50 protein-coding genes and 1 riboswitch are annotated in these 54,251 nt (G+C 71.1%); of the genes, 16 read left to right on the top strand and 34 right to left on the bottom strand.

All coding sequences use genetic code 11. The features are described 5' to 3' along the window. Positions 1–2,138: heavy metal translocating P-type ATPase (locus tag ABD298_RS13260; protein ID WP_344300181.1), on the top strand; the 2,138-nt coding region annotated here is incomplete at its 5' end. Between the two features lie 200 nt (positions 2,139–2,338). Here ABD298_RS13260 and ABD298_RS13255 read toward each other — a convergent pair. Together ABD298_RS13255 and ABD298_RS13250 are read right to left on the bottom strand one after the other, a co-directional pair. Then, entirely contained in the window at positions 2,339–2,611 is a 273-nt protein-coding gene (locus tag ABD298_RS13255; RefSeq protein ID WP_208710960.1) for a DUF2277 domain-containing protein, read from the bottom strand. 10 nt (positions 2,612–2,621) lie between these two features. Beyond that, positions 2,622–3,662, bottom strand: a complete 1,041-nt coding sequence (locus tag ABD298_RS13250) for an EamA family transporter (RefSeq protein ID WP_344300180.1) — start codon at positions 3,660–3,662, stop codon at positions 2,622–2,624. A gap of 104 nt (positions 3,663–3,766) precedes the next feature. On the opposite strand from ABD298_RS13250, the gene ABD298_RS13245 reads away from it, so the two are divergent. Then, complete coding sequence (locus ABD298_RS13245) at positions 3,767–4,312, top strand: CGNR zinc finger domain-containing protein (protein ID WP_344300179.1); 546 nt, start codon at positions 3,767–3,769, stop codon at positions 4,310–4,312. On the opposite strand, the gene ABD298_RS13240 is transcribed toward ABD298_RS13245, so the two are convergent. The 3 genes from ABD298_RS13240 to ABD298_RS13230 all read right to left on the bottom strand — a co-directional run bounded on the left by ABD298_RS13240 (position 4,309) and on the right by ABD298_RS13230 (position 6,729). Continuing rightward, positions 4,309–4,653: a hypothetical protein gene (locus tag ABD298_RS13240; protein ID WP_344300178.1), complete on the bottom strand. Its 345-nt coding sequence runs from the start codon at positions 4,651–4,653 to the stop codon at positions 4,309–4,311. The genes ABD298_RS13245 and ABD298_RS13240 overlap by 4 nt on opposite strands. Positions 4,654–4,718: 65 nt before the next feature. Beyond that, positions 4,719–5,348, bottom strand: coding sequence for a hypothetical protein (locus ABD298_RS13235; protein WP_344300177.1), 630 nt, complete (start codon positions 5,346–5,348; stop codon positions 4,719–4,721). 31 nt (positions 5,349–5,379) lie between these two features. Next, complete coding sequence (locus ABD298_RS13230; RefSeq protein WP_344300176.1) at positions 5,380–6,729, bottom strand: MATE family efflux transporter; 1,350 nt, start codon at positions 6,727–6,729, stop codon at positions 5,380–5,382. Positions 6,730–6,822: 93 nt separating this feature from the next. On the opposite strand from ABD298_RS13230, the gene ABD298_RS13225 reads away from it, so the two are divergent. Both ABD298_RS13225 and ABD298_RS13220 read left to right on the top strand, forming a co-directional pair. Further along, entirely contained in the window at positions 6,823–7,425 is a 603-nt protein-coding gene (locus ABD298_RS13225; RefSeq protein WP_344300175.1) for a TetR/AcrR family transcriptional regulator, read from the top strand. Next, complete coding sequence (locus ABD298_RS13220) at positions 7,425–8,696, top strand: glycosyltransferase (RefSeq protein WP_344300173.1); 1,272 nt, start codon at positions 7,425–7,427, stop codon at positions 8,694–8,696. The genes ABD298_RS13225 and ABD298_RS13220 overlap by 1 nt, the downstream gene beginning before the upstream one ends. Positions 8,697–8,758: 62 nt before the next feature. Here the strand turns inward: ABD298_RS13220 and ABD298_RS13215 are convergent, their stop codons facing one another. Further along, on the bottom strand, positions 8,759–10,192 hold the full coding sequence (locus tag ABD298_RS13215; protein WP_344300172.1) for an amino acid permease: 1,434 nt from the start codon (positions 10,190–10,192) through the stop codon (positions 8,759–8,761). A 243-nt stretch (positions 10,193–10,435) separates the two neighbouring features. Between ABD298_RS13215 and ABD298_RS13210 the strand changes: the two genes are divergently transcribed. Genes ABD298_RS13210 through ABD298_RS13200 form a run of 3 tightly spaced genes read left to right on the top strand, consistent with a single transcriptional unit; the run spans position 10,436 to position 11,977 of the window. Then, complete coding sequence (locus tag ABD298_RS13210; RefSeq protein WP_344300171.1) at positions 10,436–10,966, top strand: dihydrofolate reductase family protein; 531 nt, start codon at positions 10,436–10,438, stop codon at positions 10,964–10,966. Beyond that, positions 10,966–11,559 (top strand): GNAT family N-acetyltransferase, encoded by a 594-nt coding sequence (locus ABD298_RS13205; RefSeq protein WP_344300169.1) that lies wholly within the window; start codon positions 10,966–10,968, stop codon positions 11,557–11,559. The genes ABD298_RS13210 and ABD298_RS13205 overlap by 1 nt, the downstream gene beginning before the upstream one ends. Before the next feature lie 58 nt (positions 11,560–11,617). Beyond that, positions 11,618–11,977 carry a VOC family protein gene (locus tag ABD298_RS13200; RefSeq protein ID WP_344300168.1) on the top strand — a complete coding sequence of 120 codons (360 nt, stop codon included), beginning with the start codon at positions 11,618–11,620 and terminating at the stop codon, positions 11,975–11,977. A gap of 278 nt (positions 11,978–12,255) precedes the next feature. Here the strand turns inward: ABD298_RS13200 and ABD298_RS13195 are convergent, their stop codons facing one another. The 3 genes from ABD298_RS13195 to dnaB all read right to left on the bottom strand — a co-directional run bounded on the left by ABD298_RS13195 (position 12,256) and on the right by dnaB (position 16,843). Further along, positions 12,256–14,055: a flavin-containing monooxygenase gene (locus ABD298_RS13195; RefSeq protein ID WP_344300166.1), complete on the bottom strand. Its 1,800-nt coding sequence runs from the start codon at positions 14,053–14,055 to the stop codon at positions 12,256–12,258. Between the two features lie 148 nt (positions 14,056–14,203). Then, positions 14,204–15,370: a helix-turn-helix domain-containing protein gene (locus tag ABD298_RS13190; RefSeq protein ID WP_344300210.1), complete on the bottom strand. Its 1,167-nt coding sequence runs from the start codon at positions 15,368–15,370 to the stop codon at positions 14,204–14,206. A gap of 84 nt (positions 15,371–15,454) precedes the next feature. Further along, positions 15,455–16,843, bottom strand: coding sequence for a replicative DNA helicase (gene dnaB / locus ABD298_RS13185; protein WP_344300165.1), 1,389 nt, complete (start codon positions 16,841–16,843; stop codon positions 15,455–15,457). A 472-nt stretch (positions 16,844–17,315) separates the two neighbouring features. Between dnaB and ABD298_RS13180 the strand changes: the two genes are divergently transcribed. Further along, positions 17,316–18,077, top strand: coding sequence for a hypothetical protein (locus ABD298_RS13180; protein WP_344300164.1), 762 nt, complete (start codon positions 17,316–17,318; stop codon positions 18,075–18,077). A 56-nt stretch (positions 18,078–18,133) separates the two neighbouring features. Here the strand turns inward: ABD298_RS13180 and ABD298_RS13175 are convergent, their stop codons facing one another. From ABD298_RS13175 to rpsF, 6 genes are all read right to left on the bottom strand, one after another. Further along, positions 18,134–19,309 carry a dipeptidase gene (locus tag ABD298_RS13175; RefSeq protein ID WP_344300163.1) on the bottom strand — a complete coding sequence of 392 codons (1,176 nt, stop codon included), beginning with the start codon at positions 19,307–19,309 and terminating at the stop codon, positions 18,134–18,136. Positions 19,310–19,416: 107 nt separating this feature from the next. After that, the gene (locus ABD298_RS13170) at positions 19,417–20,082 is read right to left on the bottom strand and encodes an FMN reductase (protein ID WP_344300162.1); all 666 of its coding nucleotides are present in this window, start codon (positions 20,080–20,082) and stop codon (positions 19,417–19,419) included. Between the two features lie 204 nt (positions 20,083–20,286). Next, entirely contained in the window at positions 20,287–20,739 is a 453-nt protein-coding gene (gene rplI, locus ABD298_RS13165; RefSeq protein WP_208710975.1) for a 50S ribosomal protein L9, read from the bottom strand. A gap of 18 nt (positions 20,740–20,757) precedes the next feature. Next, positions 20,758–20,997: a 30S ribosomal protein S18 gene (gene rpsR / locus ABD298_RS13160; protein WP_026820365.1), complete on the bottom strand. Its 240-nt coding sequence runs from the start codon at positions 20,995–20,997 to the stop codon at positions 20,758–20,760. A gap of 75 nt (positions 20,998–21,072) precedes the next feature. Then, on the bottom strand, positions 21,073–21,693 hold the full coding sequence (locus ABD298_RS13155; protein WP_208710976.1) for a single-stranded DNA-binding protein: 621 nt from the start codon (positions 21,691–21,693) through the stop codon (positions 21,073–21,075). Between the two features lie 70 nt (positions 21,694–21,763). Further along, the gene (rpsF, locus tag ABD298_RS13150) at positions 21,764–22,069 is read right to left on the bottom strand and encodes a 30S ribosomal protein S6 (protein WP_208710977.1); all 306 of its coding nucleotides are present in this window, start codon (positions 22,067–22,069) and stop codon (positions 21,764–21,766) included. A 654-nt stretch (positions 22,070–22,723) separates the two neighbouring features. Between rpsF and ABD298_RS13145 the strand changes: the two genes are divergently transcribed. After that, a complete protein-coding gene (locus ABD298_RS13145) occupies positions 22,724–22,915 on the top strand; it encodes a hypothetical protein (RefSeq protein ID WP_344300161.1) in 192 nt (63 codons plus the stop codon). Between the two features lie 62 nt (positions 22,916–22,977). Continuing rightward, positions 22,978–23,652: a DUF1345 domain-containing protein gene (locus ABD298_RS13140; protein ID WP_344300160.1), complete on the top strand. Its 675-nt coding sequence runs from the start codon at positions 22,978–22,980 to the stop codon at positions 23,650–23,652. 17 nt (positions 23,653–23,669) lie between these two features. On the opposite strand, the gene ABD298_RS13135 is transcribed toward ABD298_RS13140, so the two are convergent. The 8 genes from ABD298_RS13135 to ABD298_RS13100 all read right to left on the bottom strand — a co-directional run bounded on the left by ABD298_RS13135 (position 23,670) and on the right by ABD298_RS13100 (position 32,521). Beyond that, the gene (locus ABD298_RS13135) at positions 23,670–24,968 is read right to left on the bottom strand and encodes a M18 family aminopeptidase (protein ID WP_344300159.1); all 1,299 of its coding nucleotides are present in this window, start codon (positions 24,966–24,968) and stop codon (positions 23,670–23,672) included. 38 nt (positions 24,969–25,006) lie between these two features. Continuing rightward, entirely contained in the window at positions 25,007–25,741 is a 735-nt protein-coding gene (locus ABD298_RS13130) for a glutamine amidotransferase (protein ID WP_344300158.1), read from the bottom strand. A gap of 50 nt (positions 25,742–25,791) precedes the next feature. Beyond that, complete coding sequence (locus ABD298_RS13125; protein ID WP_344300156.1) at positions 25,792–26,505, bottom strand: response regulator; 714 nt, start codon at positions 26,503–26,505, stop codon at positions 25,792–25,794. Next, positions 26,502–27,722 (bottom strand): sensor histidine kinase, encoded by a 1,221-nt coding sequence (locus ABD298_RS13120; RefSeq protein WP_344300155.1) that lies wholly within the window; start codon positions 27,720–27,722, stop codon positions 26,502–26,504. The genes ABD298_RS13125 and ABD298_RS13120 overlap by 4 nt, the downstream gene beginning before the upstream one ends. Positions 27,723–27,751: 29 nt before the next feature. After that, positions 27,752–28,612 (bottom strand): ABC transporter permease, encoded by an 861-nt coding sequence (locus ABD298_RS13115; RefSeq protein ID WP_344300154.1) that lies wholly within the window; start codon positions 28,610–28,612, stop codon positions 27,752–27,754. Beyond that, the gene (locus ABD298_RS13110) at positions 28,609–29,601 is read right to left on the bottom strand and encodes an ABC transporter ATP-binding protein (protein WP_344300153.1); all 993 of its coding nucleotides are present in this window, start codon (positions 29,599–29,601) and stop codon (positions 28,609–28,611) included. Before ABD298_RS13110 ends, ABD298_RS13115 begins: the two co-directional genes overlap by 4 nt. Before the next feature lie 120 nt (positions 29,602–29,721). Continuing rightward, positions 29,722–31,275, bottom strand: a complete 1,554-nt coding sequence (locus ABD298_RS13105; protein WP_344300152.1) for a bifunctional phosphatase PAP2/diacylglycerol kinase family protein — start codon at positions 31,273–31,275, stop codon at positions 29,722–29,724. A 10-nt stretch (positions 31,276–31,285) separates the two neighbouring features. Then, positions 31,286–32,521, bottom strand: a complete 1,236-nt coding sequence (locus ABD298_RS13100; protein ID WP_344300151.1) for an MFS transporter — start codon at positions 32,519–32,521, stop codon at positions 31,286–31,288. A 156-nt stretch (positions 32,522–32,677) separates the two neighbouring features. Here ABD298_RS13100 and ABD298_RS13095 point away from each other — a divergent pair, with 156 nt between their 5' ends. Further along, positions 32,678–32,911, top strand: coding sequence for a DUF3072 domain-containing protein (locus ABD298_RS13095; RefSeq protein ID WP_344300150.1), 234 nt, complete (start codon positions 32,678–32,680; stop codon positions 32,909–32,911). Between the two features lie 417 nt (positions 32,912–33,328). On the opposite strand, the gene ABD298_RS13090 is transcribed toward ABD298_RS13095, so the two are convergent. From ABD298_RS13090 to ABD298_RS13040, 11 genes are all read right to left on the bottom strand, one after another. Further along, positions 33,329–35,311 (bottom strand): penicillin-binding transpeptidase domain-containing protein, encoded by a 1,983-nt coding sequence (locus ABD298_RS13090; RefSeq protein WP_344300149.1) that lies wholly within the window; start codon positions 35,309–35,311, stop codon positions 33,329–33,331. A gap of 115 nt (positions 35,312–35,426) precedes the next feature. Then, entirely contained in the window at positions 35,427–35,954 is a 528-nt protein-coding gene (locus ABD298_RS13085) for a GNAT family N-acetyltransferase (RefSeq protein WP_344300148.1), read from the bottom strand. Positions 35,955–35,989: 35 nt separating this feature from the next. Beyond that, complete coding sequence (gene hrpB, locus ABD298_RS13080; protein WP_344300147.1) at positions 35,990–38,674, bottom strand: ATP-dependent helicase HrpB; 2,685 nt, start codon at positions 38,672–38,674, stop codon at positions 35,990–35,992. Positions 38,675–38,721: 47 nt separating this feature from the next. Next, entirely contained in the window at positions 38,722–40,092 is a 1,371-nt protein-coding gene (locus ABD298_RS13075; protein ID WP_344300146.1) for an LLM class flavin-dependent oxidoreductase, read from the bottom strand. After that, on the bottom strand, positions 40,089–41,429 hold the full coding sequence (locus ABD298_RS13070; protein WP_344300145.1) for an MFS transporter: 1,341 nt from the start codon (positions 41,427–41,429) through the stop codon (positions 40,089–40,091). Before ABD298_RS13070 ends, ABD298_RS13075 begins: the two co-directional genes overlap by 4 nt. 36 nt (positions 41,430–41,465) lie before the next feature. Then, a riboswitch (SAM riboswitch) is annotated at positions 41,466–41,581 on the bottom strand. A gap of 83 nt (positions 41,582–41,664) precedes the next feature. Then, positions 41,665–42,684 carry a sensor histidine kinase gene (locus ABD298_RS13065; protein ID WP_344300144.1) on the bottom strand — a complete coding sequence of 340 codons (1,020 nt, stop codon included), beginning with the start codon at positions 42,682–42,684 and terminating at the stop codon, positions 41,665–41,667. Positions 42,685–42,740: 56 nt separating this feature from the next. Next, a complete protein-coding gene (locus ABD298_RS13060) occupies positions 42,741–44,204 on the bottom strand; it encodes a glycosyltransferase family 87 protein (RefSeq protein WP_344300142.1) in 1,464 nt (487 codons plus the stop codon). A gap of 38 nt (positions 44,205–44,242) precedes the next feature. Beyond that, positions 44,243–45,097 carry a S1 family peptidase gene (locus tag ABD298_RS13055; protein ID WP_344300141.1) on the bottom strand — a complete coding sequence of 285 codons (855 nt, stop codon included), beginning with the start codon at positions 45,095–45,097 and terminating at the stop codon, positions 44,243–44,245. Between the two features lie 115 nt (positions 45,098–45,212). After that, on the bottom strand, positions 45,213–45,449 hold the full coding sequence (locus ABD298_RS13050) for a hypothetical protein (protein ID WP_344300140.1): 237 nt from the start codon (positions 45,447–45,449) through the stop codon (positions 45,213–45,215). A 666-nt stretch (positions 45,450–46,115) separates the two neighbouring features. Then, a complete protein-coding gene (locus ABD298_RS13045; protein ID WP_344300139.1) occupies positions 46,116–46,715 on the bottom strand; it encodes a histidine phosphatase family protein in 600 nt (199 codons plus the stop codon). Next, positions 46,716–48,284, bottom strand: a complete 1,569-nt coding sequence (locus ABD298_RS13040) for a CCA tRNA nucleotidyltransferase (RefSeq protein WP_344300138.1) — start codon at positions 48,282–48,284, stop codon at positions 46,716–46,718. It abuts the gene before it with no gap. 138 nt (positions 48,285–48,422) lie between these two features. Here ABD298_RS13040 and ABD298_RS13035 point away from each other — a divergent pair, with 138 nt between their 5' ends. The 5 genes from ABD298_RS13035 (at position 48,423) to trxA (ending at position 54,227) form a co-directional block, all read left to right on the top strand. Next, entirely contained in the window at positions 48,423–48,929 is a 507-nt protein-coding gene (locus ABD298_RS13035; RefSeq protein ID WP_344300209.1) for an NUDIX hydrolase, read from the top strand. Between the two features lie 7 nt (positions 48,930–48,936). After that, complete coding sequence (murJ, locus tag ABD298_RS13030; protein ID WP_344300137.1) at positions 48,937–50,868, top strand: murein biosynthesis integral membrane protein MurJ; 1,932 nt, start codon at positions 48,937–48,939, stop codon at positions 50,866–50,868. A 102-nt stretch (positions 50,869–50,970) separates the two neighbouring features. Next, on the top strand, positions 50,971–52,704 hold the full coding sequence (locus ABD298_RS13025; protein WP_344300136.1) for an ABC transporter substrate-binding protein: 1,734 nt from the start codon (positions 50,971–50,973) through the stop codon (positions 52,702–52,704). 191 nt (positions 52,705–52,895) lie between these two features. Next, entirely contained in the window at positions 52,896–53,870 is a 975-nt protein-coding gene (gene trxB / locus ABD298_RS13020; RefSeq protein WP_344300135.1) for a thioredoxin-disulfide reductase, read from the top strand. A gap of 18 nt (positions 53,871–53,888) precedes the next feature. Then, complete coding sequence (gene trxA, locus ABD298_RS13015) at positions 53,889–54,227, top strand: thioredoxin (RefSeq protein ID WP_486387590.1); 339 nt, start codon at positions 53,889–53,891, stop codon at positions 54,225–54,227. Positions 54,228–54,251 lie beyond the last annotated feature (24 nt).

The raw sequence follows: 54,251 nt of genomic DNA, 5'->3' as shown, positions 1-54,251 counted from the left end.
ACGCCGGCCACACGCCGTCGTCCGTCCCGGTGCCCGCGCCCGAGGCGACGGCTCAGGCACTCCCAGCCGACCCTGCAGGCGCGCCGAACGCGGACCCAGAACCGGCCTCTTCGGCCCGGAGCCGCGCCGATGTCCTGCTCCCCCGACTCGCGGTCGCAGCCGCCCTGACGATCCCGGTGTTCGTCATCTCGATGGTGCCGGGCGCGCAGTTCGCGCACTGGGGCTGGTGGGCGGCGGCACTCGCGCTGCCCGTCGTCACGTGGTCGGCGTGGCCATTCCACCGCGCCGCGGCCATCAACGCCCGCCATCTCGGCTCGACCATGGACACGCTCGTGTCCCTCGGCGTCGCCGCGGCCTACCTCTACTCGCTCGCCCAGCTCGTCGCCGAGCCCCGGATGACCGAACACCCCGGGATGGAGATGTCAGGGAGCGGCGGAGGGCTCTACTTCGAGACCGCAGCAGTGGTCACGACCTTCCTGCTCCTGGGCCGGTGGCTCGAGGCCCGCGCCAAGTCGCTCGCGGGGGACGCGCTGCGCGCCCTCCTGGACCGCGGGGCGAAGCGCGCCACGGTGCTGCGCGGCGGCGTCGAGACGGTGGTGGCGGCCGAGAGCCTCGTGCCCGGCGACCTCTTCGTGGTGCGGCCGGGCGAGACGATCGCGACCGACGGCACCGTCCGCGAGGGCTCCTCTGCCGTGGACACGTCCCTGATCACCGGCGAGTCCGTCCCGGTGGAGGTGAGGGCCGGCGATCCGGTCACGGGCGCGACCGTCAACACCTCCGGCCGCCTCGTGGTCGAGGCAACACGGGTCGGCTCCGAAACGACGCTTGCGGCGATGGCACGCCTCGTGTCCGAGGCGCAGACGGGCAAGGCGCCGATCGCGCGGCTCGCCGACCGGATCAGCGGCGTCTTCGTGCCGGTGGTCCTCGTCATCGCGGCACTGACGTTCGTGGCATGGCTCGCGTTCGGCGGATCGCTGCCCGACGCGTTCACTGCCTCGGTCGCGGTGCTCGTCATCGCGTGCCCCTGCGCTCTGGGACTCGCCACGCCTGTCGGCCTGCTCGCGGGAAGCGGGCGCGGCTCCCAGCTGGGGATCCTGATCCGCGGCGCGCACGTCCTCGAGGACACCCGCGCCGTCGACACCATCGTGCTGGACAAGACCGGCACAGTCACGACCGGCCGCCTCGCGCTCGATGCCGTGGACGCCTTCGGCTCCTGGGACGAGGCCGGGGCGCTGCGGCTGGCGGCCGCCGTCGAGGCGGGAAGCGAGCATCCGCTCGCACGCGCCGTCGTGGACGCGGCCCGGGCCCACGTGCCTGCCGCGCAGGGAGCCTCCCACACGGGCGGTGCGCGCGACGGCGTCGCGCCCGACGCCGAGGGCCTGCCCGACGTCGTCGGCTTCCGGTCGTCGGCGGGCGGCGGGGTCGAGGGGACGGTGGACGGGCACGAGGTGCTCGTGGGCCGCACCGACTGGATCGCGGAGCGCGCCAAAGCGCCGGGGGCCAGCCAGCTGGCCCGGTTCGCCGAGCGCGAGGCGGCGGGCGCGACGGCGGTATGGGTCGTCGTCGACCGCGTACCGGCGGCCATCCTGAGCCTCCGTGACACGGTGAAGCCCGGCTCCGCGGAGGGCATCGCACGGCTCAAGGCGCTCGGGCTGAGGCCCGTCCTGCTCACGGGCGACAACGCCGCGGTCGCCGCGAGCGTGGCCACCGAGGTCGGGATTGCCACCGAGGACGTCCACGCCGGGGTCCGGCCGGAGGGGAAGGTCGAGGCGGTCAAGCGGCTCCAGGCCGGGGGCGCCCGGGTCGCGATGGCCGGCGACGGCGTGAACGACGCCCCCGCACTGGCTCAGGCGGACCTCGGGATCGCGATGGGTTCCGGCACCGACGTGGCTAGGGAGGCCGCCGACCTGACGGTCATGGGCGACGACCTGGGACAGGTGGCCACGGCGATCGAGCTGTCGCGGGCCACGCTCGCGATCATCAAGGCGAACCTGTTCTGGGCGTTCTTCTACAACGCCGTGGGCATCCCCGTCGCAGCCCTTGGGCTGCTCAACCCGATGATCGCGGGTGCGGCGATGGCTGCGAGCTCGGTGCTCGTCGTCGCGAACTCGCTGCGGCTCACGCGTTTCGGCCGGTAGCCCTCCCCTCTCGGGTACGGACAAGACGCCCACACGCCCTCTCGGGTACGGATAAGACGCCCACACGCCCTCTCGGGTACGGGCCACTCAGCAGGCTCGTACCCGAGACCGTCCACAGGATGATTTCGCGTACCCGAAAGGGGTGGGGAGGTTATTTCGCGTACCCGAGACGGGGGGCGGGGAGACGGGGGTGGGCGGGGTCAGGCCGTGCCGAAGCGGACGGCCGCCCGGGCCTTCGCCTTCGCCGCCTCGTCCTCCCGGTTCCGGGGAGGGGCACTCGTCACGAGGTCATCCAGGAGGTGCGCCGTGATGTGGGCGATCTCCTCGACGGCCCTGTTGAAGGCCTCCTCGTTCGCCTTGGACGGATGGGTGCTCCCGCTCACCTTGCGCACGTACTGCAGCGCTGCGGCGTGAACTTCCTCGTTCGTCGCGTGGGGCTCGAAGTTGTGCAGGACTCTGATGTTGCGGCACATGCCGTCAATGCTAGGCGGGTCGCTCCACGATGGGCAGGGCCCCGGTCGTGAGCTCGGAGCCGAGTCCTCGCACCTCCAGGTCAGCTGCCGGCAGGGCCTCCGGCGCCGTGTCGGGAACGGCCTGCTCCGCGGGGGCGCGGAGCTCGTCCATGCGGACCATGATGACGCCGCCCACGATGAGCCCTCCCCCGAGGAACTGCACCGGCCCGGGGACGTCGCCGATCATGAGCCACGACGCGACGACCGAGAACAGGACCTCGGTGAGGGAGACGAAGCTCGCCACCTTCGAGCCGAGCCTCTGCCCGGCGACGATGCCGAAGACGTACGCGGCGACGGCAGCGATGAGGGTGATGCCGAGGACCGGGACCAGCCAGCTGACCTCTCCCCCCATGAGCTCGACGCTGCCGAACGTCGCCGCGACCGGCAGCAGCCCCACCACGGCGAGGACTCCGATCGTTGCCGCGCCGAACACCATGCCGCCGGCCACGGTCACAAAGGGCGGCAGGACGCCGTCGGACTTGGCGGTCAGCACGAAGTACACGGCGAGGCAGACGGCGGCGGCGGCCCCCCAGAGGACGCCGATCGGGTCCACGGTCGCGCCCGTCAGGAGGTCGAGGACGAGCACGAGGCCGAGCATCGCCACGGCCGTTCCCGCGACCGTGAGCGCGCCGGGGCGGCGACGCGTGCGCAGCCAGAGCCATCCGACGATCATGATGGGCGCGAGGTACTCGAGCATCAGCGCCACCGGCGGGCTCATGCGGGCCACCGCGTTGAAGTAGAAGAACTGGCACAGGGCGATCGCCACCGCGCCGTAGGCCGCCATGAGCCCGACGGCGCCGCGGAGCCGGCCCCACTGCCCGCGCATCATCCACAGCGCCGGGACTGCCATGACGAGGGCCGCGAGGGTGATGCGCGCGCCCACCACGGCGCCGGGAGTCCAGCCGGACTCGAGGAGGGACTTCCCGAGCGGGCCGGAGATCCCAAATGTCGCTGCGGACAGCAGGGCGAAGACGAGTCCGGACGCGGAGCGGTTCGCGGCGGATCCATTCACGGCACGCACAGGGCACCTCCCAGGGCAGAAGTCACACGTGATGTCAGGGGTCAAACATGGGTATGGTAATGACAGTAGACACCCCGGCACCGTCAGGAGTCAACGTGATCTTCGCCCATGACACGGAGGTGGCGCTCAAGAGCGCCGTCAACCTCGTCAACACCCTCGACGCGGACCGCGGCGAGCTGCTCGCCACCGGTTCCGACCTGGACCGCTTCCTGGAGGAGGAGGGGTTCAGCGGCTCCCGCACGCACGACGACGGGGAGCTCGCCGCTGTCCGCCTCCTACGGTCGCGCCTGCGGCGGCTGTGGGATGTCCCGGAGGACGAGGCGGTCGAGATCGTAAACGCCCTGCTGCGCGAGGCCCGGGCGCTCCCGCAGCTCGTCAGGCATGACCACTGGGACTGGCACCTGCACGCCACCACCCCGGAAGCACCGCTCGCCGACCGCATGGGGACCGAGGCCGCGATGGCGTTCGTGGACGTGATCCGCTCGAAGGAGCTCGACCGGCTGCGCGTCTGCGCCGCCGAGGACTGCGAGGCGGTGCTGATCGACCTCTCGAAGAACCGGTCGAAGCGCTACTGCGACACCGGGAACTGCGCCAACCGCGCGCATGTGCGCGCCTATCGGGAGCGCAGGGCGGCCAGTTAGCGCGAGGAGGGGTCGCCGTCGTGCGTGTCCGTGCCCTCGGCACCGCCGTCCCCGCCCTCAGACCGAGGCTGGGCGCGGTCGGAGGAGCGGAGGTTGATGCCGGAGCCCTTGCCGAGGTGGTCGGCGTTCTCCTTGTAGCTCATCGAGAGCATGGCGGCGGCCACGAGGCAGACGATGAAGGCGATGCCGGCGCCGCTGAACGCGAGGTCGAAGCGGAGGCCCTTGTTCGTCCCGCCGGAAGCGAAGAACAGCACCGCGAAGAACGTGATGACGGCGAAGAACGCGGAGAACAGGAGGGGCCCCTTGATCCCGACGCGCGGTCCGCGTGGCGATTCGGACATGGGCCCTCCTGAACTGGCCGGGGTGGGATTCGTGGTGTTCTACGAGAAGTAGAACCTTAGTGATTCTAGGCCACGACGCCGCGTGGCGAGGAATCATGCCGCAGGCTCAGGCCCGCGATGGCCAAGAGCACGCCGGTGATGATGGCTCCGCCGCCTGAGACGCCGAGGAGCGCGTGGGCTCCGAGACCGGCGAAGAACGGCAGGATCGCTCCTGCACCGAGATGCACGACGCCGGTGATCACCTCGTCGCGGGCGAGCGGGCTCCGGCCTCGGCCGGCGATGCCGCGGAAGAGGTCCGACGCGCCGGTGAGCACGAGCGCCGCGGCGCCGCCGGCTGCAAGGACGACCGGCTCCGGGGCAGCACCGAGCGCGATCGCGGCCGCTGCCGCGAGCCCGTAGGCCGCCGAAGCGACGGTCCTCTGGGTGCCGCTCGGCCTCGCCTCGGGTTCAGCGGACCGGCCCTCTCCCCTGAGCTGCCATGCCTGCGCGACGGCGAGCCCCACGAAGTATGCGCCCAGCGCCAAGGCAGCTCCCGCCGTGGTCGGCTGGCCCCAGAACACCGTCACCGCGCCGAAGACGAGGGCGACCGCGGCGCGCAGCGCGATGGGCCGCCACAGGGCCGGGCCGGGCGCTCCGGCCGAAGGGAGCGGGTCGGCAGGCACGCCGGGAGCGGGGGTCGAGGGGGTTTCGGGCACGGACCAAGTCTAGCGAGCCCTGTTCCGCAGGTCAGTGCGCCCCCAGGACCATCCAGGCGTTCGAGCGCGCGCGGAGGCCGAGGGTCACGGCCCGGGCCAGCATGTACCCGCCGGCGAAGGCCACCCAGAGCCACATGAGCCCGCCCGGGCCTGCGAGGCCGGCGGCTCCGACCCAGACCACGAGCGGCGCGTACACGACGAGGTTGAGCACGCCGGCGAGGGCGAGGTAGCGGGCGTCGCCGGCGCCGATGAGCACGCCGTCCAGCACGAAGACGTACCCCGAGACGGGCTGGCTCGCGGCCAGCACGAGCAGCGCCGGCCACAGGGCCTCGTGGACCTCGGGATCGGGCGTGAAGATCCAGCCGATCCACGGAGCCGCCGCGGCGAGGATCGCGCCGGTGAGGAGGCCGAAGCCCAGTGACCAGCGCACCATGACGCGGGTCAGCTCGCGCGCCCGCGCGGCATTCGAGGCGCCGAGCTCCTTGCCGATGAGCGCCTGGGCGGCGATCGCGAGGGCGTCCAGTGCGAAGGCGAGGAAGCTGAAGAGGGTCATGGCGAGCTGGTGGGCGGCGAGGTTGGCCGGGCCCTGCTGCGCCGCGACGACCACGGCCGCGAAGATCGCGGCCCGGAGCGTGAGGGTCCGGAGCATGAGCCACGACCCGACATGCGCCGCTGCTTGGAGCCCACGGCGGCTCGGAAGCATGCCGACCCCCTCGTACCGCATCCTGTGCAGGACGATGCCCATGTAGACCGCGGCCATCCCGAGCTGCGCCAGGCTCGTGCCGATCGCCGAGCCCGCGATCCCCCAGCCGAGCCCGTACACGAAGGCCAGGTTGAGCAGGATGTTCCCCGTGAAACCGACGGTCGCGACGACGAGGGGCGTCCGGGTGTCCTGCAGCCCGCGCAGGGCGCCCGTCCCGGCGAAGACGAGGAGCATGCCCACGAGCCCAGGCATCGACCACACCAGGTACTGGATCGCGTAGGCCTGGACCTGGGCGGACCCGCCGAGGACGCCGATCACCGCAGGCGCCGCAACCCAGCCGAGCACCGCGAGGGCCACCCCGAGGAGCAGAGCCAGCCACGCGCCGTCGCGCGCCGCCGCCATCGCGTGTCCCATCTTCCCGGCGCCGAGGAACCGTGCGACCGCCGGCCCGGTCCCGTAGGCGAGGAAGACCATGAGCCCGACGGCGGTCTGCAGCACCGTGGTCGCGAGGCCGAGGCCCGCGAGCTGCTCCACGCCGAGATGGCCCACGATCGCGGAGTCCGCGAGGAGGAACAGGGGCTCGGCGATGAGCGCGAAGAACGCCGGGACGGCGAGGCGCAGGATCTCGCGGGGGGTGGAGCCCGGCTGAAGGCGGGACGAGGCGGTGGACGGGGTCACGGGACCAACCCTATGAGAGGGCGCCGACAGAAAGCCGCGAGAAGCGGGCGGGGTCTCTGTTCAGCCTACGATATTCGAGTTAGTCTTATTGACATGAAATCCGCGGCCTCGTCCCGGACGTACGTCATGACGAAGCGGGCCGAGTCCGCAGCGGCCACGGCCGAGCGCATCCTCGATGCAGCAGCAGGCGAGTTCGAGGACGGCGCCGCGATCGCCGCCATCACGCTCGACGCCGTCGCCGCTCGTGCCGGGGTAAGCGTCCAGACCGTGCTGCGGAGGTTCGGCGACAAGGATGCGCTCTTCGCCGCCGCCGCCGAGCGGCAGGCCGTCCGCGTCGCCGCCGAACGGGACGTCGCCGTGGCGGGTGACCTGGAGGACGCCGTCGCCAACCTCGCAGAGCACTACGAGCGCGACGGGCGCCTCTCACTGCGCCTCCTCGCCGAGGAGGCCTCGTCGCCGTTCATGGCGGCCGTCACCGGCGCCGGACGCGCCTACCACCGTTCCTGGTGCGAGCGCGTCTTCGCACCCTGCCTCGAGGGGCTGGACGACGCCGCCCGCGGGCGCCGTCTCGCCCAGTTCGTCGCCGTGTGCGACGTCTATGTCTGGAAGCTCCTCCGGCTCGATGCCGGGCTGAGCCCCGAGGCGTACATCCAAGCAGTCCTCGAGCTCCTCGAACCCCTGATCCGGAGGACATGATGTCCCGCATCCTCGCCTACACCTCACCCGCCATCGGCCATCTCTTCCCCATGACCCCCTTGCTCCTCGAGCTCACACGGCGCGGGCACGAGGTCCACGTGCGCACTCTCGCCGACCAAGTCGACCTCATGCGCGGCCTAGGGCTGGCGGCGGAGCCCATCGACGCGCGGATCGCCGCTGTCGAGCACCACGACTTCGGCGCCAAGAGCACCCTCGCCGCGCTGTCGGCTTCGGTGGACGTCTTCGTCCGCCGAGCAGCGTTCGACGACGGCGACCTCCTCGCCGCGATCGCCTCAACGTCCCCGGATGCGGTGATTGTCGACTTCAACTCGTGGGGCGCCCGCGCAGCTGCCCAGGCCTGGGGCGGCCCATGGGCCGCGTTCTGCCCCTACACCCCGCCGGTCACCTCGCAGGGCACCCCCCCGTTCGGCCCGGGCCTCCCTCCCCTCGCGGGACCCATGGGACGGCTCCGCGACCGCTTGCTGCGGCCTCTCATCATGGGCCAGCTCGAGAAGCGGTTCCTCCCGGGGATCAATGGGGTCCTCGCGGCCAACGGCATCCCGGCCGTCACCAGCGCCGACACGTTCTTCCGGTCCGCGCCCCTAACTCTGGTGACGACCTCGGAACCCTTCGAGTACCCGCACCCCGACTGGGCGCCCGACCTGCGCCTCATCGGCGCCCTCCCGTGGGAGCCCGCGGCCGACATGCCGGCCTGGGCCGAGGAGCCGGGCTACCCGTTCGTCCTCGTCACGACGTCCTCCGAATACCAGGCCGACGAGAAGCTGGCCCGGGCAGCGGCTGGCCTCGCGGGAGAGCCGTTCCGCGTGGTCGTCACGATGCCGGCGGGTGTGGCAGACCTCGGGCCGCTGCCGGCGAACGTGCGGGTAGAGAGGTTCGTGCCGCATGGGCCGATACTGGCGCAGGCCTCGGTCGCCGTCACCCACGGCGGCATGGGCGCAACCCAGAAGGCACTCTCGGCGGGTGTTCCGGTCGTCGTCGTGCCGTTCGGGCGGGACCAGCTCGAGGTCGCCGCGCGGGTGGTCCACGCCGGTGCGGGTGTCCGCCTGAGCCCGAGACGGATCACACCGGAGCGGCTCCGCCGCGCGATCCTCCGGGCGGCCACTATGGCCGAGGGCGCGCGCCGCGTCGCCGCCGGGTACCGCGCCGCCGGCGGGGCCGAGGCCGGAGCGGACGCGATAGAGGCCCTGCTGGGCCAGAAGCTGCCGGACGGTCGGAAACTGCACAACTCAGGACCGGGAGCGGCCTCGTAAGGCTCGCACCGACCCTGAGCTGTGCGGTTTCAAGCGCTCAGGGAATCGCTGAGCGCCGGTGGCTAGGCGCCGTGGCCGTGGGCTTCGGCGTCGACCTCGACCATCTCGGCGGCATCCTCAGCCGGCGTGTGCGGGTGCGGGCCGACGGTGCGCTGGCTGCGGTAGCGCATCACGCCGATGGCAACCACGACGGCGGCGAGGCCGACCGAGAGCCACAGGGAGTCGCGTGTGCTGTCGAAGAAGGCCATGCCGACGATCAGCGCGGCGATGGCGATGATCGAGAACCAGGTCAGGAACGGGAAGAGCCACATGCGGATCTCGAGCTTGGTGCCGGCCGCGTCCGCTCGGCGGCGCAGGATGAGCTGGGAGATCGAGATGACGAGCCAGACGAACAGCGCGATCGCACCGGAGGTGTTCACGAGGAACAGGAACACAGTGTCAGGCCACAGGTAGTTCAGGCCCACCGTGACGAACCCGACCACGGTGGAGACGAGGACGGAGCGGACGGGGACGCCGCGGCCGGAGATGCGGCCCCACGACCTGGGGGCGTCGCCGCGGGTCGAGAGCGAGAAGATCATGCGGCTGGCCGTGTAGAGGCCGGAGTTGAGGCAGGAGAGCACCGAGGTCAGGACGACGATGTCCATGATGGTGCCGGCGCCGGGAATGCCGAAGCGCTCGATCACGGCGACATAGGGGCTCTTCGCGACGGAGGCATCGTCCCAGGGCAGGAGCGTGACGACGATGGCCATCGAGCCGATGTAGAAGACGAGGATGCGCCACACAGTCGAGTTCACGGCCTTGCGGACGGCGGTGACCGGGTCCTTCGACTCGCCGGCGGCGATGGTGGCGATCTCGGCGCCGAAGAAGGAGAACACGACGACGAGGATGCCGGCGAGCACGGCGTCGGCGCCGTTCGGCATGAAGCCGCCGTGGCCGAGGAGGGTCGAGGTTCCCGGGGCGGGGACGCCCGGGATCAGGCCGAGGATCGCGGCGACGCCGGCGATGAGGAACAGGATGATCGCGGTGACCTTGACGGAGGCGAACCAGAACTCGAACTCGCCATAGGACTTGACGCTCCACACGTTCGTGAGGGTAAGGGCGATCATGAGGACGAGCGCCCAGATCCACTGGTCTACGCCAGGGATCCAGCGGTGCATGATCGCAGCGCCGGCGGTCGCCTCGATGCCGAGGACAATGATCCAGAACCAGGCGTAGAGCCAGCCGATGCTGAACCCGGCCCAGCGCCCGAGCGCCTTGTCCGCGTAGGACGAGAACGAGCCGGTCTCAGGGTTCGCAGCCGCCATCTCGCCGAGCATGCGCATGACGAGGATGACGACGACGCCGGCAGCCGCGTAGGCGAGCAGGATGCCCGGCCCTGCCTGCTGGATGGCTGCGCCAGAGCCGACGAACAGGCCGGCGCCGATGACGCCCGCGATGGCGATCATCGACAGGTGCCGCGGCTTGAGGGTCTTGTGGAGTTCGGGTTGGGAAGCCATGGGGGCCAACTTCCGTGAGGGGGTGCAATGCCGGAATTAATGGTGAACCCATGCCGGGCGAGCATGCCGTGGACATTGCACGAACTTTTCCCGCTGGCGTGATGCAGAAGACCAAAATGGTTTACACACGGACAACGTTCGTTACCCAGAAAGTATCTCGCAACGTGGATGAAACGTAGCCTCGGCCACCTCCCCGCGTTGCGCGGCTCACATCACGAGGGCCGGACGCGCCATACTGACGGCGTGGCCACCCAGTTCTTCACCGCTTCCAGCATCGACGGCTTCATTGCCGATCCCGAGCAGTCTCTCTCCTGGCTTCTGAGCCGGGACGTCGACTCCGCAGGGCCGATGGGCTACGACGCGTTCATCGCCGGCGTGGGCGCCCTCGCGATGGGAGCCACCACGTACCGGTGGCTCCTGGACCACCCTGAGGCAGTCGGCGAGGGTTGGCCCTACCAGCAGCCGGCGTGGGTTTTCACGCACGGCAGCCTGGAGGCCATGGGCGGGGACATCCGCTTCACCGCGGCGCCCGTGGCCGAGGTCCACGCGGAGATGGCGGCCGCCGCCGGCGGGCTGAATGTGTGGGTCGTGGGCGGGGGCGACCTCGCAGGCCAGTTCGCCGACGCCGGCCTCCTGGATGAGGTGTGGGTCCAGTACGCTCCGGTCGCGCTCGGGGCAGGCTTCCCGCTCCTGCCGCGGCGCCTCGAGCTCCGGCTCGAGGACGTGGCACGCAACCGGGACTTCGCCTGCGCCCGGTACTCGGTGGTGCGCTGATGGCACCCGCCGGGACCATCGACGTGCGGCCTGCGACGGCGGAGCGGTTCGACGACGTCGCGACGATCCTCGGCCCGAAGAACCCCGAGGCGACAGTCTGCTGGTGCCTGAGCCACCGCCTCGACTCGAAAACGAACCGGTCGCTCGTGGGACGCGAGCGACGCGAATACGTCCGGGAGCTCTGCTCCCGCCAGATCCCGCCGGGCGTCCTGGCATACCTCGACGGCGAGGTGTGCGGGTGGGCCGCTGTCGCGCCGCGGGCGGAAGCCCACCCCTTCGCCCGCTCGACCAAGATCCCCCACGTCGACCACGCACCCGTGTGGAGCGTGTGGTGCTTCCGGGTCCGGTCCGGGTACCGCAGGCGGGGAGTCGCGCAGGCGCTCCTGGACGGTGCGGTCCGGTTCGCACGGGACCACGGCGCGCCCGCCATCGAGGGCTACCCCGTGGACAACCATGGGAAGAAGGTCGACCTCACGATGGCGTATGTCGGCACGCGCTCCATGTTCGAGCGGGCGGGGTTCACTCCGGCGGCGGAGACGGCGTCCGTGTCCGGCGGCTTCCCGCGGGTGCTCATGCGCCTCGATCTCGCCTGAGACTTCCCATCGGCGCTGCGGACAGCATCTGTCCGCAGCCGTCGCTAGCGTGGGCGCCATGGCTATCGCACGGACACCATCCCTCGTCATCGACTGCCCTGACCCCGCAGCACTCGCCCGGTTCTACGGAACGCTCCTGGACTGGCGCGTCGAGGAGGAGGCCCCCGACTGGGTGGAGCTCCACGGCGAGGACGGCCGGCGCATCGACTTCCAGGGCGTGCCGGACTACCGCGCGCCGGAGTGGCCGGGCCAGGAGCACCCCCAGCAGATGCACCTCGACGTGGTCGTCGACGACCTGGACGCCGCCGAGCAGGCCGTCATCGGACTGGGCGCGACCAAGCACGAGCACCAGCCGGGCACCACCTTCCGGGTCTTCCTCGACCCGGCCGGCCACCCCTTCTGCCTCTGCCAGGCGTGACGCCCTAGGGGTGGACGAGGATCTTGACTCGGCGGGGATCCTGCCGGAGCGGAGGAGCTCGATCACCTCGGCGTGGTCGCCGCAGTAGGCGCTCGTGCCGATGAGGTTGAGCTCGCGCATCACGAGGCCGAACATGTCGATCCCGGCTTTGTGGTCGACGACGATCACCTGCTGGACCCCGACCGCGGCCACCTTTTCGCCGACCTCGAATCCCGTCACGCCCTCGCCCGTAGTAGCGCGTCGCCTTCATGGCGCTCCTCCCGACGTGGTGTGCGGGTTCAGTGGGTGTGATGGGTCTCGGCCAGCGCGTACACCGGGGTTTCCAGCCCCTCGAACCGGGCCTTGAGCTGGAGGGCCAGGTACTTCGAGTAGTGCCGCGACTGGTGCAGGTTGCCCCCGTGGAACCAGAGGTTCTCCTGCTGGGTGGGCTTCCACATGTTGCGCAGCTCGCCCTGCCAAGGCCCCGGGTCCTTGGTGGTGTCGGAGCCCAGGCCCCAGCACTTGCCAACCTTGTCCGCGACCTCCTGCGAGATGAGCTTGGCCGCCCAGCCGTTCATCGAGCCGTACCCCGTGGCGTAGACGACCGCGTCCGCCTCGAGGCGAGTGCCGTCGTCGAGCACCACCGCGTCCTCCTCGAGGTGTGAGACCTGGCCGTTCGCGAGCCGGATCGCGCCCTTGGCGATGAGCTCGGACGCGCCGATGTCGATGTAGTAGCCCGAGCCGCGACGGAGGTACTTGAGGAAGAGGCCCGATCCGTCGTCGCCGAAATCGAGCTGGAAGCCGGCCTGCTCGAGCCCGGCGTAGAACTCCCTGTCCCGCTCACGGATCTCGTCGAATGCGGGCCGCTGGAAATCCGGGAGGACCTTGTACGGAATGGAGGCGAAGATGAGGTCTGCCGTCTCGTGGTCGACCCCGTTTGCGAGGGCCTCCTCCGAGTACAGCGGGCCCAAGACCACCTCCATGAGCGAGTCCGAGCGAACGATGTGCGTGCTCGACCGCTGGAGCATGGTCGGCTCAGCACCGTTCTGCCACAGGTCGGCGCAGATGTCGTGGGCCGAGTTGTTCGACCCCACGACGACGACCTTCTTGCCGGCGTACTTCGCGCCGCCCGGGTGCTGGGAGGAGTGGTGCTGGTCGCCGCGGAAGACCTCTTGGCCAGGCAGCCTGGGGACGCTCGGGATGCCGGACATGCCGGTGGCCATGACGAGGTGGGTCGGGGTCAGGGTGAGCTCAAGGCCTTCGCGGACCACCCTGACGGTCCACTGCTGAGCGTCCTCGTCGAAGGACGCGCTCGTGGCCTCGGTGCTGGGCCAGTAGTCGAGCTCCATGATCTGGGTGTAGTGCTCGAGCCAGTCGCCCATCTTGTCCTTCGGCGTGAAGACCGGCCAGTGGTCCGGGAAGGGGAGGTACGGCATGTGGTCGTACCAGACCGGATCGTGGAGGCACAGCGAGTGGTAGCGCGAGCGCCACTGGTCGCCGGGCCGCGGGTGCTTGTCGATCACGAGGGCGGGGACCCCGAGCCGCTTGAACCGCGCCGCCAGGCCGATGCCTCCCTGGCCGCCGCCCACGACCAGCACGTAGGGCTGCTCGTCGATGCCGAAGGATTCTGCCCGCGCGCTCCGCCGGTCGAGCCAGTTCTCGGTGGAGACGTTGACGCCGTGCTCCGCCCCCCGCTCCCGCCGCCGGCCTGCAGGCTCGGGGAAGTCGTTGAGGCCCTGGGCGCTGGACAGGAACGTCCACGCCCTGCCGTCGCGCAGCCGGACGAGCCCCTTGCCGTGGAACGCCCTGTTGCGGAAGGTGTACCAGGCCTCCGTCACGCCGTCGGCATCGGCTGCGCCCGTGACCTCGAGGTCTCGCGGCCACGCCTCCGGCCCCACGGCAGTGAGCATCGCCGCGATCTCGTCACGCCCCTCCGCCGTGTGGATGTTCCACGTGAGGCTCGCGAGGTCCCGCCAATAGCTCTCGTCGCCGAACAGCGCGGCGGCAGCCGTGACGTCGCCCGCCGCGAACGCCGCCTCGAGGTCCGCGAACCACGCCCTCGCCCCCTCCAGCGCCGCTGATGTGCTTGCATCACTCATTGCACTTCTCCTTTGAACGCCCGAGCTGATGCGTATGACGGTATGGCGCGCGTCACACCGGCGGGAGCGTTGCAGAACGTTGCAGACGCCCGTCCACCGGACGTCGAGAAGTCACATCCGGGGGAGCCAGGCCGCTCGCGTCGAGGAGTCAGGGGCGCACGACGGCGGCCGGTACCGTCAGGCGGTACGGCCGGCTCTCGATGAGCCCGCCGAGGCGCTTGCGCAGTCGGGAAAGCTCCGCGCGGACCGTGACCTCGGTCTGGGCACTCTCGAGCCGTGCGAGCAGCTCGCGGGTCTCGAGCCCCTGTGGATGCGCGGCGAGGAGGGCCAGGAGCTCGAAGTGCCGGGCGCTGACAGGGATCTCCGTGATCTCCGCACCAGCGCGGAGCACGGCGGCGGGACGGGGCGCGGCCCGGAGCTCCAGCTCAGCCGAACCGCTGGCAGCACGCAGGACCCAGCCGCCGGCGAGCGGCTCCGCCTGGATCCGGCCCAGACCGGCGACCCACGTCAGTCCCGGCGCGAGTCCCGCCGGCAGTCCGATCCGTTCGCCCACGCCGAAGCCGTCCGATGAGGCGACCCAGCCGGCGTCGTCCACGACAACTGTCCTTTGAGAGGCTGCGGGCTGGGAGCGGGCGGCCTCGAGTGCGAGGCGGCGCAGCTCGCCGTCGTGCTTCCGGCCGAGGAGGTCCGTCGCTTCCCGGGCGGCGATTGTCACGAGCGAGAGCGTATGAGGGTGCGCGGTCCGGTAGGAGCCGCTGAGCGTCACGACGCCGAGCAGCGAACCTGTGCGGGGGTCGAAGAGCGGGGCACTCGTGCAGACCCACGGATGCTGGTCCTCTTCGCCGTGCTCCGGCCCGAAAATCTGGACGGGCCGGCGCTCCTCCATCGCTGTCCCGAGGGCGTTCACGCCGACGTCTCGCTCGCGCCACCGCGCGCCTTGGACGTAGCCGAGCTCCTCGCTCTTGCGCCGGACGGGACCGGGGCCGGCCACCCAGAGCACGTAGCCCTCGTCGTCGCTCACGACGAGCTCATTGCCGGCCTCGGCTGCCAGCGGCAGGAGCCTCTCCTGGAGCAGCGGCACGACGGCGGAGAGGTCCTCCGCGCGCTCGCGCCGCTCGGACACCTGCTGGTCCCCCAAGGGCCGGTGCTGGGGCGGGAGGCTCCCCTGGCGCTGCCACGCTCGCGCGATCACCGGTCGCAGGAGACCCGGGATCTCGCTGGTGGACTGCCAGGCGCGGTGGAGGCGCAGCAGCTCGCGGGCCTTGGCGGCCGGGTCGTCGAAGACCGTGAGGGCAGCCTCGAGGCGCGACTGCATCACGCGCACCTCCTCGGCCGGGATCCCTGCCCCAGGCGGGGCGGTCCCACCAGAGTGGCATGGATCACGGCCGTTTGGACAGGGCTAGAACCCGCCTCCCTCGCCGCCCGAGTCCGCGGCCATGTTGGCGAAGCGCGAGTAGTGGCCCTGGAACGCCACGACGATGTCCTTGGTCGGACCATTGCGGTGCTTCGCCACGAGGATGTCCGCCTCGCCGGCGCGGGGCGACTCCTTGTTGTAGACGTCCTCGCGGTGGAGAAGGATGACCATATCGGCATCCTGCTCGATGCTGCCCGACTCGCGGAGGTCCGACACCATGGGCCGCTTGTCCTGGCGCTGCTCGGACCCGCGGTTGAGCTGCGACAGGGCGATGACGGGCACCTGGAGCTCCTTGGCGAGCAGCTTGAGGGCACGCGAGAACTCAGAGACCTCCTGCTGGCGGCTCTCGACCTTCTTGCCGGAGCTCATGAGCTGGAGGTAGTCGAGGACCACGAGCTTGAGGTCGTGCTGCTGCTTGAGGCGGCGGCACTTCGCCCGGATCTCCATGAGGGACATGTTCGGCGAGTCGTCGATGAACAGCGGCGACTCGTTCAGCGGGCCGAGCACGGAGGCGATCTTCGACCACTGCTCGTCCCGCAGCGTGCCGCGCCGCAGGTCCTGGAGCTGGATGGATGCCTCGGCGCTCATGAGTCGCATGGCGATCTCATTGCGGCCCATCTCGAGGGAGAAGAAGACGGTGGCCATCCTGTGCTTGATGGCGGCGGAGCGCGCGAAGTCGAGCGCGAAGGTCGACTTGCCAACGGCCGGGCGCGCCGCGATGACGATCATCTGGCCCGGGTGGAGGCCGTGGGTGAGCTCGTCGAGCTCGTAGAAGCCGGTCGGAACCCCGGTGATGCCGCCGCCGCGGTGGCCCGCCGCCTCGATCTCGTCCATGGCCCCCTCCATGACCTGGGAGAGCGGGACGTAGTCCTCCGCCGTGCGGCGCTCGGCCACGGCGTACACCTCAGCCTGGGCCTGGTTCACGAGGTCCTCGACCTCACCGTCCTGCCCGTAGCCAAGCTGCACGATCTTGGTGCCTGCGCCCACGAGGCGGCGCAGGACTGCGCGCTCGGCCACGATCTCGGCGTAGTACCCGGCGTTGGCCGCCGTGGGGACGGACTGGATGAGCTCGTGCAGGTACGCCGGACCGCCTACGCGGTTGATCTCCCCGCGCTTGGTGAGCTCGTCGGAGACCGTGACGGCGTCCGCAGGCTCGCCGCGACCGTAGAGGTCGATGATCGCCTCGTAGATCGCCTCATGGGCGGGCCGGTAGAAGTCGACCCCGCGGACCACCTCGACGACGTCGGCTATGGCGTCCTTGGAGAGCATCATGCCGCCGAGCACGGACTGCTCGGCGACGATGTCCTGCGGTGGGGTGCGGGCCGCGTCGGAGTCCCTGAAGGATGGCGCTGAATCGACGTGGGAAGCGGACACCGGCAACACCTCGGGCACTAGCTATCGTCCCGGAGACGGCGCCCGCGCGACGCCTCTCCGGAGGAATGAGGAAACGCTAACGGGACCCTCCGACACTCGTGAAGCCCGCTGTCCACCCCCCTTGTGGACAACCTGTGGAACTCGCCGCTGTCGTTGTTCACAGAAGCTGTGGACAACTGTGGATATCTTCGCCGGATCTCGAATAACCCCGTTCTGACGTGCGGAAACGCGATGCACAGCATGTGGACCAAAGATTTTTTTCCACAGGGGCAATCCACAGCCCGCGAATTCGTCCCGGCGCCGACTGATGTGCTTTCGCTCATGTTGGCCGCCAAATGTGACATGAGCCACATATATTCATCCCGAGGCCCGTTATGCCATGCCCGCGGCGGAATATCGCCCGTTCCGCCTCGTCGGCCCCATCGTCAGCGACTACGCTGGAAGCACCCCTTCCGCCACCCGAGAAGCCCTGATGGAAAACCTGTTGCCCCCGCTCCTCATCCTCCTTGCCGTCGCGGCCGTCGTCGTCATCCTGATCCGTCTGGGCTCACGCAGAAGCCGGGCATCCCTCGACACGGCCATGGCCGGGGGCCCCGAGGCTGCGGCCGCCGCATCGGCCCGGCTCACCGAAGACCAGCACCAGGCGATCTACTCCCTCATCGCGAGAGGGCTCGCCGTCCAGGCCATCGCCGTCTACCGGCAGGCCACGGCCAGCAGCCTGGTCGAGGCGCGCAACGCCATCCTCCTCCTGGAGCGCTACCCGCAGCCCTTCCGCGGCAGGGCGGCCGGGGAAGCACCGCAGAACGCCGAGCAGGCCACGGAAGCCGCGGCGACGACGTCTGCGCCGGCATCGACGCCGGAGCCGCCGGCAGCGCCTGCAGCCGACCGCGAGACCCCGGCACCCGCGGCGCCCGAGCCCCCCGCCGACGTCGTGCCTTCCGCGGAGGCGACCGGCCGCGATCCCGAGGCCGAGGGCGAAGCCGAGACCAGGCCTGCCTCAGCGCGCCCCGCAGCCAACGAGCCGCGGCCGCAGCGCTTCCCGTACCGCTACAGGGCGATCGTGAGCGACGGGCGCCAGACCCTCGAGGTCGCGAGCAACATGCTCAACGACGAGATCTACGGGGAGATCAAGGCCCTCGCGCAGATCGGCGACGCCGAGGACGCGGCCCAGATGCTGCGCCGGCACTCCGACATCAGCATCGATGAGGCCCGCGCGTTCGTCGCGCTGCTCTGACCTGGGGCCGAAGCGCGCTGCCCTCTTCCGTCCGGGCGGCCGGACCCGGCACAGCCCTAGACCTCGGTCTCCTCGAGCACTCGGAGGGCGTTGCCCCAGCACAGGGCATCCACGTCCTCGCGCGACCAGCCGCGCTCCCCGAGCGCGTCCAGAAGCGGCAGATAGCCGGCCACGCCGTCCATGCCCACCGGGAGGTCGACCGTGCCGTCGAAGTCGCCCCCGAGCCCGATGTGCCGCGGACCGACGAGCTCGCGCGCGTGCTCGAGGTGGCGCACGACGTCGTCGACCGTCGCCTCGGGTGTGGGGTTGTGCTCGAGCCACTGAGAGAACGCGGCCGCGGCCTGCGGGTCCTCGGCAGGCGCGACGTCGTGGAAGCCCACCGGGAGGCCGAGTTCGAGGCGCTTGTCCCGCAGCGCGAGCGCGTGGGCGCGACAGGCCTCCGAGACGAACTTCGGCACGAACGTGACCATGAGGACACCGCCGTTGGAAGGCAGCCGCTCGAGCACGGCGTCGGGGGCGTTGCGCGGGTGGCTGCAGACCGCCCGGCAGGAGGAGTGGGAGAAGAGGACCGGCCTGCTCGTGGCGTCGAGGGCGTCCTCCATGGTGCGGGGAGACACGTGTGACAGGTCCACGATCATCCCCAGCCGGTTCATCTCGGAGACGACCTCGCGGCCGAACAGGCTGAGCCCCGTGTCCTCGCCGCGTCCCATCGCCTCCCCGGTCGCGGAGCAGGCCCAGGGGGTGTCGTCGTTGTGCGTCAGCGTCATGTAGCGGACACCGAGACGGGCGAGCATGCGCAGGACAGCGAGTGACCCCGCGATGCTGTGCCCTCCCTCGGCGCCCATGAGCGAGGCGATCCGTCCCCGCCCGGCGGCGCCGCGGACGTCCGCAGCGGTCGTGGCGAGCTCGAAGGTGTCGGGGTGCGCCTCGACGATGCGGCGGACGCAGTCGATCTGCTCGAGGGTCGCCACGACCGACGCTTCCGGGCTGAGCGTCGACGGGACGAAGACGGACCAGAACTGCGCGCCCACCCCGGCCGCGCGCAGCCGCGGGATGTCCGTGTGGAGGAGCGGCTGGCCGTCGGCGAGGCCAGCGGCCTGCACGTCGTAGCCGAAGTCCTGGCGCAGCGCCCACGGAAGGTCGTTGTGCCCGTCGAAGACCGGGGCGTGGGGCTCGGGGGCGTGGGGCTCGGGGGCGTGCTGGCGCTGGGCGGGACCGGGGGCAGGCTGCATCACGTCATCGTACGTCTGAGGGTCACCTTCTGGGGGTCACCCGACGGGACCCCCAGAAGGTGACCCCCAGAAGGCGACCCTCAGAAGGCGACCCTCAGAGAGGCTTTCTAGACCGCGCCGGTGAGGTCCGCGAGAAGCTCCTCGAAGGACTTGTCTTCGGGCCGCGTCGCGACCTTGGGGAGCCGTTGGGCGGCTGTAGGCGCGGCGTCCTCGCGGTCGGCGAGCTCCCGGACGAGCTCGACGGCGGCGCGCTCCACACGGGCGGACAGGCCCCCGTTGAGGGGGCGCACCCCCTCGCCCTGGCCCCAGTCGGTGGGCGCCGCGAACACGCCTGTAGCCACGATGCGGGCCCGGAGGTAGCTGAAGAGCGGGCGCATGGCGAAGTCGATCACGAGGCTGTGGCGGGCGGAGCCGCCGGTGGCACCGAGCAGGACCGGGATTCCCTCGAGCGCGCGCGGGTCGACGACGTCGAAGAATGACTTGAAGAGACCGCTGTAGCTCGAGCTGAAGACGGGCGTCACGGCGATGAGGGCGTCTGCACGCTCGACGGCGGCGATCGCCTCGGCGAGGTTGGGCGCGGCGTAGCCGGTCACGAAGTTGTTCGCGATGTCGACGGCGAGGTCGCGCAGCTCGAAGGTCGTGACGACGGGCGTGAGCCCGGCCTGGCGCGCCGCGTTCTCCGTGGCCGCGCTCAGCTGGTCGGCGAGCAGCCGGCTGGAGGACGGGACGCCGAGTCCCGCGGAGATGACGACGATGTTCGTGGGGGCTGCCATGGTGCCTCGTTTCGCTCGGCGGACCCGGATGCCGGATCCATGCGTTTGCATCTACCTGCTCAACCGCGAGAGGGCGGACGCTATTCCCGGACCTGTCCCCCGGACCGGGTCAGCTGGACCGAGACGCGCAAGGGCCCCCGTCGCACATGGCGGCGGGGGCCCTTGAGGTCCAACGTCCCGCAGTGCGGGAGCGTCGCGCGAGGACTACTTCCCGGCGACAACCTCGAGGTTGACGACAGCGGAGACCTCGTCGTGCAGGCGCACGGTGACCTCGTACTTGCCGGTGGTCTTGATGTGACCCGGCAGGAGCACGCGGCGCTTGTCGATGGCACCGAGGCCAGCAGCCTCGACGGCGCCGGCGACAGCCTCAGGACGGACGGTCCCGAACAGGCGACCCTCCTTGCCGGCCTTCACCTCAAGACGCACGGGCGTCTGGTTCAGGGCAGCGGCCTGGGCCTGCGCGGCCTCCAGCGACTTGTGCGCACGCGCCTCGCGGGCGGCGCGGATCTGCTCGACCTGCTTCTCGCCACCCTTGGTCCAGGTGAGCGCGAAGCCGCGCGGCAGCAGGTAGTTGCGCGCGTAGCCGTTCTTGACCTCGACGACGTCACCGGCGGTGCCGAGACCCGACACCTCGTGAGTCAGAATGAGCTTTGCCATGGTTTATTGCTTCCCTTCTCAGCCGCGGCCAGCGCCGGAGTAGGGGAGCAGGGCAACCTCGCGGGCGTTCTTGATCGCCTGGGCGATCTTGCGCTGCTCCTGCACGGACACGCCGGTCACGCGGCGCGCGCGGATCTTGCCGCGGTCCGAGATGAACTTGCGCAGCAGGGCGACATCCTTGTAGTCGATGACAGTGATGTCAGCGGCCTTCAAGGGGTTGGACTTTGGTTTCGGCTTGCGGATTTCAGCCTTGGCCATCGTGGAGCTCCTTCAGTCTCTGGAGCCCGTGGACTTCGCCACGGGATGGTTGGTGTTTGTTGATGGAAGGACGGATCAGAACGGGGGCTCGGAGTCGTTGCCGTTGCCCCAGCCGCCGCCGGAGTTGCTGACGCCCGGGGTCGCCCACGGGTCGTCCTGCTGCTGGCCGCCGCCGGAGCTGCCGCCCCAGCCGCCGGAGCCGCCGCCCTGGTTCTGCGAACCCTGGCCGCCGCCCCAGTTGCCGCCGGCGTTGCCGCCGCCGAACTGGCCGCCGCCGCCACCGAAGTTCCCGCCCTGGCCTCCGCCGAAGTTGCCGCCCTGGCCGCCGGAGCGCTGGGTTCGGTTGACCTTCGCGGAGGCGTAGCGCAGGCTCGGGCCGATCTCGTCGACCTCGAGCTCGATGACAGTGCGCTTCTCGCCTTCCTTGGTTTCGTACGAGCGGCTCTTCAGCCGGCCGCTCACGATCACGCGCATGCCCTTGGTGAGGGACTCTGCGACGTTCTCAGCGGCTTCGCGCCAGATCGACGCGCGGAGGAACAGGGTCTCCCCGTCCTTCCACTCGTTGGCCTGACGGTCGAACGTGCGCGGGGTGGAGGCCACGGTGAAGTTGGCGACGGCCGAGCCGGACGGTGTGAACCGCAGCTCCGGGTCGTTCGTCAGATTGCCGATCACCGTGATGGTGGTCTCGCCTGCCATGCTTCCTCCTGGTTCCGTGCCTGCGTACTAGAGATTCGTCGTACTGGTGGGTGAGGGAATCACGCCAAGACTACTTGGCGGAGACCTTCTGGTCCTCGGGGCGGATGATCTTCGTGCGGAGGATCGTCTCGTTGAGCGACAGCTGGCGGTCCAGCTCCTGGGCCGTGGCCGGCTCAGCGGTGAAGTTGACGACGGCGTAGATCGCCTCGTTCTTCTTCTTGATGTCGTACGCGAGGCGACGGCGGCCCCAGATGTCCACCTTGTCGACGGTTCCACCGTCGGTGGTGATCACCGAGAGGAACTTCTCCAGCGACGGCTGGACAGTGCGCTCGTCGACCTCGGGGTCGATGAGGACCATCAGTTCGTAAGGACGCATGTGTGAACCCACCTCCTTTGGGCTAAGCGGTTGCGGTCTCTCCGCAACAGGAGGTTCATGTGCGTGTGCCCGTGCCCCCGGCCGCGGACGGCCTGACACACAGACTGCACTATCTTACCGGACGCCCCACAGTCCCACGGACGCGCATGTGGACAACACAGTGGCAGGGGCTCCTGTGGAGGACGATCCACCCGTACCCGGCCCGGAGCCGGCCGTCCATCGAGGCGATGGTCCGGGTACCCAGGTCCGGGTGCGGACGGGGGTGCCGACCGGCCTGCGGTCAGGGGGACGAATGGCGGCACGCCCAGCCTTCAGGGTTCATCGGCTCGCGGCTGCGGCCGCCGGGGGGCTGCTGGCGGTCTGGGGACTCTCTTCCGCCGTCGCGGTCTCTCCGGCGTTGCCTGCCGGCGTGGCGTCAGGCGGTATGAGGGTGGACCAGCAGGAAGGCCGACGCCCGAGCCGAAGCGCAGCAACAGGCCGACGCCCAGCAGGCCCAGCCCGCGCCAGCGCCGCAGCCCGCCGCGGTCTTCATCCCCGTGGTCGGGGTCGGGGGCCAGGTCGCAGTGGACGCGTGCGCGGGCCCGGTCCGCTTCACCCCGGTTATGGTGTCGGTCAGCATCGCGGAGCACGACCTCTGCGGGGGGGTGGGACCGGATGGGCTGGATCCAGCCGGACACCGTCGTCTCCGTGCAGGGCTTCGGCACCTTCAGCGCGGTCCAGCGGATGGTCGTCCCGCAGGGGGCAAAGGAAGGCGTCCTGGGCGGATTCGCCGGCGGGTACCCGCCGATCTTCCTCCAGACCTGCATCCCGGGGACCTCGGAGATGCTGCTCATCGCGCTCCGGTAAGGGCCCGGGACACGGCACGCCCGTCCATGGACCGTCCAGCAAGAGGTGCGAAGATCGGGCGCATGAACACTGACTCCAGCCGCGAGCTGTCCCACCGCGCGCGGGTTGCCCGACTCCGGATGTGGTGGATGGCCGGCGTCGGGCTCGTGGTCCTCGTGGCTACGGGCCTGCTGACGTCCTGGTGGTACGCCCCGGCGGCCGGCTGGGGCGCGGCGGCCATGCTGTACAACGTGTGGATCTGGGTGCGCATCACGCCGATGGATCCGGAGCAGACACGTCACCACGCACGCCAGGAGGACCCGCGACGCAGCACCCGGGACTTCCTGATCCTGAGTGCCAACGTGGCGGCGATCATCGCCGTCGTGATCGTCATCGTCGCCGGGAACCAGGCCAACGGTGCCGCCAAGGCCGCGTTCGCACTCCTCGCCCTCGTGGTCGTCGCCGCGTCCTGGCTGATGGTCCACACGCTCTTCACCCTCAGGTACACGGAGCTGTACTACGGCGCCTCCCCGGCTGGCGGGATCGACTTCAACCAGGACGACCCGCCCCAGTACACGGACATCGCGTACATGGCGTTCAGCCTCGGCATGACCTATCAGGTCTCGGACACGGCCATCAAGAGCCACGAGATCCGCGTCGAGGCGCTCAAGCACAGCATCCTCGCCTTCGTCTTCGCGACCCTCATCCTCGCGGCGACGATCAACCTCGTGATCGGGCTCGCCGGCCAGGGCTCCTGAACGCCGTTCCGCCCGCCTCAGCCGACGAAGAACCGCTCCGCCGCCTTGGACAGCCGCCACGGGTCCTGCACACCGGCCAGTTCGCGGGCCGAGTGCATCGACAGGAGCGGGATGCCGACGTCGACCGTGCGGATCCCGAGGCGCGTGGCCGTGATCGGGCCGATCGTCGAGCCGCACGGCACGTCGTTGTTCGAGACGAACTCCTGGTACGGCACTTCCGCCTCACCACACAGCCGCGCCCACAGCGCCGCCCCCGGCCCGTCGGTCGCATAGCGCTGATTCGCGTTGATCTTCAGCAGCGGGCCGCCGTTGAGGAGCGGGTGGTTGGCCGGGTCGTGCCGCTCGGAATAGTTGGGGTGGACAGCGTGGCCGGCGTCCGCGGAGAGGTGCCAGGACGCGGCGAACGCACGACGGCGCTCGGTCGCCGACGCGCCGAGGCCGTCGCCGATGCGCCCCAGGACGTCCTCGAGGAAGGGCCCTGCGGCACCGGAGCGGGACGCTGAGCCGACCTCCTCGTGGTCGAACGCGGCGAGGACGGCGATGGGTTTCGACTCCGCTGCGCTGCGCTCAACCACCGGGTTCGCGTGCTGGTCGAGGAGGGCCGCGAGGCCGGCATGGACGGACGAGAGGTTGTCCAGGCGGCCGGACGCGAAGAAGCCGCCGTCGGCCCCGAACACCGCGGGCTCCTGCGTGTCCGCGAGGACGATGTCGTACCCGCCCACCTCGGCCGGGTCCACGCCCGCCTGCTCGGCCAGCAGCGCGAGCAGGTCCGTCGTGCTGGGGTCCCCCAGCCCCCAGACGGGGTTCATGTGCTGCTGCTTGCCGAGCTTCAGCCCGTCGTTGACGGCCCGGTCGAGGTGGATCGCGAGCTGGGGGAAGCGCGCGAGGGGACCGGTCGCGACAAGGTGCTGCGCGCCGTCGTGCGTCACGAGGCGGCCGGCGAGGCGCAGCTCGCGGTCCAGCCACGAGTTCAGGAGCGGACCGCCGTACACCTCGACGCCGGCCTGCAGCCAGCCGAGGCGGCCGGTGGTCGGCTTGGGCTTGAGCTTGAAGGTGGGCGAGTCGGTGTGGGCGCCCAGGATGCGGAAGGGCGTGGTGGGCCGGGCGCCGTCGGGCACGGTCCAGGCGATGAGCGCGCCGTCGCGGACCACGGCGTAGGCGCCGGGGGCGCTCGGCCATTCCTCGGTCTCGGACAGGAGCTCGAACCCCGCCTCCGCGAGCCGCCGCGCGCCCTCCGCGGCGGCGTGGAAGCTCGACGGCGAGGCCATCACGAAGCGTCCGAGGTCCTGGGCGTGGCGGTGCGCGGCGGTAGGCATGGCCCGAGTCTAGCCAGCGGCCAGCGGCTGGCCTCCCCTCACGGCCGCGCGTACCGCTGCACGAAGTTGCGCAGGATCTTCTGCGGCTCGCTCACGTGCGCTCCTCTGGCCCGCTCCTTGACGGCCTCCGCCTCCTCGGGCGGGAAGTACCCCGAATGCCGGTAGGCGTCGATGCGGCGTTCGAGGCCGGCGAGGTCGAGTTCGGGGTGGAACTGGGTCGCGTAGAGGTTCCGGCGGAAGCGGAACATCTGCACCGGGCATGTGTCCGACCCGGCGAGCAGCGCGGCGTCGGGCGGCAGGCTCCGGACGGCCTCCTTGTGCCCCACGTAGGCGTCGAACGCGGTGTCCACGCCGGCGCAGAGCGGATCGGCGAGCCCGACGGCGGACAGCCTCACCTTCACGGGTCCCACCGGTTCCCCGAAGCGGCGGTCGACGACGGCGCCGCGGTGCGTGCCGAGGAGCCCGACGCCGTAGCACGCGCCGAAGAAGGGGAAGTCCTCGGCCACGATCTGGTCCAGGAGCACCCGGATGTCCGCCTCGACGCGCTTCTGCAGCGGCGACTTCTCCCAGCCTGGATCGGATGCGGTGAACGGACTCCCGCCGAGGATCACGCCCGAGTAGTCCTCGAGGCGGATCTCCGGCAGCGGCGCGGCCTCCGCGCGGACGCGGTGGAGCTGCTCCGCGGCGAGGCCGCCGTAGGCGCAGAAGGCACGGTACTCGTCGTCGGCGACCTCGTCGTGGTCCCGGGAGCCGATCAGGAGGAAGGGCCTCATGGGGCCATTGTCGTCCCCTCGTGGGGCGCGGTCACGTCCCGGCCCGCCGGTCAGTAGTCCGGGTTGCTGGGAACGATGAGCCCGGTCTCGTAGCCGTAGACGACCGCCTGCACGCGGTCCCGCAGGTGCAGCTTGGTGAGGATGCGCCGCACGTGGCTCTTCACGGTGGCCTCGGAGAGGAAGAAGCGGTGTGCGATTTCAGCGTTGCTCAGGCCCTCGCAGATGGTGCGGAGGACCTCGAGCTCCCGAGGTGTGAGGTCCTTCAACAGCGGGTCCGGGGCGGGCTGGGCCGCCGGAGGGCCGGCACCCTGGCCGCGCACGAAGGTCTCGAGGAGCCGCTGGGTCACGCGCGGGCTCACGACGGCGTCACCGCTCGCCACGAGGCGCACGGCGGTCACGAGCTCGGCCGGGGCGACGTCCTTGAGCAGGAACGCCGACGCACCGGCCTGCAAGCCGGCGAAGGCGTACTCGTCGAAGTCGAACGTGGTGAGGATGATGACGCGGGCGGCGCTGTGGGCCGCGGCGATCTGCTTCGTGGCCTCGATCCCGTCCATGACCGGCATGCGCACGTCCATGAGCACGACGTCGGGCGCGAGCTCCGCGGTGAGCCGCACGGCCTCGGCGCCGTCGCCCGCCTCGCCGACCACCTCGATGCCGTCCTCGGACTCCAGGACGAGGCGGAAGCCCATCCGCAGCAGCGGCTGGTCGTCGACCAGCAGCAGCCTCAGTGTCCCATCGCCGGATCCGTCGTCTGCGCCCGTCATGCGTCCCCCTCGTTCCAGTGCAGCGTCGCCTCCACGACCCATCCTCCCCCGTCGCGCGGACCCGCGTGCAGCGTCCCGCCGTACAGCGCCGCGCGTTCCCGCATCCCCGCGATCCCGCCCCCCGTGCCGAGGCGGGCCGACCCGGCGTCCCGCGCGGCGCCGTCGTTCTCGACACGGATCCGCACGGTGCCCCCCTCCCGGGCCACCTCGACCCCGACCCGTCCGACGGCGCGGGCGTACCGCAGCGCGTTGGTCAGCGACTCCTGCACGATCCGGTACACCGCGAGCTGGAACGCCGGGTCAGCCGGCAGCGGCGCACCGGTGAGAGTCAGGGCGGCGGGGAGGCCTGCAGTGCGGAAGCCCGCGACGAGCGACTGGAGGCTCTCCGTCCCGGGTGAGGGCGTGCGGCTCACCTCCCCCGAGTCCTCGCGCAGGACCCCGAGGACCCGCCGCATGTCGGACAGGGCGGTGCGGCCGGTGCGCGACAGCTCCCCGAGGACGTCCTGCGCCCGGGCAGGATCCTTCCCCGTCACCTTCGCCGCGCCGTCGCTCAGGGCGATCATGACCGTCAGGGAGTGCGCCACGACGTCGTGCATCTCGCGGGCGATCCGGTTGCGTTCCTGGGCCGAGGCGAGCTCGGCGTGCCGCATGGCCCAGGCGCGCACCTCGGCCTGGTGCTCGCGCGTGCCGCGGACCCAGATGCCCAGTCCCGCGGCGAGCAGGTCCATGAGGAGCACGGACACGGCCGCGACCAGGCCCACGTACCGCGCGTTGTCCGGGATCTCCGGGCCGTGGGGGGTGTAGACGAACGCGTAGTACACGGACGCGGGGACCGAGGCGAGGACCGAGGCCCCGAACGCGACCGGAGCAGGGGCCACGACGGCCACGGCATAGAGCGCGAAGAAGATCGCCGCGCTCATCACCGAACTGTTCGGCGACTGGTAGAGCAGGGCCGCGTCGATCGCGACGATGACGACGAGGACGGCCCACGGGGAGCGGCGCCGCCCGGCGAGGGCAATCTGCTGGATCCCCAGGAGGGCGAACAGCCACCAGCGCCCGTGCACGGCGAGCTCGACGAGCAGCGGCACGGCAAGGAACACCGCGGCACCCACGACAATCCAGTCCATTGTCAGCGGGTGGTCGGCGAGATACGCGCGGACGCGGCCCCGCCGTGGCGGGACCGCGAACGCCGTGGACGGCGCGGGCGGCGCGTGCACTTCCTCTCCTGGCTTGTCCGGGCTCGTTCCTAGACGTCCCGCTGCCGGAGCGTCGCGAACGCCGCCACGAGCAGCGCCACGACATAGGCGGCAAGGACCAGGGTGCCCTGCCACGGCTCGAGGTACGCAGTGTTGAGCGGGGCCGTCGAGCCTGCCTCCATCATGGCGTTTGCGGCGTTCGTCGGGAGGTACTTGCGCGCCTCCTTGAAGAAGTCGCCGGGGATGAGCTGGAAGATGATCGGGAGGACGAACAGCGCCGCGACGAGGAGCACGATCGCGCCCGCCGAATTCCGCAGGAGCGCGCCTAGGCCGAGGCCCATGAGGGCGACCGCGGCGACATACGCGGCGCTCAGGAGCATGTGCCGCTGGATGTCCCAGCTGGCCATGTCGAGGTGCAGGTCGTAGTTGCCGAGGATGGGCTGGGCGACGAGCCCGCCGACGTACGCGCCGACGTACGTGACGACGAATCCGAGGACGACCGCGTAGGCGGCCTTCGCGCTGAGCACTGGCCAGCGCTTGGGAACCGCGGCGAAGGTGGCGCGCGACAAGCCCGACGTGAACTCAGCGCTGATCATCAGCACGGCCAGGGAGCCGATGATGAGCTGGGAGAAGGACACGCCCGCGGACGGCAGCTGCGGCACGATCGAGGCGACGTCGATCGCCTCGCGCGGCCCCGTCGCACCGCTGCGCTGCGCGGTGAGGGCCTGCCCGACGCCCCACGCCTGGAGGGCGGAGAACCCGACCATGAGTGCGACGGCGCAGAGCAGGAGGATCCTCGTGGACAGGAGCGAGAAGAGCTTGATGCGCTCCGAGGCCAGGACACGGAAGAAGTTCGGGCCGGTGAGCGCCGGCGCGCCGGCGCTGCGGGCGGGGTGGACTGCGGTGCTCATCGGTTCGCCTCCTGGTTCTGGACGCCCTGCACAGCCGCGGGCGCGGCGGCCCGCTCTGGCGAGGGGCCGGCGTCGTGCGCGTGGCTGGTCTCGGAGCGGTACTCGACATCGTCCTTGGTCAGCTCGAGGTAGGCCTCCTCGAGGCTTGCGGTCAGAGGGGTCAGCTCGTAGACGAGGACGCCCGCGCCGAGTGCTGTCTGGGCGATCTCGCGCGGCTCGAGCCCGGAGACCTCGAGGAGTTCGCGCTCCTGGGCCCGGATGCTCACGCCCTCGCGGGCCAGGAGCGCGGCCAGCTGCTCGGGGCGGTCCGTGCGGACGCGCGTGCGAATCTCCCCCCGGCCGTCGAGGATGTCCTGGATCGGCGCGTCCGCGATGATCCTGCCGCGGCCGATCACGATGAGGTGGTCCGCGGTCTGGGACATCTCGCTCATGAGGTGGCTCGAGAGGAACACCGTGCGGCCCTCGGAGGCGAGGTACTTCACGAGGTTGCGCACCCACAGGACGCCCTCGGGGTCGAGGCCGTTCACCGGCTCGTCGAGGATCACGACCTGGGGGTCGCCCAGGAGCGCCGCGGCGATGCCGAGCCGCTGCCCCATGCCGAGGGAGAACCCCTTGACCTTCTTCCGGGCGACGGCGCCGAGCCCGGTCATGTCGATGACCTCGTCGACGCGCGAAGTGGGGATGGCGTGGGTGGCGGCGAGGGCCCTCAGGTGGCTGTAGGCGCTCCGGCCGGGGTGCACCGCGCGGGCCTCGAGGAGCGCTCCGATCTCGCGCAGCGGCGCCCGGTGCTTCGCGTACGGCTCGCCGTTGACGGTCACGGTGCCGCGGGTCGGGGCGTCGAGGCCCATGATCATGCGCATCGTGGTGGACTTGCCGGCGCCGTTGGGGCCGAGGAAGCCGGTCACGCGACCGGGGTGGACGGTGAAGGTGACGCCGTCGACGGCGGTCTTCGCGCCGTAGACCTTGGCCAGGTCTCGGGCCTGGATCATGACACTCCCCTTGGGTTCGCTGTGGACCGACACCTCCACGCTATGCCGCTCGGGGGGCCGCCGCGACGCCCGGGAGGATGAACCTCTGCACCCGTGGGGCATCCGTATCCTCCGGAAGGACTAGTCCGCCTGATCGGGTTCGGCCCCCCGCGGTGAGTAGACGGTCAGTGCGCCCGGCTCGACCGTGATGGTGGCGCGGCGGACGCCGGGGATGACCTCGCCGTCGACCGCCAGGATGAGCGCGCCCTTGCGCGCGGCGACGTCGAGCGTCCCTGCTTCCCACATGTGGGTCACGGGGCTCTTCTCAGTGGTGCCCGTCGCGACCGCGCCGAGGACCCTCAGGCGGGCGAAGCGCGGACCGGCGCCGATCGCGCGGAGGTCGAGGACGCCGTCGTCCACGATGGGGCGCTCGAGCGGCGCGAGGTCGCGCGGCCAGTAGCGGCCTCGGCCGATGAAGAGGATCCAGAGCCTGTGCCGGCCGCCGTCGACCGCGAGCCGTGTGGGGGTCGAAGCCGAGAACGTGGCGAGTGCCGCCAGCGCTGCGGCCGCCCGCTTGCCCAGGGCCGGGAAGCGGCGGAGCAGGTGGTCACGGCGGCGCACGAGGTTCGGGTACACGCCGATGCTGCCGGTGTTGAGCATGACGGCGTGGCTCACGTCCGGCTTCTCGAGCGCTCCGCGCTCCACCCGCACCCGGCCGAGGTCGCAGCGGATGGCATGGCCCGCCCCGACAGCCTCGGCGACCTCGTCGGGCTCAAGCGCGCCGACGTCCCGCGCGAAGTGGTTGAAGGTGCCGCCGGGCAGGACCACGAGGGGGAGGCGGGTCTCCGCGCAGACCCCGGCGATGGCCCCGACGGTGCCGTCGCCGCCCCACACCCCGAGGGCCTGCACCCCCGGACGCGCCGCCAGAGCGCGGGCGGCATCGAGCGCATCCTCGTCCTCCCGCAGCTCGTGGACCTCGGCGCGGGGAAAAAGGGTCGCCAGGCTCGAGCGGACGCTCTCCTCCGTGCTGCCGCTGAGCGGGTTCACCACGATCACGAGGCCCTCACCGCCCTCGAGGGCGGGTGCGGGGGCCGGCGTCGAGCGCGGCTCCGGTGCGGCCTCCTGGCGGGGCCACCACGTCCGGGTCGCGAGGGCGGCCCCAGCGCCGAGCGCCGAGCCGAGGACGACGTCGCTCGGCCAGTGGGCGCCCGTGTGCACGCGCGAGTATGCGACGCCGGCCGCGAGTGGGGCGAGCGCGGCGCCGAGGGCCGGGCTCACCATCCCGACGCCGGCGGCGAACGCGACGGCCGACGCCGAGTGGCCGCTCGGGAGGGAGGAGCTGGTCGGCTGCGGGTGGAGGAACCGGTAGGCCGGGAGGCTCTCCGGGTGGGGGCGCGTGCGCGGCAGGAGACGCTTCGCGATGAGGTTCACGCCCGCGGAGGCGACTGCGACCGCGAGCAGACCGTGGGCGGCAGCACGCCGCGGGGGCCCCTTCCTGGTCGAGAGGCCGGCCGCGATGGCAATCCACAGGACGGAGCGGGTGGCAGCGCGCGTGAGCCAGGAGAAGGCCCGGTCCCACGGGCCAGCGGGCAGCGCGCCAACTGCTCGGACGATCCTCCGGTCCACGCCCGCCAGGACATGGAACGGTATGCCGGGCGGCCGCAGCCGGCGGACGCTCAGGCGGGAGGGATTCATGGGGAGAACCCTACTGCGCGGTCTCCTCGGCCGTCACGGTCTCCTTGCGTGTCACGCCCGCGAGGAGGAGGGCGACCACGATGGGCACGAGGATCGCGAGGAGTGCGGGGCGCAGGCCCACGTGGTCTCCCAGGAGGCCAAGGAAGGGGGGCCCGGCGAGGAACGCGACGTACCCGACCGTCGAGACGACGGAGACGCGTGCGGCAGCCTTGCGCGGGTTGTCTGCCGCAGCGGACATGCCCATCGGGAAGGTCAGGGCGGCACCGATCCCCCACAGGACGGCCCCAACGGCCGCAACCCAATAGGTACCGGCAAGGGAATATGCCACAAGGCCCATGAAGGCGGAGACCATGCTGATGCGCAGCGCGTTCACGCGCCCGATCCTGTCGATCACCGGGCCCCCGAACCAGCGGGCGACCGTCATGGCGCCGACGAATGCCGCGAACAGCCCTGCGCCCGCGGCCTCGCTGGCCCCGAGGCCGTCCACCGCGCCCTTCGAGATCCAGTCGTTGCCCGCCCCCTCGGTCAGCGTCGCCCCGAGCACGACGACGCCAATCAGCAGGGTGCGCGCGTCCCGCCACGCCTCGAGCGCGCCCCCCTTGCCAGAGGCGGCCGCGTCCCGGGGCGCGCCGGCGCCGTCACCGGTGTGGTCGGCGTCGTGCGTGTGCGGCAGGAAGTGGCGCGGGGCGACGGCCATGACGAGCACGACAGCCAGGATGATCCCGAAGAGGTGCAGCGGCAGGTCCACGCCCGCCGCGCTGAGCCCGGCGCCGACGACGGCGCCGAGGAAGGCGCCGCCGCTGAAGGCGGCGTGGAACTGCGGCATGATGGTCCGGCCGAGGCGGTGCTCGACGTCGGCGCCCGCGAGGTTCTGGGCCACGTCCCAGAATCCGATCCCGGCCCCGAAGACTGCCAGGCCCGCGGCCACGGCGACGTGCGAGCGGATCAGGAGGCCGACGGCGATGACGGCGCCGCCGGCGATCGCGAGGCCGCCGCCGAGGCGGACCGTGCGCTTCAGGCCGATCCGGTCGGCGACCGTGCCCGTGAGCGGAAGGGCGATGAGGGAGCCGATCGCACCGACGAAGAGCAGGAGTCCCATCTCGCCTGTCGTGATCCCGAGGGTCGAGGTGACCGAGGGGATGCGCGCTGCCCAGGACGCGAAGATGAAGCCGTTGGTCGCGAAGACCGTGAAGGTCGCGAGGGCAGCCGCGCTGAGGGCTGCGGGACTGGCGGTGCGGGAGCTCATGCGGTGAGTGCCTCGATGCCGTGGTCGGTAGGAGATGCGGTCGCGTGGGTGTGCACCCGGGGTCGGTCACGAGGATATCCGCCCCCACGCCCGCGGCGGTGCGCCGCCGCGGGCACACCCGGTTTGGCCCACGGCCGGACTGGGCAGGGCCTGTCCATGGATCACAAGGAGACCCTCGGCAGCCCCGAGCCGGAGCCGCGCGGCGGTCTGGACAGGGACCCCGAAGACTGGGTGACCGGGGACGAGCCGATGACCGCCGCCCAACGCAGCTACCTCGACACCCTCGCACGCGAGGCGGGCGAGGAGCTTCCGGCCGACCTGAGCAAGGCCGAGGCATCGGAGCACATCGACAGGCTGCAGAAGAAGAGCGGCCGGCTCTCCGAAGGCTGAGATGCCCCTGCTACTGCCGGTGTCCCTCGCCGAGCTCGTGTGAAGGGTCCTACCCGCCCCAGACGTCACCAGCCAAGAGGCGCGCCGCCTCGGCACGGGCCTGATCCTCGCTCAACCCGGCCGACAGCAACCATGCGAGCAGTTCCCTGCTTCGTTCCGACGAGCGGAGGTCCGCTGACGGCCGCTGCGGGAGTGGCTCCTCCCGGAAGGCCAGGGCGGGAAAGCGTGGGCTCCGGCCCCGCCCGTCATTCCGGGGCCGCTTCGTTTCGGGATACATGGAATTCCGCCTGACTGACGAGGGGCCGGCCGGCGGGGAAGACCCAACAGGCCACGTGGGGCTCCATCAGCTTGGGAGCTGCCCCTACATCTATGATCGCCCCGTCCAGCCGGGTTTGACCCGCCGGGCGCCGGCCGAGTCTACCCGGCCTGCGTGAGGAACCGGTCGAGTAGCGGGCCGGAGATGGTCGCTCCCAGCCCTCCCTCCTCGACGAAGACCGCGACCGCGAGGTCGCCGTGGGTGCCGATGATCCAGGCATGGGTCTTCGGCGGCGTGTCGGTGCCGAACTCCGCCGTGCCGGTCTTGGCCCCGACCGGTCCGCCGGGCACATCCGCGAGGAAGCCGGCGTGCCCGCTCGTCACCACAGCGCGCATGAGGTCCTGGAGGACGGCCGCCTCCGCGGCGGTCACCGGGGGCCCGGCCGGAGCGGACGACGCCGCGGGGCTCGCCGGGGCACTCGACGACCCGGCCGGCGTCGTGCTCGCAGAGGCACTGCCAGAGGGCGTCGACCCGCCGACGACGAGCTGCGCCGAGACGGGAGCGCCCTTCACGACCGAGCCGGCCATGACCGCGGCGGCGAGCGGGGAGAACAGGATCCTGCCCTGCCCGATCATCGAGGCGGCGTGCTCGGTCCCGGCGGCATCCGCCGGCACGGACCCGAGGAAGGCGGCAGCGCCGAGCCTGGGGGCGTCCACGGCGACGCCGAGCGACGTCGCCGCGGACTCGAGCTGCGCCTGCGAGACCTTGTCCCGCTGCGCGATGAAGGCCGTATTGCACGAGTGCGCGTACGCGTCCCGCAGCGTCACGTCCCCGAGGGACGAGGCCGGGTAGCCGGGGGCATTGGAGAAGGTCCGGCCGTCCACGGTGAGCGTCGGAGTGCACTGCACGCGGGTCTCGGCGGCCGCGCCCTGCCGGATGAGGGCGAGCGAGTCAACTGTCTTGAAGATCGACCCGGGCGCGTACTGGCCGAGCATCGCCGTGTTGTACCCGTTGCTGCCGGGCCCGGAGGCCGCGGCGAGGACTGCGCCGTCGGAGGGCCGCAGTGCCACGATCGCCGCCGCCGGCCCGACCCCGGCCAGCGTGTCCTCGGCGAGCTGCTGGAGCCTGAGGTCCAGCGTGGTCGCGAGCGGTGTGCCCGACACGGGCGCGGACTCGAAGAGCGTGCGGCGCGCACCCGGCGTCGTGCGGAGCTTCTCGGGGGTGAGGTCGGCGGGCTGGGCGTAGACGGCGAGGCCGTCCTTCCCGCGCAGCTGCGAGTCGTACTGCGCCTGCAGGCCGGCGACTCCGGTAGTGTCGCCGGCCTGGAGCGCGCCGTTGGAGGCCTGGACCTGCTCGGCAGTGGCAGGGCCGACGGTGCCGAGGACCGGCCGGGCGAAGGTGCGCGTCGGAGCGAGCGGCATCGTGTCCTTGACGGTGATCGCCCCAGGAACGGCGGCGATCTCCAGGTCAGTGGGGGTGCGCCCGGCCTCGTCGCGGAGCACGATGGCCTCCACGAATGCCTTCTCCCCTGCGGCGGCGACCTGCTTCGCGTACTCCGCCGGATCCACCTTGAGGAGCGCGGCGAGCTTGGCCGCTGCGTCGGCCTGGCCCTCGGCGGGGACCTTCGCCTTGTCGATCCCCACCCGCAGGACTGGGCGGGCCGTGACGAGGGCAGTTCCCCCAGCGCCGAGGATGTCCGCGCGCGGTGCGGCGGTCGTCGCGAGCGTGAGGACCTCGGCCTCGCCGAGCTGGGGCGCGAGCAGGTCCGGCTTCCACTGCGTGAGCCACCGGTCCCCGTCCCGGGCGAGCTGCGCCGTCGTCTGGTAGGACCACTCCTGCCCGGCAAGCTTCCACGAGTAGTCGAGCACGACGTCGGCCTTGTCGCCGTCGAGCTTCGGATCGCCGGCGGTGACGGTCGGCTTGACCTCGCCGAGCCCCTTCACCGTCGACTCGACCTTCTCCTGGGCCGCCGCGGGCTCCGTCCCCTTCAGCGGCGCCTGCGAGACGTCGAGGGCGGAGAGCGCCGCCGCGAGCTCTCCCGCGGCCTGCTTGGCAGCGGTCTGGCGGCCGTCGTCGCACGAGGTGAGCACCGCGCCCGTGAGCGCGGCGGCGAGGACGAGAGCGGCCACACGGAAATTCCCCATGGCCACAGCCTAGGGTGCTCCGCTCGGCGGCTCCGTGTCACAGACTGCACAACTCGCGGCCGCATCGACGTGGTTCAACGGCGTCGCTGCGGCGAGTTGTGCAGTTTCCCACGCCTCACAGCCGCAGTTCGAGCAGCACCGTGTCCCTCCACGTGCCCGCGAGGCGACCGTGCGCCATGAGCGCGATCCGTTCGCGGCGGCCCACCTCACGGAAGCCGAACTTGCGGTGCAGGGCCAGGCTCGGCAGGTTCTCGGGGAACACGGTGGCCTGGACGGTCCAGATCCCCCGGTCCCGGGAGGCGTCGAGGAGCGCTCCCATGAGCAGGGTCCCCACGCCGCGGCCCCCCGCGGCCGGGTCAACGTAGAGCGAGTGCTCGGCGACGCCGCGGTACACCTCGCGCGCCGACACCCGGGCGGCGCCCGTCCAGCCGAGGACGTCCGCAGCGTGGCCGTCCGTGGAGCCTTCGGCGACGAGCACGAACTCCTTGGTCGCCGCGAAGGCGTCCCACGTGGCAGGCGGTGCCGACTCGAACGTGGCGTCGCCGGCCTCGATCCCCGCCGCGTAGATGTCGCGGATGCGGGGCCAGTCGTCGGCGGTGGCGGGCCGGGTGCGGGCCGGTTCCCGCATGGAGGGCGCGTCCATGGGCCGATCGTACGCTGACCCTGAACCCGCGCCCGCTACATGCGGCGCGTGGTCCTGGCCGTCGCCACGGCCGTCCACGGGTCCTCGGGCCATGGATGCTTGGGGTACCGCCCGCGCATTTCGGCCCGCACCTGCGCGTACGGCCCAGACCAGAACGATGCGAGGTCCCCGGTCACCGCGAGCGGCCGCCCGGCCGGGGAGAGCAGGTGGAACAGCACCGGCACGCGCCCGTCGACGAGCCGCGGTGTCTCGGCCCACCCGAAGCACTCCTGGAGCTTGACCGCGACGACCGGCAGGGGGCCAGAGCGGGCCGCTCCGTCGTCCGCCATCCCCGCATCGGCAGTCTCGGGGTACTCGATCCGCACGCGCGAACCGCTGGGAACCGCGAGCCGCTCAGGAACGAGCTCGTCGAGGCGCGCCGCCTCCGGCCAGGGCAGGAGCCGGCGCAGGGGCTCCGCGAGGTCGATCCGCCGCACGCTGGCCCCGCCGGCGAGGGCGTCGAGCTCGGGGGCGAGCCACTCTTCGAGCCGGGCCAGCAGGGCCGCCTCGGACACGTCGGGCCACGGGTCGCCGAGCTCGCGGCGCACGAGTGCGAGCCGCCGGCGCAGCGCGTCGGCGCCGCCTGACCAGCCGATCGCTCCGAGCCCCTGGGAGGCAAGCGCGCGGGCGACTGCCGCGTGCCCCTCCTCGCGCCCGGGCCGCACCGGCGTGGACGCGAGCTGGATCGCGCCGAGCCGCCGCTCGCGGCGTGCCACGACGCGGCCGTTCTCGAACCGCGCCTCGACCCTGTCGGTGAGCAGGTGCGCGGCGGCGAGCTCCGCGGCCTCCTTGGTGAGCGGGGCGGCGGCACGCACGACGGCGCCCGTCCCCGCGGCGTCCCGGCCCGCCGCCCGCGCTGCGTCGGCCACGGCGAGCCACTCGTGCCCCGCGAGGGGACTGCCGGCGGGAAGGCCTGCGCGCGTGCCCGAGGCGAGCAGGTACTGCTCGCGGTCACCCTGCACACGCCGGGCCACGAAACCCGGGAATGCCAGCGCGACGACCACGCCGGCCTTCTCGGCATCCGTCGCCGCCGCCACTGCCGGGCCGGCCTCGCCTCCGGGGGCAGCGTCACCGCCGGGGCCTGCGAAGCGCTCGAAGCGCCGCACCTCGTGCGCCCAGGCACGGGCCTGCGGGTCGGAGCCCGAGCGCAGCGCGGCGAGGAGCCGGCCGAGGTCGGACCCCGGCGGCCGGAGGCCGCGGGCCACCATCGCGATCGCCTCTGCCGCCATCCGGGCGCCCACGAGCGGAGACCCCTCGAGCAGTGCCCGGCCGAGACGCGGGTCGGCCGGGATGAGCGCCAGCGTGCGGCCGAAACCGGTCGCCTGGCCCGAATCGCCCACGGCACCGATGGCCGAGAGCACCGCCACGGCGTCGGCCAGTGCCGCGCCGGGGGGCACATCCGGGAGTGCGAGCCCCTGCCCCCCGGGCGCTCCCCAGCACGCGAGGACGAGGGCGGCCTCCGTCAGGTCCGCCGAGGCGATCTCCGGCGTCGAATGGGCCGGCGCAGCGGCGAAGGCCCGCTGGTCGTAGCAGCGCACCACCCGCCCTGGCCCTTGGCGCGCGGCACGTCCCGCCCGCTGCTCGGCCGACGCCCGCGAGCACGAGACGGTCACCAACCCCGACATCCCGCGGGATGCGTCGCGCCGGGGCTCCCGGGCCAGTCCCGAGTCGACGACGAGCCGCACCCCAGGAACCGTGAGCGAGGACTCGGCCAGTGCCGTCGAGACCACGATGCGGGGCCCGTCCCCCGGGCCTCGGCCCGATACCGCCCGGTCCTGCTCCACGGGAGCGGCCTGCCCGTGCAGCTCGAGGACATCGGTCCCCCGCACGCGCGACCGCAGCCGGTCCGCCACATGCCGCACCTCCCGGGCGCCGGGGACGAACACGAGGGCGTCGACGTCCCACCCCGCCGCGCGCGCCGCGGCGTGCTCGGCCCCCGCTGTGTCGGCGATGTGGTCGAGGAACGCGCGGGTCACCCCCCGCTCGTCCAGCCGCGGAGCGGTCGACGGCGCCCACCCCACCTCGAGCGGGTGCAGCGCCGAGGGGCAGTCGACGACGGGGGCCGGGCGGCCGGCGTCGTCCGCGAGGAGCGCCGCGAACCGGGGGGCGTCGACGGTCGCGGACATCGCCACGAGGGTGAGGTCGCCGCGCAGCTGCCGGACCTCGGCGAGCATCCCGACGAGGAGGTCGGTCTCGAGCCCGCGCTCGTGGACCTCGTCCAGAACCACGGCGGCCACGCCGTCGAGCCCGGGATCTGCCAGGAGCCGGCGCAGCAGGACCCCGGGGGTCACGAACTCGACCAGAGTCGAACCGCCGGCCTTTCGCTCGCCGCGCACGGTGTAGCCGGAGCGGTCCCCGGGGCGGCTTCCGTCCAGCGCCGCGAGCCGGTGGGCGGCCGCCCGGACGGCGACCCGGCGCGGCTGGGTGACGACGACGCGCGGCGGCGCCCCGCCGTCGTGCGCCGTGGGCGTCCAGGACCGGTCCGCGGCCCGCAGCGCGAGGTTCGCCACGACTGGCGGGACGAGCGTCGTCTTCCCGGTCCCCGGGGGTGCCTGGACCACGGCCGCCACGCCCGTGTCCCGTGTGAGTACCGCCTCGAGCTCCCCGAGCGAGCCCGCGAACGGCAGGCCGGCACCGATGTGCGCGAGGTCGAAGGGCTTCGGGGTCGCCGGGGAGGTCACCGCTCCATTGTGCCGCCCCACGGGTACGCGCCCACGGGGCTCCCGCCTCAGCCCACGGGGACGCGCGCGGCGGCACCGGGATGGTCTGCGGCGAGCCGCGGGCCCTTCCCGAGGACAGCCTCGCGGAACGTCGCCCCGGGAGCCGATTCGGCGAGGAGGCCACGCCGGCGCAGCTCGGGCGAGACGAGGCGGGCGAACGCGAGCAGGTCCGCGGGCCGCACCGCGGAGGTCAGATTGAACCCGTCGATGCCGCCGTCCTCGGCGAAGCGCTCGAGCTCATCCGCCACGGTCGCCGGGGAACCGACGATCACCGGCCCGCGGCCGCCGATCGAGACGAACTTCGCCACCTCGCGCAAGGTCCAGGTGCGCTCGGGGTCGAGCAGCGTGAACTGCGCGAGGGCGGACTGGTTGGCCTCGCTCCTGATGTACGTCAGGGGCGCGTCCTGGTCGAGGCCGGAGAGGTCCAGGCCGGTCCAGCCGGCGAACAGTGCCAGCGCCGCATCGGTGTCCACGTGCGCCTCGTAGTCGGCGAGCTTCGCCGCGGCAGCCTCGTCGGTCTCGGCCACGATCACCGTGGCGATGTTGAAGGCCTTGACCGACTCCGGGGCCCGCCCGGCGGCGGCCAGCTCGGCGCGGAGCCCGTCCGTGTACTTGCGCGCCTGGGCCGGCGTGGAGGCGGCGAAGAACACGGCCTCGGCGTGCCGCCCCGCGAAGGCGCGCCCGCGGGCCGAGGCCCCGGCCTGGAACAGGAGCGGCGTCCGCTGCGGGGACGGCCCGACGAGGGCCGGCCCGGGCACCCGGTACACGTCGCCGTCGTGCCCGATCCCCCGCACCCCGGCGGGGTCCACGAACACGTTGGCCGCGGCGTCCGCGACCACCGCCCCGTCGTCCACGGAGCCCTCCCAGAGCTTGTAGACCACGTCCATGAACTCCTCGGCGCGGTCGTAGCGCTCGTCGTGCGGGATCTGGGTGTCGAGGCCGAGGTTCCTTGCGGCCGACTCCTGGTACGAGGTCACGATGTTCCACCCGACGCGCCCACCCGTGAGGTGGTCGAGCGTGCCGAACTTGCGGGCGAGCAGGTACGGGTGCTCGTAGGTGACCGAGGCCGTGACCCCGAAGCCGAGCCGCTCCGTGGCGGCCGCGAGGGCCGAGACGATGAGCAGCGGATCCAGCGTCGGATACTGCACGCCGCCCCGCACGGCGGCGTCGGCGGAGCCCCCGTGGACGTCGTACTGGCCGAGGATGTCGGCAAAGAAGATTCCGTGGAACCCGCCGTCCTCGAGTGCCTTCGCGAGGTCGGTCCAGTACCCGAGCTCCGCGAATCGGTGGGCCCCCGAGTCGGGGTGACGCCATAGCCCGGGCGACTGGTGCACGGGCACGAGCATCTCGAACGCGTTGAGGAGCAGCGGCTTGGTCATGAGGCCTCCGTGAGTGCGGTCTGGGCAGCGCGTCCCCGGGCCGGGTCCTTCGCAGCAAGCGCAGCGGCGGTGGTGAGAATCGCGAGGAACACGAACCAGCCGCACACGAGCCACGGCTGGCCGCCGCCGGCCTGCAGGAGCGAGGCAGCGACGAGCGGGGTGATCGCAGCGGAGAGGACGGTGCCGACCTGGTACCCGAAGGAAACGCCCGAGTAGCGCAGCTCGGTGGGGAACTGCTCGGCGAACCACGCGGCCTGAGGGCCGTAGATGGCGTCGTGCAGGATGTTCATCCCCACGAGAAGGACGAGGGGCAGGAACGCGAGGTTCCCATGGTCTAGGAACCAGAAGAACGGCCAGATGAGCACCGCGACGCCGATTGCGGCGCCCACGGCGATCCGCTTGCGGCCGATCCGGTCCGAGAGCCAGCCCCAGAACGGGCCCGAGAAGAGGCCGATCGCCGAGACGATGAGGATGGCGGTGAGCCCCGACGCCGTGTCCTCGCGGCGGTCCTTGAGGTAGCCGAGGATGTAGACGGTCATGAGGGTGTAGATGGCCGGCTGTACCAGGCGCAGGCCGACCGTGACGAGGATCCCGCGCGGGTGCTCGCGGAGCACCCGGACCACCGGCCGCGCGACCACGCGGTCCTGTTCCTGCACGGCGGTGAACTCCTCGGCGTCGGTCACCCCGAGACGGATCCACAGCCCCACCAGCACGAGGGCGCCCGAGAAGAGGAAGGGGATGCGCCAGCCGAAGGCCTGGAACTGGTCGGTGGTGAGGAAGGCTTGGGCGAGCGCGTAGGCACCGGTGGCCAGCAGCATTCCGGCCGCGGAGCCGACCTGCGTGAACGAGCCGAAGAAGCCGCGCTGTCCCGCCGGGGCGTGCTCCACGGAGAGCAGCGCGGAGCCGCCCCACTCCGCGCCGGCGGAGAGGCCCTGGATGAGCCGCAGCAGCACGAGCCCGGCCACGGCGAGGATGCCGATCGCGGCATAGTTCGGCAGGACGCCGATGAGGGTCGAGGCCACGCCCATGGTCAGGAGCGACCACACGAGCAGCGCCTTCCGGCCGATCCGGTCGCCGAGGTGACCCGCGATCACCCCGCCGAGGGGCCGCGCCACGAAGCCCACGGCGTACGTCGCGAACGAGGCGAGGATGCCGACGAGCGGCGAGGCGTCGGGGAAGAACTGCTTGTTGAAGACGAGCGCGGAGGCCGTGCCGTACAGGTAGAAGTCGTACCACTCGATGGTTGTCCCGACGAACGCCGAGGCGAGGATGCGCCGCTTGGCGCGGAGGGTCGCCCCGAGCCCTGCGCGGGTGGGCGCGGTCAGCTGTGTGGCCATGGAGGTCCTTCGTGTCACGGCGTCCAGCTCCGCGGGGCGCCATACTTACGACGCCGGTCTGCCGACGCCGTCGAATCCTCACCTGGAGCACCCCGCTACAGCAGGAGGGTTGCCGTCCGGCCAGCCAGGGCTTGCCACCGGATCTCTTGATTCTTCTTCAGGATTGTTCCGAGACCGGCCGCGGTCCCGCAAAGCGCCTCGTCACAAAGCGCAAACTGCGGGGCCGCGGTGCCGGTCAGGGAGTGTCCGCGCTGGGCGTGCCGGGCGTACTGATGCTCACGGTGACACGCGTGCCCTCGCCCGGTGCCGAGGCGACCGCCATGGTCGCGCCGGCCTCCTCGACGCGCTCCCTCAGCGCGCGCAGCCCGTTGTCGCGAGTCGCAGCGCCAGCGGCCGCATCCGTCGGGTCGAAGCCTGCGCCGTCGTCGCGGACCTCGAGCGTCACCTCGTCCTCGAGGTAGGCCAGGCGCACGACGGCGGTGCTCGCCTGCGCGTGCTGCCAGACGTTCGCGAGGCTCGCCTGAGCGGCCTTGAGGAACGCGTCCTCTGCGTTGTCGGGCAGGGGGCGGGAGGTCCCTTCGAGGTCGAAGCGGCAGGTGAGGCCCGTTCCCCGTGCTGACGATGCGGCGGTGGTCCGCTCGCACAGCGTCCGGAGGGACTCTGCAAGGCGGGGGTCCTGGCGCTGCGCGGCCGGCTGCCGGATCGGGGCCTCCCGCGGCGGCTTGGGTTCGGGTTCTGTAGGCTGGACGACCGCAGGCTGCGCCTCGCTGGGCGCGTTGGGCGCGGGCTCCGCGCCTGAGGCGGGCTGTGGGGCCGGCAGCCGCTCGATAGCCGGCTGCGGAGGGAGCGGGAGCTGAAGCTGGATGAAGAACAATGGGATGGCGACCCAGGCGAACTCCGTGCTGACGGCCACGAGCACGGCCCACAGCGCGCACATCCCCGCGAGCCAGTGCAGCCGGTACTGCGCCGGATCGAAGGGAAGGCCCTTCGCGGGCCGTTTCTGGAGCACGATCCCGGCCGCGTACGCCGCCGCGAGGAGTCCGACGAGGGGAAGCACAATGCCTGGTGCGGCCCCGGCTGCGTCCGGAGCCGGGGCAAGGGCGCGGACGGTCCCGATCAGGAGCAGGAGCGCGAAGGCCACGTGCAGTGCCGTGGGAAGCCACCGGAGGACCCGCTCGGCCGGCGTCGCGGGAGGATCTGGGGAAGGCTGGGGAGTCTGGGCTGCCGTTGCTGGGGGGCTTGAGCGGCTGAACATGGCCCCGAGCCTACCCGCGGCCCCCGCGCGCGCTGGGGACATCGCCCGGAGCTTCCTCAGAGACGGGCGGGGGCCTTCCGGCGCTGTTCCCACCAGCTGCGCAGGCTGTCGAGGGTGACGACGTCTGGCGCGCCGTCGAACGCGCCGCCCTGCGGGTCGTCCTGCCGGCTGCGGCGGATCGGGTCGCCCGCGGGGTCGTAGATGTCCATGACGACCTTGACGCACAGGTACACGAGCGCGCCCATGTGCGCGAGGATCGCGCCGACATAGTAGGGCGAGTCGATGTTGTTCTGGGGCGGTCCCCCGCTGGTCCACTGCCCGAGGTACATCCAGACGGCCGCCCAGTGGACGGCCTCGACGGCCATCCAGATGAGGAAGTCGCGCCACCGGGGCCGCGCCAGCGCCAGCAGCGGGATGAGCCACACGACGAACTGCGGGGAGTACACCTTGTTCGTCAGGATGAACGCCGCCACGACGAGGAACGCGAGCTGCGCGAGCCGCGGACGCCGGGGGGCGTGGAGCGCGATCACGGCGATCACCGCGCACAGGACCACGAGCGAGACGGTGACCATCGCGTTGATGCCCGGGGCGTCGAGCATGATCCAGTGGAGCCGCTCGGCGATGAGGTTCCAGGCGAAGTAGATCGAGGAGAAACCGGCGGGGCGCTCCCTGGTGAAGTCGAGGAAGTACCCCCAGCCGCGCGGGTTAATGAGGAAGATCGGCAGGTTCACCGCAGTCCACGCCCCTGCCGTGCCGGCGACCGTGAGCAGAAGCGGGCGGTACTTCCCCGTACGGACCGCGAGCACGAGGATGGCGCCGAGCACGACGATCGGGTACAGCTTCGTGGCCGTCCCCAGACCGATGAACACTCCTGCCCACACCGGCCGGTCCCGGGCGAAGGCGAGGAGGCCCAGCGCGAGGAGCGCGACGGCCCACATGTCCCAGTTGATGAATCCGGAGAGGATGGCGCCGGGCGCGATCGCGAGCATTGCTGCGTCCCAGGGGCGCCGCCGGTTCGAGCGGGCTGTCGCGATGACCGCGATGAGCCACATGACGGTGATGAGGGCCGCATTGATGTCGAAGTAGGTGGTGGCCCGCGCGTCCGAGACCCCCGAGCCGGGGACGAGGAGCGCCGTCGCCCCCGCGATGAGCCCCATGATCACGGGGTACTCGAAGAGGGCGTCCTGGGTGAAGAACGGCAGGACGCCCTCGGCGAGCCCACGCTCCTTGAAGAGCGTGGGCAGGTCCGAGTAGCACGTGGCGTAGAAGTGGGTGGGCGTGTTCCAGCCGTTGACTCGGCAGTAGCCCTTGATGACGACGCCGATGATGGCGGCCACCGCGGTCAGGACGATGAGCACCCGCTCGGGCGTCCAGAAGCCGCTCTTGACGAGGCCGGGCGCCGCGTGGTCCCCCAGGGGGCCCCCGATCGACTCGGAGAGGGTGTGGAGGAGGGGGTCGTTGCGGGTCGGCGAGATCACCGCGTACGGCTTGGGGGGCTTCTCGTCGGTTCTCGACTCCATGCCCCCGAGCCTACCGGCCCCCAGACGGCCCCTCCGCCCTAGACCGCCGACGTCAGGCGGGCGAGCCAGTCCTGTGCCTCGGCGATGTCGACGCGCTGGATTCCGGCCGTGTACCGGCAGTTCTTGCTGCCGAAGCTGACGATCCCGATGACTTCCCCGTTGAGGAACACGGGTCCACCCGAGTCCCCGAAGCAGATGCCGCCAGTGCCGCGCGCGTCGTTGTCATTGCCGTTGGCCTCGACGATCTGGTGCTCGATCTTCCCCTCCAGGGGCATGTCGACGTAGCGCCGCTCCATCGGGAAGGCAATCGGCGTAGGCGTCTGGGGGCCAGAATCCGGCTTCCCCATGACGTCGCCGTAGCCCACCGCCCGCACGATCGTCTTGGGCACGTCACCGGGACGGATGGCGTCCAGGGTGCCCAGGCCCGCCAGCGGGTAGGTGGGCTGGGTGACCGGGGAGTCCAGGACGATGACCCCCAGGTCGTTCCAGTTTTCCGTGTCCGTGAACTGCGAGTAGCCGGGGTGCGTCTGGGCCGTGCCGGAAATCTCGCCCTCGAGCTCGACGGCGGTGTAGCCGACGGCAGGATTCTTGGCTGGCGGAAGTCCCGTCGTCGGTCCTGGGGAGATCTCGGACCGGAACGATACGTACGTCTTCCCGACCACGCCGTAGGTGCAGTGCCCGGCGGTCAGCAGGACCGTCGGTGAGACGAGCACGGCCGAGCAGCGGGACCGCTGCGTCCCCTGCGGCCCTTGGATATAGGACACGATCCAGGCCACGCCGGTGTGCTCCGTGTCGCTTGTCCCACCCGTGCTCGCTTGGGCAGGTGCCACCCCCACGACGAGGGCGAACACCGAGATCAGAGCCGCAAGGGCGGCGGCGAGTTTCGTGCGCATGATTCCCCATCCCCGTGCGCCGGTGCGCACACGGGGAAAATTCTTCACGACGAGACCGGGGCGGCCAAGTGCCGGACGTGAGATCCAGCTCACATCCGGCACTTGGACCTCACGCTCAGTGAATGGGCATCGGCATGCCGATGGCGCGCCATGCGTCCTCGCGGTGACGCTCGATGCGGCGCTCGTCGATGCGGCGGCCCAGCAGGTGGCGGAAGAGTCGGTACACGCTGTTCACCTCCTTCCGGATGGGGGGGACGGACGACGGCGCAGCGGTCGCCGCCGGCGCGACGGTCACCGCATGCGCGGAGTCCGCCAGGGAGGACGAAGTGATGGAGGGGGCGGGCGAGGGCATGGGGAAGCTCCTTCGAAGGGGCCATCAAGGAATCAGCCCAGCAGGAATCAACGCAGGGCAGATGAGGGCATGGAAGAAGGGTCGGCAATTCCGCAGAAGAACACCGTGTGGGACGCGCAGAAATGCTCAGGAAAAGGGCGCAGAAGTCCCTCAAAATGCCCGCGCGAAATTCAAGGCAGGGGAATTCTGAGGAATTGCCGCCTCAGGCCGCACAGAGCTAGGTGGCCGTGAGAACGGCCCCGACGGCGCGGGACGGAACGCGGGAACTGCGGCAGACACACCTGTCCGGGTGCCGGCTCGCGCGGAGAACCCAAGAGGAAAGGGCTGAAGCGCCGAGAGGCTGATGCCGTCAGGTGTACGCGGAGGTCAGGACCGTCCGCCCGTCAGAACGCGGATCGCGTCGAGGAAGAGGTCAGGAAGATGCCTCGACACGGAACGGGAGGACGCCATGGAACCGCCACGCCGCATCATTGCCGCCGTGGTTGAGAACCTTGGTGACGATCATTGGTCCACCCTCCTTCGCTACCGTGGTGACATTCGGGGGCCGCCGAGGAACTATTCCCGGGGCACGGGAATAAAGCTAGCCCAGCCTCTGGATAAAAGGCAAGGGGAGGCTGAAGAAAATGCCAGGAGAAATTATCGGGGCAGGAGGCTACGGGCAGGAGGTTACAGTCCCCAGGCCTCGATGGCAGGAGTCCTCTTGTCCCATCCGAGCCGGCAGGCCTTCGCCGTGCCGAGGATGAAGTGCCGCCCCTCGGTCGCGGGGAGCGCGAGCCACCGCGCGGCCAGAATGCGGCAGAAGTGGCCGTGCGCCACCACGAGCACGTTCTCGTGGCCGGAAGTCCTCACCCTCTCGACAACCCGATCGGCCCGGTCCCCCACGTGCGTCAGCAGCTCACCGTTGGGCACGCCGTCGTTCCAGATGAGATAGCCCGGGTTCTGCTTGCGCACGTCGGCCGAGCGCACGCCCTCGTAGTCGCCGTAGTCCCACTCAACCGCGTCCGGCTCGAGCTCGGCGTCCGGGAAGCCGGCGAGCTCCGCCGTCCTGCGGGCGCGCTGCAGGGGTGAGGTCAGCACGAGACCGAACCCGACGCCGTCGAGCGTCTTGGCCGCCTGGCGTGCCTGTTCCTCGCCCTCGGGGGTGAGCGGGAGGTCGGTGAGGCCGGTGTACTGGCCGCTGCGGGACCATTCCGTCTCGCCGTGGCGCAGGAGCCAGAGCCGCGTGAGACCGTAGTCTTCCGCGCCCGGGAGGCCCATGCTGTGCATCTAGTGCTCCTCTTCGTCTGCCGCGGCGCCGGGCGCTGCGGCTGCTTCTGGCTGCTGCGTCCACCAATCGAGCAGTCTGGCCCGCGCCTCGTCCTCAGAAGCCGGCCCGTTCTCCATCCGCTCGTTGAGCAGGAACGCGTAGGCACGGCCCACGAGCGGGCCCGGGCGGATTCCGAGGGCCTCCATGATCTGCTGCCCGTCCAGGTCCGGACGGATGGCCGCGAGTTCCTCCTGCTCCGCGAGCTCGGCGATCCGCCGTTCGAGGTCGTCGTAGGCGAAGGAGAGGCGGTCGGCCTTGCGCTGGTTCCGTGTCGTGACGTCGGAGCGCGTGAGCCGGTGGAGGCGCTCGAGGAGCGGCCCGGCGTCGGTCACGTACCGGCGGACTGCGGAGTCGGTCCAGCCCGATTCCCCGTACCCGTAGAAGCGCATGTGCAGCTCGACGAGGCGGGCCACGGCCTTGATCGTGTCGTTGTCGAACCGGAGAGCCTTCATGCGCTTCTTCACCAGCTTGGACCCGACCACGTCGTGGTGACGGAAGCTGACCGCGCCGCCCGGCTCGAACCGACGCGTGGCCGGCTTGCCGACGTCGTGCATGAGCGCGGCGAACCGCAGCACGAAGTCCGGACCGGGCACGGGCCCGTCGGGGCCGGTCTCGAGCTCGGCAGCCTGCTCGAGGACCGTGAGGGAATGGTGGTAGACGTCCTTGTGCCGGTGGTGCTCGTCCGCCTCGAGCTGGAGCGCCGGGATCTCGGGCAGCACGATGGCGGCGAGTCCGGTGTCGACGAGGAGGTCGATGCCCGCGCGGGGGGCGGCCCCGTTGACGAGCTTGACGAGCTCGTCCCGCACCCGCTCGGCCGAGATGATCTCGATCCGCTGGGCCATCTCCGTCATCGCGTCCCGAACCCCCGGCGCCACGTCGACGCCGAGCTGGGAGGCGAACCGGGCTGCGCGCATCATGCGCAGAGGATCGTCCGAGAAGGACAGCTCCGGGGTGCCGGGCGTGCGCAGGACGCCGGCGTGGAGGTCGTCGAGGCCGCCGAAGGGGTCGACCAGCTCGAGCGAGGGCAGGCGGAGCGCCATCGCGTTCATGCTGAAGTCCCGCCGCTGAAGGTCCGCGACGAGGTCGGTTCCGAAGGCGACGGCGGGCTTGCGCGATTCCGGGTCGTAGGCCTCCGCCCGGTAGGTCGTCACCTCGATCTGATGCCTGCCCTTCCGCAGGCCGATCGTGCCGAATTCCCGGCCGATGTCCCAGTGCGCATCCGCCCAGCCCCTGATGACCGCGATCGTCTGGTCCGGGCTGGCATCCGTGGTGAAGTCGAGGTCCGGAGACGTGCGGCCCAGGAAGAGGTCGCGGACGGGGCCGCCGACCAGGGAGAGCTCGAAGCCCGCCTCCGCGAAGCGCCGGCCGAGCTCGAGGACCACCGGATCGACCTCGAAGGCCTCGGCCGTCTCGGCCGCGTCCTCCGCGCCGGCACCGGGGATCGTGTCCTTCGAACCCGTGCTGTGGGGGCCCTTGTCCTTCAGGCCCGCCCCGTGCCTGCCCTGCGCTGTCGTCTCATCTGATGCCATAGTCCTTAAAGCTTGGCAGATCCCGGCGCGGGCGACCCTCCCGGGCCGGCCGCAATCGCGGCAGGGGCCGTGTTCGTTACAGTGGACTGCATGGTCATCCCGTTGCCGAGCGATCCTCAGAAGAGGAGGAATGCGCCCCTGCCGTCGGCAATCGGGCCGCACATCGCCCCGGCTGGGCACGGCTATCCCTCCTCCCTCCCCACGGTCGAGGAGGTCTCGGCGGGCGGCGTGGTCGTCGAGACGAGCGACCCGAACCTGCCGGTCGCGATCATCGCCCGGCTCAACCGCGGCGGCCGGCTCGAGTGGTGCCTCCCCAAGGGCCACCCGGAGGGGCGCGAGTCCAATGAGCACGCAGCCATCCGTGAGATCAGCGAGGAGACCGGCATCCGGGGCGAGATCCTCGCGCCGCTCGGGAGCATCGACTACTGGTTCACGGTCACGGGGCACCGCGTGCACAAGACCGTCCACCACTATCTCCTGCGCGCCGTCTCAGGGGACCTGACCATCGAGAACGACCCGGACCACGAGGCGGTCGACGTCGCGTGGGTCCCCATCTCCGAGCTTGCCCGGCGCCTGTCCTTCCCGAACGAGCGCCGCATCGCGGACCTGGCCCGCGAGGTGCTGCCCGAGCACCTGCTCTCGTGAGGTAGGCATGGCCTCTCCCAAGTCAGTCCCGGTGTCCGAGGCGCGCTCGAGCGCCATCATGGCCGCCGGCACGCTCATCTCCAGGGCGCTCGGCTTCATCCGCTCGTGGATGCTCATCCTCGCGCTCGGCCTCGGATCCACGGTCGCAGACACCTTCGTCAACGCGAACAACCTCCCCAACCTGATCTTCCTCCTCGTGGCAGGCGGCGTCTTCAACGCGGTCCTCGTGCCGCAGATCATCAAGGCGAGCAAGGCGGCCGACGGCGGAGCGGACTACATCAGCAGGCTCCTGACACTGGGCGTCCTCGTGATGTTCACGCTCACGGCCGCCGTCACGCTCGCCGCGCCGTGGGTCATGCAGCTGACCACCTCGGGGTACAGCCCGCAGCAGCTGGCCCTCGCGACAGTGTTCGCGTTCTGGTGCCTCCCGCAGATCTTCTTCTACGGCCTCTACGCCCTCCTGACCCAGGTGCTCAACGCGCACGGCGCCTTCGGGCCGGCGATGTGGGCGCCCATCGTCAACAACATCGTGGCGATCGCAGGCCTCGGGATGTTCGTGTGGATCTTCGGGGCGAACCGGACGAATCCGCACAGTCTGGACAACTGGACGGGCGCCCACACGTTCTTCATCGCGGGGCTCTCGACGATCGGCGTGCTCGTCCAGACCGCCCTGCTGCTCCTGCCCGTCATCCGGCTCCGCCTGCGGCTCCGGCCGGCCTTCGGCTGGCGCGGGGTCGGCCTCGGCACGGCGGCACGCCTCGGCGCGTGGACCCTCGCGACGACCGCCGTGGGCCAGCTGACCTTCCTCTACGTCATGAAGATCGCCTCCCAGCCCGGCGCCGAGCGCGAGCGGCTGCGCGAGGCCGGCGACCCGCTGTGGCAGCAGATCCCCGGCAACACCGTGCTGGAGATCGCCTCCCAGCTGTACCTGCTGCCGCACTCGATCATCGCGCTCTCCCTGGCGACGGTCCTCTTCAACCGGATGACCGAGGCCTCGCAGGCAGGCGACCGTGCGGGCGTCCGCGAGGCCCTCTCGCACGGCCTGCGCACCATGGCCGTCGCCACCGTCTTCGCGGCGCTGGCACTGTTCGCCCTGGCGGCGCCGCTGGGCATGTTCTTCTCGGGCGGCAGCGCCTCGGACGGCGTCATGCTCGCGCAGACACTCAGCATCCTCGCGCTGAGCACGCCCTTCATGAGCGCGAACTTCATGATGGCCCGCGTCTTCTACGCGAAGGAGGACGCCCGCACCCCGTTCAAGATCCAGCTGTGGCTCGCGATCCTGAACGTGGTCGGCGCCTTCGCCATCCAGTACGTGCCACCGCGGTACATCATCTTCTCCATCGCGAGCCTCTACACCGTGGGCAACATCCTGTCGGTCGTGCTCAGCAGCCACTACCTGCGCAAGCAGCTCGGCCATCTCGACGGCGCGCACGTCGCCCGCTCCTACATCCGCATGGGCTACGCCGCCACGGGCTCCGCGCTCGTGGGGGCGGTCGCCGTCGGCCTCCTGGGCGGCTACCGGCCCGAGGGCTTCATCTGGAGCTCGAACTGGGCCGCCCTGGCCGCCATCGCAATCATCGCGGTCCCGATGCTCGTCGTGTACTTCGTGCTCCTGCGGCTCTTCCGCGTCACCGAGCTGCAGGACCTCCTCCGCCCGCTGCTGGGGAGGCTGGGCGCCCGGGTCGCGGGAGCGCCGTCGCCCGCCGCCGCGCACGACGGCGCCGCTGCCGCCGCCCGCGCGCGCGCCGATGATGAGAACCCGGCCACCGCCGCACTGCAGATCATCTCCGACGACACGGGCATCATTCCCCGCATCTCGGGCCAGTTCGATCCGGTGATGTACCGGGCCCGGCCCTCGAGCGCGCGGATCGAGCGCGTGCCCGGGCGGCGCACGTTCCAGGGTCCCCCAGGGCAGAACCCGCATTTCCCGGAGGACTGAGCGTCCGGCCGCTCAGGGGCGCGCGGGCGCGGTCCGCTAGGATCACTAGCAGCACAGGGCAACGCCGACGGCCGCGCCCGCGCCAGCGACCAGGAGGTTTCCGTGTCCCAGTCCATCGACGTCGGCACAGTGCTCGGGGGGCGGTACAAGGTCACGTCCTCGATCGTGTCGTCCCAGGAGGGCGATCTCGTCCTCGACGGCGTGGACCAAGTCCTCAACCGTCCCGTGAGCATCCTCGTCTCGGGACCGTCCAACGCTGACCAGCTCGCGCAGAGCGCACGTGAGGTCGCGACAGGCGAACGCCACGGCGCCGTCCAGGTCCTCGACCTCGGCATCAGCCACGGATCCACCTACCTCATCACCAACCACACGTCGTCGGCGGACCTGCTTGACCTGATCGTCCCGCAGGACACCCCTTACGTCGAGCCGTTCTTCACGGACACCCTGGGCAGTGAGATCTTCGGGCAGCGGCGGTCCAACGAGCCCGAGACATACGACGGCTCCTATGATCCCAACCACCGCGACCAGTACATCCAGTACGACGACTACGGCCAGGACGAGTCGCAACGGAATGGTGCGGCACGAAACGGCGACGCCCCCTCGGGGACGCAGGAGCCGAGGCCGTCACGCTTCCCGGCGCCCTCGCAGGGTTCGGGTCGGGCTTCGGGGCCGGGGAGCGCCGCTTCAGCAGGTGCGGCCGGGGCAGCGGCAGCCGGAGCAGCGTCGATCCCGCCGCCCCCGCCGGCTCCGCCGCGCTCTGCGCCGGGCCAGACGGGCGGCACCCATCCCGGCGAGGAAGGAACCGCGGGCGGTGCCAAGCCCAAGGTGACTCCGTGGCCGGCCCGGCCCGGATCTCCCGAGGAGCAGTCCTCCGGCAGGGAGGCGCCCACTGCGGCGGCGCCTCAAGTCCGGCCTTCGTCTGAGCCTGCGACCCGGGCGCAGCCCTCCCACCTGCCGTCCGGTGACGCGGGCCGTGCGGGCGCAGCCGCCGCAGGAGGAGCCGCCGCAGGCGCTGCTGCAGGCGCAGCCACCCGGGGCGGGAAGGAAGCAGGCTCGCCGGACGCCGGCCAGGGCCGTCCGCACTATCCCTCCTCACGCCCGGCTGCGTCGCTCCCTCCGCAGGCGAGGGGGACTGCGGCGTCGACCGACTACGACGACGAGGACGACGAGGAGACCCGCCCCCGTTCCGTGCCCTGGCTGGTCGGCGGGGTGCTCGCCGTCGTGCTCATTGCTGCCCTCATCTTCGCCTTCACCACCCTGGGCGGACTCTTCCAGCCGCAGCAGCCTCAGCAGACGGCTGGCGGCCAGCCGCAGCCGACGCAGAGCCAGGGCGCACCGGCAGCGCCGTCGGCGCCCTCGAATGCGCCGACCACTGCTCCGGCCGCGCCGCCAGCCATCGACAACGTCACGCGGATCAATCCGAATGACCTGCAGTTCGCGCTGAACTACGACAGCAAGCTCGCTGCGACGTTCGACGGGAACACAGCGACGTACTGGTCGGACATGGAGTTCGCCCGCGAGGACTGGGGAGGCTTTGTCCGGAGCGTCGCCCTCGCCGTCGAGCTGAAGGACAAGGTTCCGGTCAAGCAGGTCACTCTCAGCCAGTCCGGCGGCTCCGGCGGCAACCTGAGCATCTACACGAATGACGAGCCCAGCCTCTCGGGTGCCACCCTCGCGGGCACGACGTCGTTCACCGGACCGCAGGTCTCTGTACCGGTGGCGAACAGCCCGAGCGCCAAGTACGTCATCATCCAGATCAACTCGCTCCCCAGGCTGTCCGCGCCGAAGACGCAGTACAACTTCGGTCTGCGCCTCACCGAGATCAAGGTCGAGTAGCAGCGAACGTCCCGGAGGGCGAGTCTCCCACCGGCGTCTGAAGATGAGCCTGTGGGGCCCCGGAGATCTCCGGGGCCCCACTGCTTCCTTGGGTACGCTTGGACGAGAGCGCCCCGGAATATCGACGCCCGTCGGTATGTTGTGGGTCGTAACGGCCCGCGCCAAGATCAAAAGGGAGAGGCACAGACCCTGTGAGCATTGAAGAGACCGCCGGAGACATCCGCGACGTCATTGTCGTCGGTTCTGGTCCGGCCGGATACACCGCTGCCATCTACACTGCACGAGCCAACCTGAAGCCGTTGATTTTCGCGGGATCCGTCACCGCCGGCGGCGAGCTCATGAACACGACCGAGGTCGAGAACTTCCCCGGGTTCCCCGAGGGCGTCATGGGCCCCGAGCTGATGGACAAGCTTGAGCAGCAGGCCGCGAAGTTCGGCGCGCAGATCGAGTTCGAGGACGTGGAGTCGGTGGACCTCGAGGGCGAGGTCAAGTCTGTCACGCTCGCCAGCGGTGAGACGTGCCGCGCCCGCTCCGTCATCATCGCGACCGGTTCGGCCTATCGCGAACTCGGCCTGCCGAACGAGAAGCGACTCTCCGGCCACGGCGTCAGCTGGTGCGCAACCTGCGATGGCTTCTTCTTCAAGGATCAGGACATTGCCGTGGTCGGCGGCGGCGACTCGGCCATGGAGGAGGCGCTCTTCCTGACCAAGTTCGCGCGCACCGTGACGGTCGTGCACCGTCGTGACAGCCTGCGTGCCTCGAAGATCATGGCTGACCGTGCACTCGCGCACGAGAAGATCCGCTTCGCCTGGAACTCCGAGGTCGCAGACGTCGTGGGCGATGACAAGGTCTCTGCTCTCAGGCTCCGGAGCACCGTCGACGGATCTGAGTCGGAGATCAACGTCACCGGTGTCTTCGTCGCCATCGGCAACGACCCCCGCACCGCCCTCGTGAAGGACGTCCTCGAGCTGACGGCGGAGGGCACCATCGCCGTGCAGGGTCGCTCTTCCAAGACGAGCGTTCCCGGCGTCTTCGCCGCTGGCGACGTCGTCGATCCCACCTACCGTCAGGCCATCACCGCTGCGGGCTCCGGCTGCGTTGCTGCCCTCGACGTCGAGCACTACCTCGCCGACGTCGGAGCCCGCGCCCTCGCGCAGCAGGCCTGAGAAACCACAAAAGATCGGATACCAGCTATGAGCAACGCCAAGAACGTCACCGACGCTGATTTCACCGATTCCGTACTCATGTCCGAGAAGCCCGTCATCGTTGATTTCTGGGCGGAATGGTGCGGTCCGTGCCGCAAGCTCGGACCGATCCTCGACGACATCTCCGTCGAGTACGCGGACCAGGTGGAAGTTGTGAAGGTGGATGTCGACAACAACCCGAACATCGCCGCCGAGTACGGGATCACCTCAATCCCTGCCGTCTATCTCTTCGAGAAGGGCCGGGTCACCGGCACCGTGATCGGGGCTCGACCGAAGCAGTACTTTGAGAAGGAATGGAGCGAGGTCCTCTCCAAGTAGGACCGTCTGCTGCTCCAGGGAGGG

The organism is Sinomonas flava, assembly GCF_039531875.1.
In the GTDB taxonomy this organism is placed as follows: Bacteria; Actinomycetota; Actinomycetes; order Actinomycetales; family Micrococcaceae; genus Sinomonas; species Sinomonas flava.
This window is presented reverse-complemented; position numbering and strand designations above follow the sequence as displayed.

Coding starts and splice junctions, on each gene's coding strand:
- ABD298_RS13220 (WP_344300173.1), top strand. CDS start 7,425: ATGTCCCGCATCCTCGCCTACACCTCACCCGCCATCGGCCATCTCTTC.
- ABD298_RS13155 (WP_208710976.1), bottom strand. CDS start 21,693: ATGGCAGGCGAGACCACCATCACGGTGATCGGCAATCTGACGAACGAC.
- ABD298_RS13075 (WP_344300146.1), bottom strand. CDS start 40,092: ATGACCAAGCCGCTGCTCCTCAACGCGTTCGAGATGCTCGTGCCCGTG.
- ABD298_RS13140 (WP_344300160.1), top strand. CDS start 22,978: ATGAACACTGACTCCAGCCGCGAGCTGTCCCACCGCGCGCGGGTTGCC.
- ABD298_RS13105 (WP_344300152.1), bottom strand. CDS start 31,275: ATGAATCCCTCCCGCCTGAGCGTCCGCCGGCTGCGGCCGCCCGGCATA.
- ABD298_RS13110 (WP_344300153.1), bottom strand. CDS start 29,601: ATGATCCAGGCCCGAGACCTGGCCAAGGTCTACGGCGCGAAGACCGCC.
- rpsF (WP_208710977.1), bottom strand. CDS start 22,069: ATGCGTCCTTACGAACTGATGGTCCTCATCGACCCCGAGGTCGACGAG.
- ABD298_RS13065 (WP_344300144.1), bottom strand. CDS start 42,684: ATGTTCAGCCGCTCAAGCCCCCCAGCAACGGCAGCCCAGACTCCCCAG.
- ABD298_RS13200 (WP_344300168.1), top strand. CDS start 11,618: ATGGCTATCGCACGGACACCATCCCTCGTCATCGACTGCCCTGACCCC.
- ABD298_RS13050 (WP_344300140.1), bottom strand. CDS start 45,449: ATGCCCTCGCCCGCCCCCTCCATCACTTCGTCCTCCCTGGCGGACTCC.
- ABD298_RS13195 (WP_344300166.1), bottom strand. CDS start 14,055: ATGAGTGATGCAAGCACATCAGCGGCGCTGGAGGGGGCGAGGGCGTGG.
- ABD298_RS13180 (WP_344300164.1), top strand. CDS start 17,316: ATGGAAAACCTGTTGCCCCCGCTCCTCATCCTCCTTGCCGTCGCGGCC.
- ABD298_RS13175 (WP_344300163.1), bottom strand. CDS start 19,309: ATGCAGCCTGCCCCCGGTCCCGCCCAGCGCCAGCACGCCCCCGAGCCC.
- ABD298_RS13240 (WP_344300178.1), bottom strand. CDS start 4,653: ATGTCCGAATCGCCACGCGGACCGCGCGTCGGGATCAAGGGGCCCCTC.
- ABD298_RS13145 (WP_344300161.1), top strand. CDS start 22,724: ATGGGCTGGATCCAGCCGGACACCGTCGTCTCCGTGCAGGGCTTCGGC.
- ABD298_RS13125 (WP_344300156.1), bottom strand. CDS start 26,505: ATGACGGGCGCAGACGACGGATCCGGCGATGGGACACTGAGGCTGCTG.
- ABD298_RS13060 (WP_344300142.1), bottom strand. CDS start 44,204: ATGGAGTCGAGAACCGACGAGAAGCCCCCCAAGCCGTACGCGGTGATC.
- rpsR (WP_026820365.1), bottom strand. CDS start 20,997: ATGGCCAAGGCTGAAATCCGCAAGCCGAAACCAAAGTCCAACCCCTTG.
- ABD298_RS13115 (WP_344300154.1), bottom strand. CDS start 28,612: ATGAGCACCGCAGTCCACCCCGCCCGCAGCGCCGGCGCGCCGGCGCTC.
- ABD298_RS13090 (WP_344300149.1), bottom strand. CDS start 35,311: ATGGGGAATTTCCGTGTGGCCGCTCTCGTCCTCGCCGCCGCGCTCACG.
- ABD298_RS13095 (WP_344300150.1), top strand. CDS start 32,678: ATGGATCACAAGGAGACCCTCGGCAGCCCCGAGCCGGAGCCGCGCGGC.
- ABD298_RS13225 (WP_344300175.1), top strand. CDS start 6,823: ATGAAATCCGCGGCCTCGTCCCGGACGTACGTCATGACGAAGCGGGCC.
- ABD298_RS13190 (WP_344300210.1), bottom strand. CDS start 15,370: ATGCAGTCGCGCCTCGAGGCTGCCCTCACGGTCTTCGACGACCCGGCC.
- ABD298_RS13205 (WP_344300169.1), top strand. CDS start 10,966: ATGGCACCCGCCGGGACCATCGACGTGCGGCCTGCGACGGCGGAGCGG.
- ABD298_RS13070 (WP_344300145.1), bottom strand. CDS start 41,429: ATGGCCACACAGCTGACCGCGCCCACCCGCGCAGGGCTCGGGGCGACC.
- ABD298_RS13055 (WP_344300141.1), bottom strand. CDS start 45,097: ATGCGCACGAAACTCGCCGCCGCCCTTGCGGCTCTGATCTCGGTGTTC.
- murJ (WP_344300137.1), top strand. CDS start 48,937: ATGGCCTCTCCCAAGTCAGTCCCGGTGTCCGAGGCGCGCTCGAGCGCC.
- ABD298_RS13130 (WP_344300158.1), bottom strand. CDS start 25,741: ATGAGGCCCTTCCTCCTGATCGGCTCCCGGGACCACGACGAGGTCGCC.
- rplI (WP_208710975.1), bottom strand. CDS start 20,739: ATGGCAAAGCTCATTCTGACTCACGAGGTGTCGGGTCTCGGCACCGCC.
- ABD298_RS13255 (WP_208710960.1), bottom strand. CDS start 2,611: ATGTGCCGCAACATCAGAGTCCTGCACAACTTCGAGCCCCACGCGACG.
- ABD298_RS13045 (WP_344300139.1), bottom strand. CDS start 46,715: ATGCACAGCATGGGCCTCCCGGGCGCGGAAGACTACGGTCTCACGCGG.
- ABD298_RS13135 (WP_344300159.1), bottom strand. CDS start 24,968: ATGCCTACCGCCGCGCACCGCCACGCCCAGGACCTCGGACGCTTCGTG.
- ABD298_RS13170 (WP_344300162.1), bottom strand. CDS start 20,082: ATGGCAGCCCCCACGAACATCGTCGTCATCTCCGCGGGACTCGGCGTC.
- ABD298_RS13040 (WP_344300138.1), bottom strand. CDS start 48,284: ATGGCATCAGATGAGACGACAGCGCAGGGCAGGCACGGGGCGGGCCTG.
- ABD298_RS13215 (WP_344300172.1), bottom strand. CDS start 10,192: ATGGCTTCCCAACCCGAACTCCACAAGACCCTCAAGCCGCGGCACCTG.
- ABD298_RS13085 (WP_344300148.1), bottom strand. CDS start 35,954: ATGGACGCGCCCTCCATGCGGGAACCGGCCCGCACCCGGCCCGCCACC.
- ABD298_RS13100 (WP_344300151.1), bottom strand. CDS start 32,521: ATGAGCTCCCGCACCGCCAGTCCCGCAGCCCTCAGCGCGGCTGCCCTC.